The organism is Actinomadura hibisca NBRC 15177, assembly GCF_001552635.1.
GTDB lineage: Bacteria > Actinomycetota > Actinomycetes > Streptosporangiales > Streptosporangiaceae > Spirillospora > Spirillospora hibisca.
The window spans coordinates 1-43,809 of sequence record NZ_BCRO01000083.1; the positions used below are offsets into that span (position 1 = coordinate 1).

General features: G+C 73.7%; 35 protein-coding genes. 21 read left to right on the forward strand and 14 right to left on the reverse strand.

Annotated elements, in window-relative coordinates; all coding sequences use genetic code 11:
• Nucleotides 1-704 precede the first annotated feature (704 nt).
• On the forward strand, nucleotides 705-1,316 hold the full coding sequence (locus AH6_RS32880; protein ID WP_067488009.1) for an RlpA-like double-psi beta-barrel domain-containing protein: 612 nt from the start codon (nucleotides 705-707) through the stop codon (nucleotides 1,314-1,316).
• 79 nt (nucleotides 1,317-1,395) lie between these two features.
• Here the strand turns inward: AH6_RS32880 and AH6_RS32885 are convergent, their stop codons facing one another.
• Nucleotides 1,396-2,385, reverse strand: a complete 990-nt coding sequence (locus AH6_RS32885; RefSeq protein WP_067488011.1) for an ABC transporter substrate-binding protein — start codon at nucleotides 2,383-2,385, stop codon at nucleotides 1,396-1,398.
• Nucleotides 2,386-2,603: 218 nt separating this feature from the next.
• Here AH6_RS32885 and AH6_RS32890 point away from each other — a divergent pair, with 218 nt between their 5' ends.
• The 6 genes from AH6_RS32890 (at nucleotide 2,604) to AH6_RS32915 (ending at nucleotide 15,855) form a co-directional block, all read left to right on the forward strand.
• Nucleotides 2,604-3,245, forward strand: a complete 642-nt coding sequence (locus tag AH6_RS32890; protein ID WP_067488013.1) for a GNAT family N-acetyltransferase — start codon at nucleotides 2,604-2,606, stop codon at nucleotides 3,243-3,245.
• Nucleotides 3,242-10,219: a non-ribosomal peptide synthetase gene (locus AH6_RS32895; RefSeq protein ID WP_067488015.1), complete on the forward strand. Its 6,978-nt coding sequence runs from the start codon at nucleotides 3,242-3,244 to the stop codon at nucleotides 10,217-10,219. Before AH6_RS32890 ends, AH6_RS32895 begins: the two co-directional genes overlap by 4 nt.
• Entirely contained in the window at nucleotides 10,216-11,610 is a 1,395-nt protein-coding gene (locus tag AH6_RS32900; protein WP_218005990.1) for a DHA2 family efflux MFS transporter permease subunit, read from the forward strand. Before AH6_RS32895 ends, AH6_RS32900 begins: the two co-directional genes overlap by 4 nt.
• A gap of 56 nt (nucleotides 11,611-11,666) precedes the next feature.
• A complete protein-coding gene (locus AH6_RS32905) occupies nucleotides 11,667-12,518 on the forward strand; it encodes a siderophore-interacting protein (RefSeq protein WP_067488068.1) in 852 nt (283 codons plus the stop codon).
• A 47-nt stretch (nucleotides 12,519-12,565) separates the two neighbouring features.
• Nucleotides 12,566-13,873 (forward strand): lysine N(6)-hydroxylase/L-ornithine N(5)-oxygenase family protein, encoded by a 1,308-nt coding sequence (locus tag AH6_RS32910; protein WP_157431877.1) that lies wholly within the window; start codon nucleotides 12,566-12,568, stop codon nucleotides 13,871-13,873.
• Nucleotides 13,874-14,136: 263 nt separating this feature from the next.
• A complete protein-coding gene (locus AH6_RS32915; protein WP_067488017.1) occupies nucleotides 14,137-15,855 on the forward strand; it encodes a GMC oxidoreductase in 1,719 nt (572 codons plus the stop codon).
• Between the two features lie 10 nt (nucleotides 15,856-15,865).
• Here the strand turns inward: AH6_RS32915 and AH6_RS32920 are convergent, their stop codons facing one another.
• The 4 genes from AH6_RS32920 to AH6_RS32935 form a co-directional block, all read right to left on the reverse strand.
• Nucleotides 15,866-16,804 (reverse strand): TIGR03621 family F420-dependent LLM class oxidoreductase, encoded by a 939-nt coding sequence (locus AH6_RS32920; protein ID WP_067488019.1) that lies wholly within the window; start codon nucleotides 16,802-16,804, stop codon nucleotides 15,866-15,868.
• A 73-nt stretch (nucleotides 16,805-16,877) separates the two neighbouring features.
• Nucleotides 16,878-18,038 (reverse strand): enterochelin esterase domain-containing protein, encoded by a 1,161-nt coding sequence (locus tag AH6_RS32925; RefSeq protein WP_083983716.1) that lies wholly within the window; start codon nucleotides 18,036-18,038, stop codon nucleotides 16,878-16,880.
• Entirely contained in the window at nucleotides 18,035-18,889 is an 855-nt protein-coding gene (locus AH6_RS32930) for an ABC transporter ATP-binding protein (protein ID WP_067488023.1), read from the reverse strand. The genes AH6_RS32925 and AH6_RS32930 overlap by 4 nt, the downstream gene beginning before the upstream one ends.
• A gap of 35 nt (nucleotides 18,890-18,924) precedes the next feature.
• The gene (locus AH6_RS32935; protein ID WP_067488025.1) at nucleotides 18,925-21,114 is read right to left on the reverse strand and encodes an iron chelate uptake ABC transporter family permease subunit; all 2,190 of its coding nucleotides are present in this window, start codon (nucleotides 21,112-21,114) and stop codon (nucleotides 18,925-18,927) included.
• A 157-nt stretch (nucleotides 21,115-21,271) separates the two neighbouring features.
• Here AH6_RS32935 and AH6_RS32940 point away from each other — a divergent pair, with 157 nt between their 5' ends.
• The 6 genes from AH6_RS32940 (at nucleotide 21,272) to AH6_RS32965 (ending at nucleotide 26,826) form a co-directional block, all read left to right on the forward strand.
• Entirely contained in the window at nucleotides 21,272-22,099 is an 828-nt protein-coding gene (locus AH6_RS32940; RefSeq protein ID WP_083983717.1) for a 2,3-dihydro-2,3-dihydroxybenzoate dehydrogenase, read from the forward strand.
• A gap of 46 nt (nucleotides 22,100-22,145) precedes the next feature.
• Complete coding sequence (locus AH6_RS32945) at nucleotides 22,146-23,270, forward strand: isochorismate synthase (RefSeq protein ID WP_067488029.1); 1,125 nt, start codon at nucleotides 22,146-22,148, stop codon at nucleotides 23,268-23,270.
• The gene (locus AH6_RS32950; protein ID WP_067488031.1) at nucleotides 23,270-24,940 is read left to right on the forward strand and encodes a (2,3-dihydroxybenzoyl)adenylate synthase; all 1,671 of its coding nucleotides are present in this window, start codon (nucleotides 23,270-23,272) and stop codon (nucleotides 24,938-24,940) included. Before AH6_RS32945 ends, AH6_RS32950 begins: the two co-directional genes overlap by 1 nt.
• An 11-nt stretch (nucleotides 24,941-24,951) precedes the next feature.
• Complete coding sequence (locus tag AH6_RS32955) at nucleotides 24,952-25,596, forward strand: isochorismatase family protein (RefSeq protein ID WP_067488033.1); 645 nt, start codon at nucleotides 24,952-24,954, stop codon at nucleotides 25,594-25,596.
• Nucleotides 25,597-25,620: 24 nt separating this feature from the next.
• On the forward strand, nucleotides 25,621-25,845 hold the full coding sequence (locus tag AH6_RS32960) for a phosphopantetheine-binding protein (protein ID WP_067488035.1): 225 nt from the start codon (nucleotides 25,621-25,623) through the stop codon (nucleotides 25,843-25,845).
• Nucleotides 25,846-25,920: 75 nt separating this feature from the next.
• Nucleotides 25,921-26,826 carry an oxygenase MpaB family protein gene (locus AH6_RS32965; RefSeq protein WP_067488037.1) on the forward strand — a complete coding sequence of 302 codons (906 nt, stop codon included), beginning with the start codon at nucleotides 25,921-25,923 and terminating at the stop codon, nucleotides 26,824-26,826.
• Between the two features lie 17 nt (nucleotides 26,827-26,843).
• On the opposite strand, the gene qcrB is transcribed toward AH6_RS32965, so the two are convergent.
• Complete coding sequence (gene qcrB / locus AH6_RS32970) at nucleotides 26,844-28,337, reverse strand: cytochrome bc1 complex cytochrome b subunit (protein WP_083983718.1); 1,494 nt, start codon at nucleotides 28,335-28,337, stop codon at nucleotides 26,844-26,846.
• Between the two features lie 127 nt (nucleotides 28,338-28,464).
• Complete coding sequence (locus AH6_RS32975; protein WP_245679569.1) at nucleotides 28,465-29,523, reverse strand: phosphotransferase family protein; 1,059 nt, start codon at nucleotides 29,521-29,523, stop codon at nucleotides 28,465-28,467.
• A 119-nt stretch (nucleotides 29,524-29,642) separates the two neighbouring features.
• On the opposite strand from AH6_RS32975, the gene AH6_RS32980 reads away from it, so the two are divergent.
• The 3 genes from AH6_RS32980 (at nucleotide 29,643) to AH6_RS45510 (ending at nucleotide 32,336) form a co-directional block, all read left to right on the forward strand.
• On the forward strand, nucleotides 29,643-30,935 hold the full coding sequence (locus tag AH6_RS32980) for an acyl-CoA dehydrogenase family protein (protein ID WP_067488041.1): 1,293 nt from the start codon (nucleotides 29,643-29,645) through the stop codon (nucleotides 30,933-30,935).
• Complete coding sequence (locus tag AH6_RS32985) at nucleotides 30,932-31,615, forward strand: TetR family transcriptional regulator (protein ID WP_067488042.1); 684 nt, start codon at nucleotides 30,932-30,934, stop codon at nucleotides 31,613-31,615. The genes AH6_RS32980 and AH6_RS32985 overlap by 4 nt, the downstream gene beginning before the upstream one ends.
• Nucleotides 31,616-31,898: 283 nt before the next feature.
• On the forward strand, nucleotides 31,899-32,336 hold the full coding sequence (locus tag AH6_RS45510) for a hypothetical protein (protein ID WP_067488044.1): 438 nt from the start codon (nucleotides 31,899-31,901) through the stop codon (nucleotides 32,334-32,336).
• A gap of 38 nt (nucleotides 32,337-32,374) precedes the next feature.
• Here AH6_RS45510 and AH6_RS32995 read toward each other — a convergent pair whose 3' ends face one another.
• From AH6_RS32995 to AH6_RS33005, 3 genes are all read right to left on the reverse strand, one after another.
• A complete protein-coding gene (locus AH6_RS32995) occupies nucleotides 32,375-33,202 on the reverse strand; it encodes a PIG-L family deacetylase (RefSeq protein WP_067488046.1) in 828 nt (275 codons plus the stop codon).
• Nucleotides 33,203-33,299: 97 nt separating this feature from the next.
• A complete protein-coding gene (locus AH6_RS33000; RefSeq protein ID WP_067488048.1) occupies nucleotides 33,300-34,157 on the reverse strand; it encodes a class II glutamine amidotransferase in 858 nt (285 codons plus the stop codon).
• A 74-nt stretch (nucleotides 34,158-34,231) separates the two neighbouring features.
• Nucleotides 34,232-35,725, reverse strand: coding sequence for an amino acid permease (locus AH6_RS33005; RefSeq protein ID WP_245679570.1), 1,494 nt, complete (start codon nucleotides 35,723-35,725; stop codon nucleotides 34,232-34,234).
• A gap of 256 nt (nucleotides 35,726-35,981) precedes the next feature.
• Here AH6_RS33005 and AH6_RS33010 point away from each other — a divergent pair, with 256 nt between their 5' ends.
• The 3 genes from AH6_RS33010 (at nucleotide 35,982) to AH6_RS33020 (ending at nucleotide 38,431) form a co-directional block, all read left to right on the forward strand.
• Nucleotides 35,982-36,482 (forward strand): HAD domain-containing protein, encoded by a 501-nt coding sequence (locus tag AH6_RS33010; protein ID WP_067488050.1) that lies wholly within the window; start codon nucleotides 35,982-35,984, stop codon nucleotides 36,480-36,482.
• 95 nt (nucleotides 36,483-36,577) lie between these two features.
• Nucleotides 36,578-37,582, forward strand: a complete 1,005-nt coding sequence (locus tag AH6_RS33015) for a methyltransferase (RefSeq protein ID WP_067488052.1) — start codon at nucleotides 36,578-36,580, stop codon at nucleotides 37,580-37,582.
• An 87-nt stretch (nucleotides 37,583-37,669) separates the two neighbouring features.
• The gene (locus tag AH6_RS33020; RefSeq protein WP_067488054.1) at nucleotides 37,670-38,431 is read left to right on the forward strand and encodes an SDR family NAD(P)-dependent oxidoreductase; all 762 of its coding nucleotides are present in this window, start codon (nucleotides 37,670-37,672) and stop codon (nucleotides 38,429-38,431) included.
• An 18-nt stretch (nucleotides 38,432-38,449) separates the two neighbouring features.
• Here the strand turns inward: AH6_RS33020 and AH6_RS33025 are convergent, their stop codons facing one another.
• A complete protein-coding gene (locus AH6_RS33025; RefSeq protein WP_067488056.1) occupies nucleotides 38,450-39,076 on the reverse strand; it encodes an NUDIX hydrolase in 627 nt (208 codons plus the stop codon).
• 73 nt (nucleotides 39,077-39,149) lie between these two features.
• Between AH6_RS33025 and AH6_RS33030 the strand changes: the two genes are divergently transcribed.
• Together AH6_RS33030 and gltX are read left to right on the forward strand one after the other, a co-directional pair.
• Nucleotides 39,150-39,728 (forward strand): TIGR03086 family metal-binding protein, encoded by a 579-nt coding sequence (locus AH6_RS33030; protein WP_067488058.1) that lies wholly within the window; start codon nucleotides 39,150-39,152, stop codon nucleotides 39,726-39,728.
• 68 nt (nucleotides 39,729-39,796) lie between these two features.
• Nucleotides 39,797-41,191 carry a glutamate--tRNA ligase gene (gene gltX / locus AH6_RS33035; protein ID WP_083983720.1) on the forward strand — a complete coding sequence of 465 codons (1,395 nt, stop codon included), beginning with the start codon at nucleotides 39,797-39,799 and terminating at the stop codon, nucleotides 41,189-41,191.
• A 9-nt stretch (nucleotides 41,192-41,200) separates the two neighbouring features.
• Here the strand turns inward: gltX and AH6_RS33040 are convergent, their stop codons facing one another.
• The 3 genes from AH6_RS33040 to AH6_RS33050 form a co-directional block, all read right to left on the reverse strand.
• Nucleotides 41,201-42,418, reverse strand: a complete 1,218-nt coding sequence (locus tag AH6_RS33040) for an urease accessory protein UreH domain-containing protein (protein ID WP_067488062.1) — start codon at nucleotides 42,416-42,418, stop codon at nucleotides 41,201-41,203.
• A 126-nt stretch (nucleotides 42,419-42,544) separates the two neighbouring features.
• Complete coding sequence (locus tag AH6_RS33045) at nucleotides 42,545-43,267, reverse strand: response regulator (RefSeq protein ID WP_067488064.1); 723 nt, start codon at nucleotides 43,265-43,267, stop codon at nucleotides 42,545-42,547.
• A 22-nt stretch (nucleotides 43,268-43,289) separates the two neighbouring features.
• A partial coding sequence (locus tag AH6_RS33050; RefSeq protein WP_245679571.1) for a response regulator occupies nucleotides 43,290-43,809 on the reverse strand: 520 nt, incomplete at its 5' end.

Consider the following 43,809-nt stretch of genomic DNA (forward strand, 5'->3'; position numbering starts at 1 on the left):
TCTGTCCCGGTGGGGCTCGCCTCCGGCGTCGCCCCGCCGGGACAGGTAGGCACTCGCGCGACGGCTGAGGTCTTTGAGGCAGGTCCTCGGCCCCGCGTCCAGGTCCCTGTGTCTAGGGCTTGCGGCCGGGCACGTGTCCGAGTCCTGCGTCAGGGCCTTTCCCGGCGTCCTTAGGGCGCCGTTCCGGGCTCGCCCAGAGCGTCAGCAAATCCTTACGGCGACTTCTTCGCCCACCGGCGGGATGCACGAATCCCTTATGGCATAGCACTTCCGGCAAAAGGATCTACCTTCCCAAAGGTAAAGAAAGCCGAGATTTGGCCAAACCGTGGTATTCGCGCATACACTCGTAGTCAGGCCCCGGTCGAGACACCATTGACCGGTTCCGCCTAGAGCCGTCGTGTCCCGTCCGCCAGGCGGGTCTTCCAGCCGGAACGCGACCACCGCGCAGCGGTCGTCGCCCTTGTCGGGCCAGAGCGCCCCCGGCCGGCACCATTCCCGCTCTTTACCGTTCGCGTCCTTCGCGCGTGCCCGCCCCTGCGGTCATGCCCGGCCGCACGCGGGCTCCCCCATGCCCTGACTCGGGGCCTTTGTTTAGCGGGTTCTCCACGACGGCGACTTTCGAGCCAATGCTCGGGCCGTTTCCCCCTGACTGCCGGCGTGTCCGGCGCGGAACGGCTGCCCAGTCCGCCGAACAAAGGATTTTCATGCAGAAGCGAGCGCTCAACGTCGCGCTGACCACCGCGTCGGCCGCCTGCCTGGCCGGCGTCATGGTGGCCGGCATCGCCGCCGCCAGCGACGACAACGCTCCCGAAAAGCAGAACATGCCGTCGCACCAGCCCGCGGCGGCGCAGCAGGAGGCCGCTCCCAAGGCGGCCGCGAAGAAGGCCGAGAAGGCCGAGAAGAAGGCGGCGCCGAAGTCGGCCGCCCTTCTCACCGGCAAGACCACCGCCTCCTACTTCTGGGACGACGGTTCGGGCGTCAACGGCGACACCGGCGCCCCCGCCGGTGGCAAGCCGATGCAGAAGGGCCTGTTCGCCTCGCCGAGCTGGCCGCTGCACACCAAGGTGAAGGTCACCTACAACGGCCGCAGCGTGACCGGCTTCGTGGGCGACCGAGGCCCCGGCGAGCCGTCCCACCGCGGCGTGATGCTCGACCTGGACACCTACACCTTCCGCTACCTGCTGGACGGCAAGAAGCCCGCCAGCAAGTACAACGCCGGCGGTGGCGAAGGCCACCTCAAGGGCGTCAAGTACGAGATCGTCAAGTGGGGCTCGGGCGCGGGCAAGAAGGGCGCTCCCGTCCCGTTCGGCTCCTGACGGCCGCGAAGGTAAAAGCTGAAAAGTAAAAAGTCCCGGAGACCGAGTGCGGTCTCCGGGACTTTTTACTTTCGGGGCCCTACTTGGCGAGCGCCTTCTCGACGTCGCCGAGCACCGAGGCGGCGGCCGCCGGGCCGCCGCGCGAGGTCCAGATCGCGCCGTCCACGTTGACCACGTGCCCGGCCTTGGTGACGGCCAGGTTCTTGAACGCCGGGATCTTCTTGGCCTCGGCCAGCGCGGCGTCGGCGTCGGCGTTCAGCGTGCCCAGGAACATCCAGTCGCCGTCCAGCACCTGGAGCTTCTCCAGGCTGAGCGCCTCGCTGGGGGAGACGCCGGCCGGGGTGAGCTGGCCCTCGGGGCGGCCGAGGCCCAGGTCGCGGATCACCGTGCTGGAGAAGTGGTCCTTCAGCATGTAGGAGGGGCCCTGGGCGTGCCAGCGCACGATGCTGATCTTGGCGTCCTTGTTGTCGCCGAGCTTGCCCTTCACCTCGGCGACCCGCTTGTCGTAGTCGGCGAGCACGGCCTTGGCCTCGGTCTGCTTGCCCAGCACCTCGGCGGTGCGGGTGAAGGTGTCCTTCCAGCCCTCGGTCATCTTGGTGGTCAGCACCGTGGCCGGGGTGATCTTCTTGAGCTGCTCGACGATCTTGGCGTCCGGGATGAACCCGGCCAGGATCAGGTCGGGCTGGGCCTGGGTGACCTTGTCCATCGCCGGGGTGCTGAGGTCGCCGACGACCGTGTAGTCGCCGGTCAGCTTGGACTTGAGGTAGCCCGGCACGTCCTTGGCGAAGCGGCCGTTGGTGACGCCGACCGGCTGCACGCCGAGCGCCAGGGCCGAGTCGAGGTCGGTCTCGTTGAGCACGACCACCCGCTTGGGCTGGACGGGCACCTGCACCTTGGCGCCGGTGGCGTCGGTGACCTCGCGCGTGGCGGCCGCTCCGGCCTCCTCGCCGCCGTCGCCGTCGCCGCCGCAGGCGGTCAGGCCCAGCGAGAGGGCGAGCATTCCGGCGGCGAGGCCGGCCAGTCCGCGACGGCCGTGGCGGCCGCGGCGGGAGGGGGTCGTGGTGGTCATGGGTTCTCCTGATCAACGGAACGCTTCGGTCCGAGACCTTAGGTTAGGCTCGCCTAATTTGTCACGGGGTGTGGCCTAGATCGCTCTTACCGCGATCGGCGGGTGCCGCCGTTGACCCCCCGATCACCCGATGCTTAGCTAAGGCTTACCTAAGGCGACTTAGCTTAGGCTTGCCTAAGTTGCCTGGTGCGGAGACCCCCGACCCCCCTGGAGGCAACGTGCACAGCGACCCGGCCGGACCCACCGGCGAGTACACCCGGGAGATCCGATCGGGCCTGGGCCCGGCGGTGCTGGCGGCCGGACCGCCGCCGGTCCCCGAGCTGGCGGCGCCCTTCTCCTGCCGCGTCGCCCGCCCCGAGGGCGCCGACCTGGACCTGATCCACCGCTGGATGAACCTGCCGCACGTGGCGGCGACCTACGACCAGGCGTGGACGCGCGAGCGCTGGGCCGCCGACATCGAGGGCCAGCTCGCGGGCGAGTTCGCCCGGCCGTTCATCGTCGAGTACGAGGGCCGCCCGATCGCCTACGTCGAGCTGTACCGGGCCGCCCGCGACGTGGTCGCCGGCACCTATCCCGCGCTGCCGCACGACGTCGGCTTCCACATCGCCATCGGCGAGACCGACAGCGTCGGCCGCGGCGTCGGCGGCCGGATCTTCCGGGCCTTCATCGACGGCGTGTTCACCGCCGAGCCCGCCTGCACCCGCATCGTCTCCGAGCCCGACGCGGGCAACGAGATCGCGCGCAAGATCGACACCAGGCTGGGGCTGCGCTTCCTCGGCGAGGTCGACCTGCCGCACAAGCGCGCGGCGCTGTTCATCTACCCGCGCACCGAGGCGGACCTGCCGAGCCTGTCCGCATGACCCCTGCCAGTATGCGCGAGGCCACGCCCCCCGCCCCCGCCGGCGCGCTGCCCCTCACCGGCGCGCAGTCGGGCGTCTGGTTCGCCCAGCGGCTGGACCCCGGCAGCCCGGCCTACAACACCGCCGAGTACGTGGAGATCCACGGCCCGGTCGACCCGGCGCTGTTCGAGCGCGCGCTGCGGCGCGCGGTCGCCGAGGCCGAGGCGCTGAACGTGCGCTTCGGCGGCCCCGCCGACGAGCCCTGGCAGCTCGTCGAGCCGGGGGAGTGGCCGCTGCGCCGCGCCGACGTCGGGGACGCCCCCGACCCGCGCGCCGCCGCCGAGACGTGGATGCGCGCCGACCTCGCGCGCCCCGTCCCGCTGGTGGACGGCCCGCTGTTCACCCAGGCGCTGATCACCGCTCCCGGGCGCGCCTTCTGGTACCAGCGCTGCCACCACATCGTCATGGACGCCTACGGCTACTCGCAGCTCACCACGCGCGTCGCCGAGATCTACACCGCGCTGGCCGCCGGGACGGAACCCGCCGAGACCTCCTTCCGGCCGCTGCGGACGCTGGTCGACGACGAGGCCGCCTACCGCGCCTCGGACAGGTTCGCCGCCGACCGCGAGTACTGGACGGCCCGTTTCGCCGACCGGCCCCAGGTGACCGGCATGGCCGAGGGCGCGCCGGTGCCCGCGCACGACTTCCTGCGCCGCACCGGCCGCGTCCCGGCCGCCGGGCCGAACGACCTCGCGGCGCGGACCCGGGCGACCTGGCCCGAGGTGATGATCGCGGGCACCGCCGCCTACCTGCACCGGCGCACCGGCGCGCGCGACGTGGTGCTCGGCCTGCCGCTGATGGGCCGCCTCGGCACCGCCGCCGCCCGCGTGCCGGGCATGGTCGTCAACGTCGTGCCGCTGCGCCTGGAGGTGCGCCCGGCCACCACCGCCGGGGAGCTGGTCGCCCAGACGGTGCGGGCGCTGCGCGAGGCCCGCAAGCACGGCCGCTACCGGGGCGAGGACCTGCGCCGCGACCTGCGGCTGCTCGGCGAGGACCGGCGGCTGACCGGCCCGCTGATCAACATCAAGCCGTTCACGCCCGCGCTGGACTTCGCCGGGTGCCGCGCGACCACGCACTACCTGTCGGCCGGCCCGGTGGACGACCTGACGATCACCGTGCACGGCGCCGCCCCCGAGACGGGCGTGCTGCCGCTCGAACTGGACGCCAACCCCCGCCTCTATGGCGCCGCCGACCTGGCCGAGCACGCCCGCTCCCTGACCGCCCTGCTGAACGACTTCACCGAGGGCGGCCCTGATCAGCCGATCGGCCGCCTCCAGGTCACCGCGCCCGGCCCGCGCTCGGCCCCGCAGCCCGTCCAGCCGCCCACTCCTCAGAACGACGCCACGCTCGTCGATCTCTTCGAGCGGCGCGCCGCCGAGACGCCCGACGCGGTCGCGGTGACCGGCGCGTTCTCCTACGGCGAGCTGAACGCGGCCGCCAACCGCCTGGCCCATCTGCTGGCCGAACGCGGCGCGGGCCCCGGCACGTTCGTGGCGCTCACCCTGCCCCGGTCGCCCGACCAGGTCACCGCGATCCTGGCGGTCCTCAAGACCGGCGCGGCGTACGTGCCGATCGACCCCGCCTACCCGGCCGAACGCATCGCCGCCACGCTCGACGACGCCCGCCCCGTCCTGACCGTCACCCCCGACACGATCACCGAGGCCGCCGGGCACGATCCGCAGAACCTGGGCCGGGCCCTGTCCCCGGACCTGCCCGCCTACGTGATCTACACCTCCGGCTCGACCGGGAAGCCCAAGGGCGTCGTGGTGCCGCACCGCGCGGTGGTCCGGCTGTTCACCGCCACCGACCACTGGTTCGGGTTCACCCGCGACGACGTGTGGACGCTGTTCCACTCCTACGCCTTCGACTTCTCGGTGTGGGAGTTGTGGGGCGCGCTCCTGCACGGCGGTCGCCTGGTCGTCGTCCCGCACGAGACCAGCCGCTCGCCCGAGGCGTTCCTGCGCCTGCTGGAGGACGAGCGCGTCACCGTCCTCAACCAGACGCCGTCCGCCTTCCACCAGCTCGCCCGCGCCGACGCCGACGACCCCGGCCGCGCCCTGGCGTTGCGGTACGTGGTCTTCGGCGGCGAGGCCCTGGACCTCGGCCGCCTCGCCGACTGGTACCGGCGGCACCCGGCCGACGCCCCGCGTCTGGTCAACATGTACGGCATCACCGAGACGACCGTGCACGTCACCCACCTGGAGGTGGACCCCGCCCGCCTCACCGGGGGCAGCCTCGTCGGCGGCCCCATCCCCGACCTGCGCGTCCACGTCCTGGACGAGGCCCTGACGCCGGTCGCGCCGGGCCGCACCGGCGAGATGTACGTGGCGGGCGCGGGCCTTGCGCACGGCTACCTCAACCGGCCCGGCCTGACCGCCGAGCGGTTCGTGGCCGACCCGTTCGGGCCGCCCGGCTCGCGCATGTACCGCTCCGGCGACCTGGCGCGGATCACCCCCGACGGCCTGCTGGAGTTCGCCGGCCGCGCCGACGACCAGGTGAAGATCCGCGGCTTCCGCATCGAGCCGGGCGAGGTCGAGGCGGCATTGCTGGCCCGTCCCGGCGTCGCGCACGCCGCCGTGGTCGTCCGCGAGGACCGGCCGGGCGACCGCCGCCTCGTCGCCTACGTCGTGCCCGCCCCGGCCGCCGCCCTCGGCGACCTGCGCGCCCAGCTGGCGGACCTGCTGCCCGCGCACATGGTCCCGGCCGCCGTCGTGGAGCTGGCCGCGCTGCCGCTGACCGTCAACGGCAAGCTCGACCGCAAGGCCCTGCCCGCCCCCGACCACGCCGCCGCCGCGACCGGCACCGCCCCGCGCACCGAGCGCGAGGAGGCGCTGTGCGCGCTGTTCGGCGAGGTGCTGGGCGTGCCCGGCGCCGGTGTTGACGACGGCTTCTTCGACCTCGGCGGCGACTCGCTGCTCGCCGCCCGCCTCGTCAGCCGCGTCCGCGCCGTGCTGGGCGTGGAACTCGGCATCCGCACCGTGTTCGAGACGCCCACCGTCGCCGCGATCGCCGCCGCCCTCGGCGACACGGCGACCGGCCGCCCGCCGCTGCGGCCCGAGCCCCGCCCCGAACGTGTGCCGCTGTCGCCCGCCCAGCGCGGATTGTGGTTCCTGCACCAGACCGGCGCGGGCGCCACCTACAACGTCCCGATCGCGCTGCGGCTCACCGGCGAGCTGGACACCGCCGCGCTGGCCGCCGCCCTCGGCGACGTGATGGAGCGCCACGAGATCCTGCGCACCGTCTTCCCCGACGACGACGGCACCCCGTACCAGCAGGTCCTGCCCGCCGCCGCGCCCCTGCTGCACCGCGCCGCGACCGGGGAGGAGTTCGCCGAGGCCGCCCGGCACGTGTTCGACCTGGCCGCCGAGCCCCCGATCCGCGCCGTGCTGCACCAGGCCGCGCCGGACCGTCAGGATCTGCTCCTCCTGCTGCACCACATCGCGGGCGACGAGTGGTCGCAGACCCGCCTGGTCGGCGACCTCGCCGCCGCCTACGCCGCCCGCCGCAACGGCTGCGCCCCCGACTGGGAGCCGCTGCCCGTCCAGTACGCCGACTACACCCTCTGGCAGCGCCGCCTGCCCGTGGACGAGCAGCTCGCCCACTGGGAGAAGGTGCTCGAAGGGCTGCCCGCCGAACTGGACCTGCCCGCCGACCGGCCCCGCCCGGTCGCCGCCGGGCACCGGGGCGAGGTCGTGCCGTTCACGATCGGCCCCGACCTGCACCGCGCGCTGGCGGCGCTGGCCCGCGACGCCCGCGCCAGCCTGTTCATGGCCGTGCAGGCGGGCATCGCCGCGCTGCTGACGCGGCTGGGCGCGGGCACCGACATCCCGGTCGGCACCCCGGCGGCGGGCCGCACCGACGACGCGCTCGACGCGCTGGTCGGCTGCTTCGTCAACCCGCTGGTGCTGCGCACCGACACTTCCGGCGCGCCCGGCTTCGCCGCGCTGCTGGAGCGCGTCCGCGAGACCGACCTCGCCGCCTTCGAGCACCAGGACGTGCCGTTCGAACGCCTGGTGGAGGCGCTGCGCCCGGCGCGCTCGTTGGCGCGCCACCCGCTGTTCCAGGTCATGCTGACCTATTGGAACGACGACCCGGCCACGGCCCCCGTCCTGCCCGGCCTGGACGCCGAGGTGACGATGGTGCCGACCGGCGCGGCCAAGTTCGACCTGGCGTTCCGCCTGGTCGAGCACGCGGGCCGCGACGGCGTCGAAGGGGCCGTGGAGTACAGCGCGGAGATGTTCGACCGCGCCACCGTCGAGGCCCTGGCCGCGCGCCTGGTCCGGCTGCTGGAACAGGCCGTCGCCGACCCGGCCCGGCCGATCACCGAGCTGGACGTGCTGGGCGACGCCGAGCGCGCCACGATCCTGCGGACCTGGAACGACACCGGGCACGACCTCCCGCCCGCGACCCTGCCCACGCTGTTCGAAGCGCAGGTGAAGCGGGACACCGGGGCCGTCGCCGTCGTGACCGACGAGCTGGAGCTGACCTACGCCCAGCTCAACGCCCGCGCCAACCGGCTGGCGCACCACCTGGTCCGCGACCGGGGCGTGCGCCCCGAGGACCTGGTCGGCATCAGCCTGCCGCGCACCGCCGACATGGTGGTGGCCGTCCTGGCGGTGATGAAGGCCGGGGCCGCCTACCTGCCGCTCGACCCCGAGTACCCGGCCGACCGGCTGGCCTACATGCGGACCGACGCCCGCCCCGTCCACGTGATCGACGCCATCGACCACACGGACCTGGCGGGCCTGCCCGACACCGACCCGCCCGGACCGCCGTCGGTGCACCACGCCGCCTACGTCATCTACACCTCCGGCTCCACCGGCCGCCCCAAGGGCGTCGTGGTCACCCACGCGGGCATCGCCGACCTGGTCGCCACCCAGGAGCAGCGGTTCGGCGCGGGCCCTGGCAGCCGCGTGCTGCACTTCGCCTCACTCAGCTTCGACGCCGCGCTCTGGCAGATCTGCATCCCGCTGCTGTCGGGCGGCGCGCTGGTGATCTGCCCCGCCGACAAGCGCGTCCCCGGCGCGCCGCTGGCCGACTTCGCCCGCCGCCACAAGGTGACGATGCTCGGCCTGCCGCCCTCGGTGCTGGCGATGTTCCCGCCCGAGGTCGGCCTGCCCGACGGCGCGACGCTGGCGATCGGCGCGGAGAAGGTGCCGCAGGACCTGGTCGCCCGCTGGGGCCGCCGCCACCGCGTCGTCAACGCCTACGGCCCGACCGAGGCCACCGTCAACGCCACCCTGTGGGACTGCGACCCGGACGCGTCCGGGCCCGTCCCGATCGGCCGCCCCGACCCCGGCACCCGCGCCTACGTGCTGGACGGCGCGCTGCGGCCGGTGCCGCCCGGCGTCGTCGGCGAGCTGTACCTGGCGGGCGACGGCCTGGCGCGCGGCTACCTCGGCCGCCCCGGCCAGACGGCCGAGCGGTTCGTCGCCGACCCCTACGGGCCGCCCGGCGACCGCATGTACCGCACCGGCGACCTGGCCCGCTGGAGCCGCGACGGGGTGCTGCACTTCGCCGGGCGCGCCGACGACCAGGTCAAGGTGCGCGGCTTCCGTATCGAGCTGGGCGAGATCGAGTCGGCGCTCGCCCGGCAGGACGGCGTCGCGCAGGCCGCGGTGATCGTCCGGGAGGATCAGCCACCCGAGCGGCGAGTGGCGGAGCGAGGAACGAGTGAGCAAGCGAGCGCGACCATGGGCGCTGTCGCGCGCCTGGTCGCCTACGTCGTGCCCGAGAAGGAGATCGACGAACGCGCCCTGCGCGCCGCGCTGGCCGCCGAACTGCCCGACTACATGGTGCCGTCGGCGTTCGTGACGCTGGCCGCGCTGCCGCTGACCCCCAGCGAGAAGCTCGACCGCAAGGCGCTGCCCGCGCCCGACCTCACCGCCGGGACCTCCGGGCGCGGCCCGCGCACCCGGCAGGAGGAGATGCTCTGCGAGCTGTACGCCGAGGTGCTCGGCGTGCCGCGCGTCAGCATCGACGACTCCTTCTTCGACCTCGGCGGCCACTCGTTGCTGGCCGCGCGCCTCATCGGCCGCATCCAGACCGAGTTCGGCGTCGAGCTGAACGTCGGCAACATCTTCGCCGCGCCCACCCCCGCCGAGCTGGCCGACCGGCTGGAGAGCGGCGGCGACGGCGACGCGCTGGAGATCCTGCTGCCGTTCCGCACCTCCGGCGAGGGCACCCCGCTGTTCTGCTTCCACCCGGCCGGGGGCATCGCCTGGTGCTTCTCCGGGCTGATGAAGCACGTCCACGACCGTCCGATCTACGGCGTGCAGGCCCGCAACCTGGCGCGGCGCATCCACCCGGCCGACACGCTGGCCGAGATGGCCGCCGAGTACATCGCCGAGATGCGCAAGGCCCGCCCGCACGGTCCCTACGCGCTGCTGGGCTGGTCGTTCGGCGGCGTCATCGCCCACCACGTCGCCGTCGCCCTGCGCGAGCAGGGCGAGGAGGTCGACCTGCTGGTGATGCTCGACTCCTACCCGAGCGGGGTGTGGGACAAGCTGCCCAGCGAGGAGGACGCGCTGCGCGCCCTGCTCTACATGGTCGGCCACGACATGTCGGCCGAGCGCGGGCCGCTCGGCCGCGAGCGCGTGATGGAGATCCTCAAGGCCGAGGGCAGCGCGCTGGCCAACCTGAAGGACTTCACCCCCGCCGCGATGATCGACAACTTCGCGGTCAGCGCCCGGCTGGAGAAGGACGCCGCGTTCGGCCGCTTCGACGGCGACCTGCTGTTCTTCACCGCCGCGCTCAACCCCGCCGAACTCGGCAAGGGCAAGGCGTCGCCGACCTACCACCTGTGGGAGCCCCACGTCGGCGGCGAGCTCGTCAACCACGACGTGCAGTGCGAGCACAAGGACATGACCCAGCCCGCCGAGATCGCCGAGATCGGGGCCGTCGTGGACGCGCGCCTGCGCAGGACGGACCGGTGAGCGCCCCGCGCGGCCGCGCCGTGGTGTGCGTGGTCTACGTGACCGTGCTGTTCATGGTCGGCATGGACACCACGATCGTGAACCTCGCGCTGCCCGCGATCGCCCGCGAGTTCCGCGTCGAGCCCGCCGCGACCGGCGCGGTGGACGTGGCCTACCTGGTCAGCGTCGCGGTGTGCATCCCGCTGTCGGGCTGGCTGAGCGACCGGTTCGGCGCCAAGCGCGTCTTCCTGGTCGCGCTCACCGCGTTCACCGCCGCGTCGGTGTTGTGCGGGATCGCGGGCAGCCTGCACGTCCTGATCGCCTCGCGCGTGCTCCAGGGCGTGTCCGGCGGGCTGCTGACCCCGGTCGGCCTCACCCTGCTGTACCTGGCCTACCCGCCCGAGGAGCGCATCCGGCTGGCCAAGGCCATCGTGCTGCCCGGCGCGCTGGCCCCCACGGTCGGGCCGGTCGTGGGCGGGTTCCTGGTGGAGCACCTGTCGTGGCGCTGGGGCTTCATGGTCAACGTCCCGGTCGGCGTGCTCGCGCTGGTCATCGGCGCGATCGCGCTCGGCGGGCAGGCCGAGCGGCGGACCCGCCGCTTCGACGTGCCGGGCTTCCTGCTGATCACGCCCGGCGCGGGCCTGGTGATGTTCGCCCTGAACGCCGGGGCCACCGGCGGCTGGGGCCCGCTCCCGATCGGCCTCGGCGTGCTCGGCGTCGCGTTGGTCGCCGCGTTCGTGCGCGTCGAGCGCCGCGCCGAAGAGCCCCTGGTGGATCTCGGCGTGTTCGGCGACGCGGCGTTCCGCGCCGCCGGGACCGCGATGGTGTTCCTGGTGGCCGGGTTCATGGCCGCCGGATACGCCTTCAGCCTGCTGTACCAGCAGGGCCTCGGCGCGTCGCCGTCGGAGGCGGGGATCGCGATGTTCCCCAAGGCGGTGGGCCTGATGTGCGCCTCGCAGGTCGCCGGGAAGCTCCAGGACCGGTTCGGCGCGGGCCGCGTGGTCACCTTCTGCATGCTGGGCGCGGCCGCGACGATCGCCGCCACCGACCTGATCACCGCCGGGACGCCGCTGGCCGCCGTCGGCGTCCTGCACCTGGTGATGGGCTTCTGCGTCGGCCAGTCGTCCATCCAGCTCCAGATCACCGCGTTCGCGACCATCGGCAAGGCGGCCACCGCCGCCGCCTCCACCGTCTACAACGCCCAGCGCCTGATGGCCTCGGCGCTCGGGGTCTCCCTGGCCGCCGGGGTCCTGGCCGCCGGGCAGTCCGCCGGCGGGCTCGTCCCGTACCACGCCGCGATGCTCGTGGCGGCCGGCTGCGCCGTCGTCGCGGCCGCCTTCGCCTACCGGCTCACCAAGGTCGGACCGCCCGCCGCCACGGCGGCCGACGCGGTCCCCGCCAAGCAGTCCTGACATCCCCCCAACAAGGAGGCGTTCCATTGTCCGCGCAGAACCAGGCCCCTGTCCGCATGCCCGGATTGCGGGTCCTGACCGTCCTGCGGACCGCGCAGGTGACCCCGCGGATGCGGCGCATCACGCTGGGCGGCGACGAGATCGCCGGATTCGGCACCGGACCCAACATCAAGGTGCTGATCCCGCCTCCCGGCGACCCCGACCCGCAGTGGCCGACCGTCGGGCCGGACGGCCGTAAGGTGTGGCCGCCGGAGGACCGCCGCCCGGCCATCCGCACCTACACCGCGCGCCGCTACGACGAGGCCGCCGGTGAACTGGACGTGGACTTCGTGCTGCACGGCGACCATGGCGTCGCCTCGCGCTGGGCGGCGCAGGCCAGGCCGGGCGACGTGCTCGGGATCGCCGGTCCCGGCGGCCGCGTGCACGCCGACGCCGACTGGTACGCCGTCGCGGGCGACCACACCGCGCTGCCCGCCATCGGGAAGATCGTCGAGGAGCTGCCCGAGCACGCGCGCGGCCACGTCCTGGTGGAGATCCCCGACGCCGGGGAGATCCAGGATCTCAAGCCGCCGCCCGGCGTCGAGCTGCGCTGGATCATGCGCGACGGCGCCGAGGCCGGGACCACCACCCTGCTGGCGGACGCCGTCCGCGAGCTGCCCTGGCCCACCGACCTGCCCGGCGACCGGATCTTCGCGTGGGTGGCGGGGGAGTCCTCGGCCGTCCGCGCCATCCGCACCCACGTGCGCGACGAGCGCGGCCTCAACCGCCGCCGCTACCTCGCCATCGGCTACTGGAAGCACGGCATGAACGAGACCTCCTACCACGACGAGCACGACAACGACCGGGACGAGGACTACTACAAGGCCGGCCAGGAAGAGCAGGCCGAGCGCACCACGGCCGCCTCCTGAACCCGCCGGCCCCGCCCCCCGCACCCCCCGAAAGCGAAGGAGTCTCCGTGTCCCAGCCGGGAGACCGCACCTACGACCTCGTCGGCGTGGGCTTCGGTCCCGCCAACCTCGCCCTGGCCATCGCCATCGAGGAGCACAACGCCCAGGCCGCGCCCGAGGCGCGCATCGACGCCCTGTTCGTGGAGCGCCAGCCGCGCTTCGGATGGCACCGCGGCATGCTCATCGACGGCGCGACCATGCAGGTGTCCTTCCTGAAGGACCTGGTCACGATGCGGAACCCGACCAGCGACTTCTCGTTCCTCAGCTACCTGCAGGACCGGGACCGGCTGGTCGACTTCATCAACCACAAGACCTTCTTCCCGACCCGCACCGAGTTCCACGACTACTTCTCCTGGGCCGCCGACCGGGTGTCCCACCTGGTCGCCTACGACGGCGAGGCCGTCGCGGTCCAGCCGGTCGCGGGCGACGGCGGGCGGGTCGCCGAGGTGGAGCTGGTCCTGCGCGACGGCCGCGCGCTGCGCGCCCGCAACCTAGTGATCACCGGCGGGCTCCAGCCGTGCATGCCCGAGGGCGTGCGGCAGTCCGAGCGCGTCTGGCACAACCAGGGCTTCCTGACGCGGCTGGCCGAGTACACCGGGCCCGCGCCGAAGCGGTGGACGGTGGTGGGCGCGGGCCAGAGCGCCGCCGAGGTCACCGAGTACCTGCACCGCACCTACCCCGACGCCGAGATCTGCTCGGTGTTCACCCGCTACGGCTACAGCCCCGCCGACGACAGCCCGTTCGCCAACCGCATCTTCGACCCCGAGGCGGTGGACCTGTTCCACGGCGCGCCCGAGACGGTGAAGCGGCGGCTGTTCGACTACCACCGGGGCACCAACTACTCGGTGGTGGACATGGACCTCATCGAGGAGCTGTACCGCCGCGTCTACCAGGAGAAGGTCGCGGGCGTCGAGCGCCTCAAGATGCTCAACGCCCGCGAGGTGCTGGACGTGCGCGAGGTCCCCGGCGGGGCCCGCACCACCTACGAGTTCCTGCCGACCGGTGAACGGGTCGTGCTCGACTCCGACATCGTGGTGTGCGCCACCGGGTACCGGCCCTTCGACGCGCTCGGGCTGCTCGGCCCGGCCGCCGAGTTGTGCCTGCGCGACGAGATGGGCCGCGTGCAGGTGAAGCGTGACTACCGCGTCGCCACCGACCCGGCGCTCACCGCCGGGATCTACCTCCAGGGCGGCACCGAGCACACGCACGGCATCACCTCGTCGCTGCTGTCCAACGCGGCCGTCCGCGCGGGCGAGATCCTGGGATCGCTGCTGGCCGGACGCGTCCCCGCCACGGAGGCGCTGCCCGTCCACTAGACGAGCCGCACCTTCACCCCCGCCGCCCGGAGCTCCTTGACCGCTCCGGGCGGCGCGGTCGTATCGGTCACCCTCTGTTCGCCTGTCGTTGGCCGCACATGGCCAGCGGGCTCGTCGGCGCCTCCTGACCAGGGGACGCTGGGCGTGGTTGTCAGACGGTTCACAAACCCCGCCGCCGATTGTTGTCCGGCGCGCATGGCCGCGGGCGGGGTCCGTCACCGAGAGTCCGGGGGTCGTCCTCGACGTCGAGGTGAAGGTGGCCGATGGATTCCGATTTCGATGTGATCGTGGTGGGCTCCGGATTCGGCGGCAGCGTCACCGCGCTGCGCCTGGCCGAGAAGGGCTACCGGGTGGCGGTGCTGGAGGCGGGCCGCCGGTTCGAGGACGCGGACCTGCCCAAGACCTCCTGGCGGTTGCGCCGCTACGTCTGGGCGCCGCGGCTCGGGCTGCGCGGCATCCAGCGGATCCATCTGGTGCGCGGTGAGGCGGGCGTGCTGGTGCTGGCCGGGGCCGGGGTCGGCGGTGGTTCGCTGGTGTACGCCAACACTCTGTACGTGCCGCCGCGCCCGTTCTTCACCGACCGGCAGTGGGGCCACATCACCGACTGGCAGGACGAGCTGAGGCCGTTCTACGACCAGGCCGAGCGGATGCTCGGCGTGACGGTGAACCCGATCGTCACGCCCGCCGACGAGGCCATGAAGAAGGTCGCCGAGCGCATGGGCGTCGGCGACACCTTCCACGCGACGCCCGTCGGGGTGTTCTTCGGCGACGGCGCCCCCGGCGCGCCGAGCCCCGACCCCTACTTCGGCGGCGCGGGCCCGAGCCGCAACGCCTGCACCGCGTGCGGGTCCTGCATGGTCGGCTGCAAGTCCAACGCCAAGAACACCCTCACCAAGAACTACCTCTACCTGGCCGAGCAGGCGGGCGTCACGGTCATCCCCGACACCACCGTCACCGCCGTCGCGCCGCGCGCGGGCGGCGGCTACGAGATCACCGCCGTCCGGGCCGGGGCGCTGCCCGGACGCCGCCGCCGGACCCTGACCGCCGGACAGGTCGTGCTGGCCGCCGGGACCTACGGCACCCAGCGCCTGCTGCACCGCATGCGCGCCACCGGCCGGCTGCCGGGGTTGTCGCCCCGGCTGGGCGAGCTGACCCGCACCAACTCCGAGGCGCTGCTGGGCGTGGAGCGCATGACCGGCTGGCACCGCAAGGGCGACGTGGACCACGGCACCGGCCTGGCCATCACCTCCTCCTTCCACCCCGACGAGCGCACCCACATCGAGCCCACCCGCTACGGCGCGGGCAACAACGCCATGGGCCTGATCCGCACGCTGCTCATCGACGGCGGCGGCAGGCCGCGCTGGCTGAAGTTCCTCGGCGCGGCGGCCCGGCAGCCCGGCACCATCCTGCGCGGGTTGTCGCTGAGGGACTGGGCCAAGCGCACCGTCATCGCGCTGGTCATGCAGACCTCCGACAACTCCGTCACCGTGACGGAGCGGCGGGGCCTGTTCGGGGGCCGCCGCCTGACCGCCGGGCACGGCGTCGGCGAGCCCAACCCGACGTGGATCCCGATCGCGCACGACGCGACCCGGATGCTCGCCGAGGAACTGGACGCCACACCGGGCGGCACCTGGTTCGACCTGTTCGACATCCCGACCACCGCGCACTTCATCGGCGGCTGCGTCATCGGCGACTCGCCGGAGAACGGCGTCATCGACCCCTACCACCGCGTGTACGGGCACCCGGGCCTACACGTGGTGGACGGCTCGGCGATCTCGGCCAACCTCGGCGTGAACCCGTCGCTGACCATCACCGCGCAGGCCGAGCGCGCCATGGCGTTCTGGCCCAACCGGGGCGAGGAGGATCCGCGCCCCGGACCCGGCAAGCCCTACGAGCGGCTCGTCCCCGTCGCGCCGCGCCGCCCCGCCGTGCCCGCGCACGCGCCCGCCGCGCTGCGGGTGGTGAAGGCGGAGGGCGCGTGACCGGCCACCCTCACAGCAGGGCGATGACGGCGGCGAACTCCTCCATCAGGTGGTCGGGGACCAGGTAGTAGGAGAAGCCGTAGCGGTCGCGGCGTTCGACGATCTGACCGGCGATGTGCTCGGGCGGGCCCACGAACTGCGACGGCATCTCCAGCACCAGGTCGGTGGAGGAGGTGCCCCAGCCACGCGTCACCGCCACCTTGGCGGCCGTCGAGCGCGGGTCGGCGCCGAAGACGGGGGTGACCAGCATGCTCAGCTCCACCGCACGGCCGTCGGCGGCCTCCCGCACCCGCTCCACCTTGCGGGCGATGGTGCCGGGCAGCCGCTCGGTGATCTCCTCGGAGATCCTCCCCTCGGGCAGGGCGCGCGGCAGGACGCCGACGATGTCGGCGCAGCGGCCCGCCAGGGCCAGCATCCGGGGGCTGCCCGCGCCGACCAGCAGCGGCGGACGCCGCTCCGGGACCGGGAACACCGCCAGGTCGCGGACCGCGTAGTGCTCGCCGGTGAAGGTGACCTTCTCGCCGTCCAGCAGGCCGCGCAGCAGGCGCAGCGACTCGGCGAGCCGGTCCACGCGCACGCCCGCCGGGTCGAACGCCAGCCCTCCGCGCTCGTACTCGTCGCGCAGCCAGCCCGCGCCGACGCCCAGCTCGAACCGGCCGCCCGACGCCTGGTCCAGTGTGGCGGCCTCCTTCGCCAGCAGCACCGGGTGCCGGTAGTCGTTGGCGAGCACCAGCGTGCCCAGACGCAACGTCCGGGTGGCGCAGGCGGCGGCGGTGAGGGCGATCAGGGGAGCGGGCTGGTCGCCGAAGGGCTCGGCCACGAAGTGGTCGCGCAACGTCAGGGTGGCGTAGCCGAGTTCCTCGGCGCGGCGGGCGGTCCTGACCAGGTCTTCGACGGTCCGGGCGGATTCGGCGACGACACCGAAACGCAGCGGCGGGATGGCGTTCATGCCTTCATGCTGCGGGGCGGGGGACCAGCCGTGCTGGCAGGAATCCGACGTCAGGTTGCCAGGACCAGGCTGCTCAGGGCGTGCCGTTCAGGGCGAGCAGGCCGTCCGCGAGGCCGCCGCGCCAGCAGGCCAGGTCGTGGCCCCCGGTGTACTCGGTGAGCACGGCCTCGTAGTCGCGCTCGCGCAGCGTCCGGTGGAAGCGGTGGACGGCGGGCCGCAGCCGCCACTCGTTGCGCCCCACCTCCAGACGGAAGCGCAGCGGATGGCGGGGAGCGGTCGCGTACGCGCGGGTCAGCGCCTCGTCGTCCAGCCAGAACGCGCCCGACTGGGCCAGCACCTTGCCGAACCGGCCGGGGGAGCGCAGCGCGGCGGCCGCCGCCGCCAGGCCGCCCAGGCTCTGGCCCGCGATCGTGGTGCGGGCGGGGTCGGCGGTCACCGGCCAGCGCTCGGCGGCCCACGCGGGCAGCTCGTCGGCCAGGAACTCCAGGAACGGTTCGCTGCCGCCCAGCTCCCGGTTGCGCGTGGCGTAGTCGCCGGAGACCGGCATCACCGCCACCAGCGGCGCGATGCGGCCCTCAGCGATGAGGTTGTCCAGGGTGGGCGCGATGGGCACCGGCCCCGACCACAGATCACCGTCCAGCAGCACCAGCAGGTCGGGCGACTCCACGGGCACGGCGGGGGTGTAGACGTGCACGGCACGGTCCTCGCCGAGGGCCGCGCTCGACACCAGATGCTCGGTGACCGTCCCGGCCGGGACGCCCGGACGGGGCCGCGCCCACGGCTGCGGCGGCGCGTCCGGCAGTTCCAGCACCGAGGTGGTGATGCCGGGGAACCAGGACGGCAGCGTCTCGGGATTCAGCGGGTCGGGTACGGCGGTGCGTCGCACGGCCCCCCACTCCTCGGGGGTGGCGGCCTCGAACGCCTCCTCCGACACGTGGAACTGGTAGGTCGCGCGCAGGTCCGACCGGAACCGGAAGGTGCGGTGCCACAGGTCGCTGCCCGGGATGCGTTCCATCAGCGCGGGGCGCAGATCGCCGAGCATCCCCTCCGCGAGGGTGTTGATCATCACCAGGACCTGGCGGGCCGGGCCGCGCCACAGGAACGTGACGGCGTGGTGGCCGTCGCCGAGGTCGGTGACCAGGGGACCGGAGGCGGGTTCGGCGGGCAGCGGCGGGCTCGGCAGCACGGCGGGGGGCTCGAACCGGTCGATCTGCGCGGCGGCGGGACCCATCATGGGGTCTTGGCCGCCGCGACGGCCTGCACGGCGTCGGCGGGCGCGGTATCGGCCTGTGCGGTATCGGAGCCGTCGCCACCGGTGGCGGTCGGCACCACCACGGGCGCGCCGTCGCCGGGGGCGCTCAGCACGTCGGCGTCGATGTCGTACAGGGTGCGGATCAGCGCGGAGTCCACGATCTCCTTGGGGGAGCCGCACGCGATGACCTTCCCCGCCCGCATCGCCACCAGCACGTCGGCGTAGCGGGCGGCCGAGGCGATGTCGTGCAGCACCATCACGATGGTGCGGCCGTCGCGCGCCACGGTGCGCACCAGGTCCAGCACCTCCACCGAGTGCCCGAGGTCCAGCGCGCTGGTCGGCTCGTCCAGCAGCGTCACCGGCGTCTGCTGCGCCAGCGTCATCGCGAGCCAGGCGCGCTGCCGCTGCCCGCCCGAGAGTTGGTCCACGCGCCGGTCGGCGAGGTCGGTGACGCCGGTGGCGGTCATGGCCTCGGCCACGATCCGCTCGTCCTCGCGCGACCACTGCCGGAACAGGCCCTGGTGCGGGTGGCGGCCGTAGGCGACCAGGCCCGCGACCGTGATGCCCTCCGGCGCGACCGGCGCCTGCGGCAGCAGCGTGACGTGGTGGGCGGCCTGCCGGGGCCGCATCGCCCACACGTCGTGGCCGCCCACCGTGATCCGGCCGTCCAGGGGCCGGTGCACGCGGGCCATGGCGCGCAGCAGCGTGGACTTGCCGCACCCGTTGGGGCCGACGATCGCGACCACGCGCCCGGTCGGCACCGTCAGGTCGACGCCGTCCACGGCCACCAGGCCGGGATAGCCCGCCCGGACCCCCTCGACCACCAGTTCCACGTTCAGTCCCTTCTCGTCGGGTCGAAAGCCCGGGGTCAGGCGCGCTGCTCGCGCAGCAGCACGTACAGCAGGAACGGCCCGGCGACCATCCCGGCGATCGCGCCGACCGGGATCTCGGAGTCGGCCATGACGACGCGGCCGACGGTGTCGGCGAGCGCCACGACCATGCCGCCGATCAGCGCCGAGGCCAGCAGCGGCACCCGCGCCGGGCCGGTGATCCAGGACGCCACCACCGGCGCGGTGAGCGCGATGAACCCGATTGGCCCGCCGACGCCGACCGCGAGCCCCGCCAGGGCCGTCGCGGTGACCAGCGCCAGCAGCCGGGCGCGCCGCACGTCGGTGCCGAGGACCGCCACCACGTCCTCGCCGAAGCGCAGCAGCCGCAACCGCCGCCCGGCCAGCAGCGCGGCGGGCAGCAGCACCGCGAGCCCGATGCCGAGCGCGACGATGGAGGAGTAGCCGCGGCCGTTCAGGCTGCCCACGCTCCAGGTGTAGACCGCCATCGCCATGTTGAGGTCCTTCTTGGCGAGGATCAGCTCCACCAGCGAGCGCAGGATCGCCGCCGTCGCGATGCCGACCACCAGCACCCGGTAGCCCTGCGCGCCCGCGCCCCCGGCGACCACCAGGATCGCGACGGCGGCCAGCAGCCCGCCGAGCGGTCCCGACCACCACTGGCCGAAGGTGGCGGTGGAGGAGCCGATCAGGGTGAGCAGGATCGCCAGCGTCGCGCCCTCGTTGACGCCCAGGAAGTCGGGGGTGGCGAGCCGGTTGCGCGCCATCGTCTGCGTCAGGCACCCGGCCACGGCCAGCGCCGCGCCGACCAGCGCCCCCGCCACGATGCGGGGCAGGCTGAACTCCTGCACCATCAGCACCGCCGCGCGGGTGCCGTGCCCGAACAGCGCGTTCAGCGACTGCGCGGGCGTCAGCACCGACGAGCCGAGGACCACGCACCCGCCCAGCACCACCACCGCCAGCGCGGCCAGGCCGAGCAGCGCGGCCAGCCCGCGCACCGGCACCAGCACCGACAGGCCGCCGAACCGCAGGGCCCGGCTGTCGTCGGGAGCGGTGCGCGGCCGGTCGGGGCGCGCCTTGACGCGGCGGCCCGACCCGGACTCGCCGAGCCCGGCGGGCGTGCCGAGCAGCAGCACGTTCCGGGAGCGCACCATCAGGATCAGCAGCGGCCCGCCGATCAGCGCCAGCACCAGCGCCACCGACGTCTCGAACGGCTTGATCACCACCCGCGCCAGCACGTCGGCGGTCAGCAGCACCGCCGCGCCCACCAGCGCGGCGATGGCGAGCTGCGCGCCGGTGCGCGGCCCGGCCAGGCGGCGCGCGGCGTACCCGGCGACCAGGCCGAGGAAGGTCAGCGGCCCGGCCAGCGCGACCGAGCCCGCCGCCAGCAGCGTCACCGCCACCGCGACCAGCACGCGGGTGACCGGCGGCCGGTGGCCGAGCGCGCGGGCGGCGTCGTCGCCGAGCGCCAGCGCCGACAGCGGCCGCACGGCGGGCAGCGCCATCAGCGCGCCGACCGCCAGCACCGGCAGGACGCCCAGCAGGTTGTTGGAGGTGACCCCGGCCAGCGAGCCCAGCACCCAGAAGCGGTAGTCGTCGTAGGTCCGGCCCGAGCCCAGCACGATGAAGTTGATGAGGCCGGTGAAGGTGAAGGTCAGGGCAGCGCCCGCCAGCACCAGGCGCAGCGGGGACGCGCCCGCGCGCCCGGCCCCGGCGAGCAGCAGCACCAGCAGGCTCGCGATCATCGCGCCGCCCAGCGCCCAGGGGACGTAGCCGAACCCCGAGCCGATCCCGAAGTAGGAGATGCCGACCACCACGCCCAGCGCCGCGCCGCCGTTGACGCCGAGCAGCCCGGTCTCGGCGAGCGGGTTGCGGGTGGCGGCCTGGAGCAGCGCGCCCGCCAGGCCCAGCGCCATGCCGAGCGCGACGCCCGCGAGCGTGCGCGGGACGCGCAGGGTGGCGACGACGGTGTGCAGTTGCTCGTCGGCGCGGGCTCCGGGGCGGTCCAGCAGGAAGTCCAGGACGCGGCCGGGCCGGGTGTCGCCGGCCCCGACGAACAGCGAGGTCACGGCGAGCACGGCGACCAGCGCGGCGAGGCCCGCCAGCAGGGCGGGGAGGGGGAGCGCGCTTCCCGCGCGCCCGCGCCGGGGGGCCGGGGACGGGGATCGGGGGGTCGCCCGCGGCTCGGCGGAGACGGCGGACGGTGTTGACATGAGGAAAGGCTAACCTAACTCTGACCTCGGGCCCAGTGATCACGATCACCCGGGCCGGGGGCTTGACGCCTCCGGCATGATTCGGGAATTTAGGTTAGGCATTCCTAACTTAGGTTCGCCTTAGTCGTCGTACCGGAAGGAGCGGGTGAGCAGCCGCATGAACGCCACCGGCAGCGAGGCGGGCAACGGGACCGACGATAGGACGGGCGACAGGACGGGCGGCAGCACGGGCACGGCCCTGGTGACCGGGGCCGGAGGCGGCATCGGCGCCGCCGTCGCCCGCGCGCTGTCCGAGGCGGGCGCGGCCGTCGCCGTCGTGGACCGCGACGCTGCCGCGGCCGAGGCCACCGCCGCTGACCTGCCCGGCCCCGCGCTCGCCCTGCCCGCCGACGTCACCGACGCCGCCGCCGTCGAACGGGCCGTCGAGCGCGCCGAAGACGAGCTCGGCCCCCTCGGCGTCCTGGTGAACGTCGCCGGGATCCTGCGGCCCGGCCCCGCGCTGGAGCTGACCGAGCAGGACTGGGCGGCGACGCTGGCGGTCAACGCCACCGGCGTCTTCCACGTCTCGCGGGCGGTGGCGCGCCGCATGGTGCCGCGCCGCCGGGGCGCCATCGTCACCGTCGCCTCCAACGCCGCGCGCGTGCCGCGCACCCACCTCGCCGCCTACGCCGCGTCCAAGGCCGCCGCCGTCCAGTTCACCAAGTGCCTGGGGCTGGAGCTGGCCGAGCACGGCATCCGCTGCAACGTGGTGTCGCCCGGCTCCACCGACACCGCCATGCAGCGCGACCTGTGGCCCGACCCCGACGAGGGCCTCCGCTCGGCGCTGGCCGGTGACCCCGCCGCCTACCGCACCGGCATCCCGCTCGGCCGCATCGCCGCGCCCGAGGACGTGGCGCGCGCGGTGCGCTTCCTGGCGTCCGACGAAGCCCGCCACATCACCCTGCACGACCTCTACGTCGACGGCGGCGCCTCCCTGCGCGGCTGACCCCGGCGCCGCCCCTTCCCCCGCTCCCGACCGAAAGGGTTGACCGTTGACCTCCGCACCCGTCGCCGGTGCCGACACCGGACCGGCCGGGCTGCTGGCCGACCACCGGCCGGGCTCCTCGTTCTTCTTCTCCTCTCCCGACCGCACCCTGCTCGCCGACGGGACGCACGACGAGATCTCCCTCGCGGACGCCCTCGCCCGCCGCCCCGGCCTGGTGGTGGGCGCGCTGCCGTTCCGTCCCGACGCCGCCGAACGCCTCGCGGTGCCCGCCGCCGCGCGCTGGGCCGGCCCCGCCCGCTTCGGCCACAAGCGGCCCGCCGCCTCCACGGCCCGCCCCGAGATCCGCCCCGTCCCCGCGCCCGGCGACTACGAGAGAGCGGTGGAGAAGGCGCTGGCCCGCCTCACCGAGAGCGGCCTGGAGAAGGTCGTCCTCGCCCGCACCCTGCACCTGACCGCGTCCGAACGTGTGGACGCCGCCCGCCTGCTGCGCAACCTCGCCGCCGGAGACCCGCACGGCCACGTGTTCGCCACTCCCGTCCCGGCCGGGACGTTGCTGGGCGCCAGCCCCGAGCTGCTGGTCTCCCGCTACGGCCGCGCCGTCGCCTCGCACCCGCTCGCCGGGTCGGCGGCCCGCAGCGCCGACCCCGACGAGGACCGGCGGCGCGCCGCCGCGCTGCTGGAGTCGGGCAAGGACCTGCGCGAGCACGCCTTCGTCGTGGACGCCGTCGCCGAGGCGCTGCGCCCGTTCTGCGACCGCCTCGACGTGCCCGAGCAGCCGTCGCTGGTGCGCACCGCCACCATGTGGCACCTCGGCACCCGCGTCACCGGGCGGCTCGCCGACCCCGCCGTCTCGGCGCTCACGCTGGCGACCGCCCTGCACCCGACCCCGGCGGTGTGCGGGACGCCCGCCGCCACCGCTCGCGACCTCATCGCGGAGCTGGAGCCGTTCGACCGCGGCTTCTACGGCGGCGCGGTCGGCTGGTGCGACGCCGACGGCGACGGCGAGTGGGCCGTCGCGATCCGCTGCGCCGAGGTCGGCGAACGTTCGTTGCGCCTGTTCGCCGGAGCCGGGATCGTCCCCGGCTCGCAGCCCGCCGACGAGCTGGCCGAGACCACCGCCAAGTTCCGCACGCTGCTGAGGGCCCTGGGCCTGGACGAGGAGGACCGCTGATGCTGCCCGGAGCCGTTCCCTGGCCTGAGGAGTTCGCCGCCCGCTACCGCGAGGCGGGCTACTGGCGCGGGCAGACCTTCGGCCGACTTCTCCGCGAGGCCGCCGCCGAGCACGGCGAGCGCGAGGCCGTCATCGGCGTCGGAGCCGACGGACCGGTCCGCTGGACCTACGCCGAGCTGGACCGCCGCGCCGACCGCCTCGCCGCCGGACTCCACCGGCTCGGGCTGCGCCCCCGCGACCGCGTCGTGGTGCAACTGCCCAACGTCCCGGAGTTCTTCGAGCTCTGCTTCGCGCTGTTCCGGATCGGCGCGATCCCCATCTTCGCGCTGCCCGCGCACCGCGCCGCCGAGATCGGCTACTTCCTGGAGCACGCCGAGGCCGCCGCCTACGTCATCCCCGACCGGTGCGCCGGATTCGACCACCGCGAGCTGGCCCGCGAGGTGAAGGCCGAGCGCGTGATCGTGGTGGGGGACGCCGCCGAGTTCACCGCGCTCGACGCGCTGCCCCGCGACCCGGTCGAGCTGCCCGAGCCCGACCCGTCCGACGTCGCGCTGATGCAGCTGTCGGGCGGCACCACCGGCACGCCCAAGCTGATCCCGCGCACCCACGACGACTACGTCTACTCCTTCCGCGCCAGCGCCGAGATCTGCGGCCTCACGCCCGAGAGCGTCTACCTGTGCGTGCTGCCGGTCGCGCACAACTTCCCGATGAGCTCGCCCGGCGTGTTCGGCGCGCTCACCGCCGGGGCCAAGGTCGTGCTCGCGCCGCTGCCGAGCCCCGACGAGACCTTCCCGCTCATCGAGCGCGAGCGCGTCACCATCACCGGCATGGTCCCGCCGCTGGCGCTGGTGTGGCTGGAGGCCGCCCCCGCGACCCGCTACGACCTGTCCAGCCTGGAAGTGCTCCAGGTCGGCGGCGCCAAGTTCGGCGCCGAGGCCGCCGCCCGCGTCCGGCCCGTGCTCGGCTGCGACGTGCAGCAGGTGTTCGGGATGGCCGAGGGGCTGGTCAACTACACCCGCCTGGACGACCCCGAGCAGGTCCGCGTCACCACCCAGGGCCGCCCCATCTCCCCGCACGACGAGGTCCTGGTCGTCGACGACCAGGACCGGCCCGTCCCGCCGGGGGAGGCCGGGCACCTGCTCACCCGCGGCCCCTACACGATCCGCGGCTACTACCGCGCCGAGGCGCACAACGCCGCCGCCTTCACCGCCGACGGCTTCTACCGCACCGGCGACGTCGTCCGCCGCACCCCCGACGGCCACCTGGTGGTGGAGGGCCGCGCCAAGGACCAGATCAACCGCGGCGGCGAGAAGATCGCCGCCGAGGAGGTCGAGAACCACCTGCTCGCCCACGAGGCCGTGCTCGACGCCGCCGTGGTCGCCGTCCCCGACGCGCTGCTCGGCGAGCGCACCTGCGCGTTCGTGATCCCGCGCGGCGCGGCCCCGCGCGCGGTGGCGCTGAAGGGCTTCCTGCGCGGCCGCGGCATCGCCGCCTACAAGATCCCCGACCGGATCGTGTTCGTCGAGGAGTTCCCGCACACCGGCGTCGGCAAGGTGAGCCGCCGCGAGCTGCGCGCCGCCCTGACCGAACGCCTCGCCCGCGACGCCGCGGCCCCCGACGCCGCCTCCGAGAACCGTGACCCCCTGCCCGGCCAGCCCACCCCCCGCTGACAGGAGTCCCCATGCCCCTCCCCGCCATCGCCGCCTACCCGATGCCCGCCGCGGACGAGCTGCCCGAGCCGCGCGTGGACTGGCGGCCCGACCCCCGCCGCGCCGTCCTGCTGATCCACGACATGCAGAACTACTTCCTGGACGCCTTCGCCGGGGACCCGCTGCCGACCCTGCTCGACAACATCGCCCGGCTGCGCGCCGCCGCCCGCCGCGCCGGGGTCCCGGTCGTCTACTCCGCGCAGCCCGGCGCGCAGACCAAGGAGCAGCGCGGCCTGCTGTCGGACTTCTGGGGCGACGGCATCGGCGCGGCCCCCCGCGAGCGGCAGATCGTGGACGCCCTCGCGCCCGCCGACGACGACGTCGTGCTCACCAAGTGGCGCTACAGCGCCTTCGTGCGCACCGACCTGGCCGACCGCCTCCTCCCGGCGGGCCGCGACCAGCTCCTGCTCACCGGCGTCTACGCCCACATCGGCGTGCAGGCCACCGCCGTGGAGGCGTTCAGCCGCGACGTGCGGCCGTTCCTGGTCGCCGACGCGGTCGCCGACTTCTCCGCCGAGCACCACCGCTCGGCCGTCACCTACGCCGCGCAGCGCTGCGCGGTCGTCACCGCCACCGACGCGCTGTGCCGGGCCCTCGCGCCCGTGCCCGTCCCCTGAACCCCCGAACGGGAGCCCTCCGCCGTGCAACAGACCCTTGACGGCCTGCGCGCCGACGTCGCCGAGCTGCTGGCCGTCGAGCCCGCCGAGCTGGAGTTCGACGACAACCTCATGGACGCCGGGCTCGACTCGATCCGGGTGATGATGCTGATCGAACGCTGGCGCGCCCAGGGCACCGAGATCGGCTTCGCCGAGCTGGCCGACGCCCCCACGCTCGCCGGCTGGCACGCGCTGCTCACCACCCGCTGACCCGCTCACCGACGGTCGGCCGGGCCCGGCCGGCGCTTCCATTTCCGCCCGCCCTGCGGTAAGTCTGTGCTTACTATGGTGGACACGCGGAAGCTGATCGTGCACGGGCCCGAGACCGTCTCCTGGCGGGTGGTGCTGGACCCGCTGATGATGATCGCCGGGGTGCGGGCGCTGATGCTCCAGGCGCTCCAGCCGACGACGATGCGCGGCGTCTGGCAGAACTCCGACTTCCTGGCGGAGCCGCTGGACCGGCTGTTCAACACCGCCAACTTCGTCGCCGTCACCACCGTCGGCACGCCCGAGCAGGCCGACGAGCTGGGCGCCCGCGTCCGCGGCGTGCACCGGCGGTTGCGCATCAAGGACCCCGACACCGGCCGCACCCACCGTGTGGACGACCCCGAACTGCTGCTGTGGGTGCACTGCGCCGAGGTGTCGTCCTACCTGGAACTCGTCGAGCGCGGCGGCCTGCGCCTCACCCCCGCCGAACGCGACCGCTACTTCGACGAGCAGCGGCACACCGCCACCTACGTCGGCCTGCACGCCGACGAGGTGCCCGGCAGCGCCGCCGAGATGGCCGAGTACTTCCGCACGGCCCGCACCGGCCTGGACCTGCGGGTGATCCCCGAGTCACGGGCCACCATGCGGTTCCTGCTGTGGCCGAAGATGCCGCGCAAGCTGCGCTTCCTCGCGCCGCTGAAACCGCTGTGGGTCCCGGCGGGCCTGCTGGCCTACTACACGCTGCCGCGCTGGGCCCGTGAGATGTACCGGGCGCTGCCGGAGGTCCCCGGCGTCCAGCCTCTCATCACCGTCGGCCTGCGCGTGGCGCGCTTCGTGATCCTGGCGGTCCCGCCGGAGATCCGGGCGCGGGCGTTCAAGCCCGAGACGCGGGCGCTGATGGCCGACCTGCACGTGCGGCTGGCCCGCTGCGGTGTCCGCCCGCGCCGGAACCTGCTGCACGTCCGGGTCCCACCGAACGCCTGACGGCGCTCTGGGGCGCGTCACTCCTCGCGTGCGGACCCCGCCGTCACCGGGGGAGTGGAAGCACGGGCCTCCAGCCGCGCGGCGGTCTCCGCCGGTAGCGGACGCGTGCGTTCGCGGTAACGGCCGGACACCTCCCGCACGATGATTCCCGTCTCGATGCCGTGCTTCAGCAGCAGTTGGTCACGTCGCTGGAGCCCCAGGCAGATCCAGCGCGTGACGGTGAACACGAGAACCGGCCCCACCAGAAGAGCCGCCCGGAAGAACCACGTGGTCGCGAACAACGACAGGTGGAACGTCTCGGCGAGCACGTCGTTGCCCGCCGCCGCCCACAACACCGCGTAGAAGGTGAGGCCCGCCATGCCCAGGGCCGTGCGGTTCGCGGCGTCGCGGGGGCGGTCCAGCACGTGGTGGAGCGCGCGGTCCCCGGTGACGCGGCGCTCCAGGAACGGGTACAGCGCCAGCGCCGTGAAGAACACCGTGATGACCAGCAGCGGCACCACCACGCCGAGGGCGAGGGTGTGCCCGGCCACGTCGACGTCCCAGCCGGGCATCAGCCGCAGCGCGCCGTCGCCGAACGCCAGGTACCAGTCGGGCTGGGTGCCCGCGCTGATCGCGGTGGGTGAGTAGGGCCCGTACAACCAGATCGGGTTGATCTGGAAGAACGTCGCCAGCAGCGCCGTCACGCCCGCCACGAAGAACAGGAACGCGGCGGTCTTGGCCACGAACACCGGGAAGAACGGCTTGCCCTCCACGGCCTTCTCGGTGCTGCGGCCGCGCCGGAAGTCGGTGTGCTTCTGCACCCACGGCAGCACGATCGCGTGCACCGGCACCAGCGCCAGCATCAGACCCGGCACCAGCAGCACGTGCACGATGTACAGGCGCGGCACCAGGTCGGTGCCGGGGAACTCGCCGCCCAGCAGGAAGAAGCTCGCGTACGACCCGACCAGCGGCAACGACTGCGCCGCGCCCAGCACCAGCCGCAGCCCGGTGCCCGACAGCAGGTCGTCGGGCAGCGAGTAGCCGGTGAACCCGTTGGCCAGCGCCAGGGTGAACAGGGTGAAGCCGAGCAGCCAGTTCAGCTCGCGCGGCTTGCGGAACGCGCCGGTGAGGAACACCCGCATCAGGTGCGCCATGATCGCGGCCACGAACACCACCGCCGCCCAGTGGTGGATCTGCCGCACCAGCAGGCCGCCGCGCACCTCCAGGCTGATGTGCAGCGTGGAGGCGTACGCCTCGCTCATCTCCACCCCGCGCAGCGGCGCGTAGGAGCCGTCGTAGACGACCTCGGCCATGCTCGGCTTGAAGAACAGCGTCAGGAAGACCCCCGACGCTAGCAGGACCACGAACGAGTAGAGCGCGATCTCGCCGAGCAGGAAACCCCAGTGGTCGGGGAACGCCTTGCGCATGGCGCGGCGCGCGAACCCGGCCCCGCCGAACCTGGTGTCGAGCGCGCCCGCCGCGCGCCCGGCCGCTGACGTGGATGCCGAGGTGGATGCCGACGTGGCTGCCATGGAAGGCCCCCTGGGTGCCCGGTCGCCGATGACCTAATACGACCGAACGTAGTACGACGCTGCGTAGTACTACAGGGGTGCGATTGTCCGGATGTGGTCGCGACGGGAGCGCGACGACGCCACGGCCTCAGCCCGCGATGAACGCCTCCGCGCGCCGGAACAGGCCGAGCGTGATGGAGTGCAGCAGGTCCCCGGTCTCCCTGGGCGCCATGCCCGCGCAGGCGCGGGCGTGCGTGCCCTCCAGCACGATGCCCAGCTTGAAGCAGGCCAGCACCGCGTACCAGGTGATCGCCGACAGGTCGCGGCCCCGGGCGGCCTCGGCGCGCTCGCCGTAGGCGGCGACCAGCTCGGCGGCGGTGGGCAGCCCGCCCGCCGCGCCCAGCGGACCGGCGAGCTGCGCGCTCTCGTCGCCCTGGTCGGGCCAGGTCGCCAGCAGCCAGCCCAGGTCCAGCAGCGGGTCGCCGATCGTGCACATCTCCCAGTCGACGATCGCCGCGACCCGCGGGCCGTCGAAGGAGTACATCAGGTTGGCCAGGTGGTAGTCGCCGTGCATGATCCCCGGTCGCCAGGTCGCCGGGCGGTTGTCCTGCAACCACGAGGCGACCTTGTCCAGGCCCGGGATGTCGGGTCCGGGGTAGCCGTCCAGGGTGTTGTAGGACTCCAGTTCGGAGGTCCAGCGGCCGACCTGGCGCTCCAGGAACCCTTCCGGCTTGCCGAAATCGGCCAGCCCCACCGCCTCGTGGTCCACCGCGCCCAGCGCCGCCAGCGAGCGGGCCGCGTTCAGGCCCATCTCGTGCCGCACGCCCGCGTCGCCCTGGTGCAGCTCGGGCAGGGCGACCGAGGCGTTGAAGCCCTCGACCGGCGTCATCAGGTAGAACACCGCGCCGTGCATGACGGTCTCGTCCGGGCACGCGGCGATGAGGCGGGGCGCGGGCACGTCGGTGCCGTCCAGGGCCGCCAGCACGCGCGCCTCGCGGCGCAGCACGTCGTTGGTCCGGGCCCGCAGGTGCTTGGGGCCGCGCCGCAGCACGTAGTCGCGGCCGCCCCGGCGGAACCGCAGCAGCACGTTCTGGGTGCCGCCCGCGAGCGGGACCACGTCCTCCAGCGGGCCGCCCGGCAACCCCTGGGCGTCTATCCACCCGGTCAGGACGGCGAGGTCCACGAGCTCGGGGTCGATCTGCGGCACGGCGGGCCCTCCTCCGGTTCCACGGTCGTACCGGAGGGTAACATAATGCGCTTGCATTATTCCCTGATATATGCAGATTATCGTCGGGACGGTGCGGCGGCGAGGCCAGGAGGCCGGCGATGGCATGGGACTTCGAGACCGACCCCGGCTACCAGGAGTTGCTCGACTGGGCGGACGCCTTCGTCCGCGACGAGGTCGAGCCGCTGGACCTGGTGCTGGGCGACCCCTACGACAAGGCCGACCCCCGCTTCAAGGCGCTGGTGCGGCCCCTCCAGGAGCGGGTGCGCGAGCGCGGCCTGTGGGCCTGCCACCTCGGCCCCGACCTCGGCGGCCAGGGTTACGGGCAGGTGCGGCTGGCGCTGCTGAACGAGATCCTCGGCCGCTCCCGCTGGGCGCCGTCGGTGTTCGGCTGCCAGGCCCCCGACTCCGGCAACGCCGAGATCATCGCCCACTTCGGCACCCCGGTCCAGAAGGAGCGCTACCTCGCGCCGCTGCTGGCCGGCGAGATCTCCTCCTCCTACTCCATGACCGAGCCGCACGCCGGGGCCGACCCCACCCTGTTCACCACCCGCGCCGAGCGCGACGGCGACGGCTGGGTGCTCAACGGGGAGAAGTGGTTCTCCTCCAACGCCCGGCACGCCGCCTTCGTGATCGTCATGGCCGTCAGCAACCCCGACGTCAGCGCCTACCAGGGCATGTCGATGTTCCTGGTGCCCGCCGGGACGCCCGGCCTGGAGATCGTCCGCAACGTCGGCGTCGGCGGCGAGCGCGAGGGCTCGCACGGCTACCTGCGCTACACCGACGTGCGCGTGCCCGCCGACGCGCTGCTGGGCGAGGAGGGCGGCGCGTTCGCCATCGCCCAGACCCGCCTCGGCGGCGGCCGGATCCACCACGCCATGCGCACCATCGCCCAGGTCCGCAAGGCGTTCGACATGATGTGCGAGCGCGCGGTGTCGCGCGAGACCCGGTTCGGGCCGCTCGCCAAGCTCCAGATGACCCAGGAGAAGATCGCCGACAGCTGGATCGAGATCGAGCAGTTCCGGCTGCTGGTGCTGCGCACCGCCTGGCTGATCGACAAGCACGGCGACTACCGGAAGGTGCGCAAGGACATCGCGGCGGTCAAGGCGGCCATGCCCAGGGTCCTGCACGACGTGGTGCAGCGCGCCATGCACCTGCACGGCGCGCTCGGGGTGTCCAACGAGATGCCGTTCGCCGCCATGATGATGGGGGCGCAGGCGCTGGCGATCGCCGACGGCCCGACCGAGGTCCACAAGATCACCGTGGCCCGCCAGATCCTGCGCGGCCACGAGCCCGTCGAGGGGTTGTGGCCGAGCGCCCACCTGCCGACCCGGCGCGCGGCGGCCCGCGAACGTTACGCCGCCGCCCTGGAGCACGTGATGGGGAACGAGTGACCACGACCGGTACCGGCACCCGCGAGCGCCTGCTCGACGCGGCCCAGCGGCTCTACGCCGAGCGCGGCCTGGACGCGGTGAGCCTGCGCGAGATCAACCAGGCCGCCGGGGCGCGCAACGCCACCGCCGTCCAGTACCACTTCACCGACCGGGCCGGGATCGTCGCGGCGATCCTGGCCCGGCACCTGCCCGAGGTGGACGCGCGCAGGCACGCCCTGCTGGACGCCTACGAGGCCGCCCCCGGCCCCGCCGACGATCCCGACGTGCGGGCGCTGGCGGGGGCGCTGGTCCGGCCGCTCGCCGCCCGGCTGGCCGACCGGGGCGGCCGCGAGTTCCTGGAGATCTGGGCCGCCGTCCTCAGCCGTCCCCGCCCGCTCATCCCGGCCACGGCCCTGACCGACCCCGCCCAGGCCGACCCCGCCGACAGCATCGCCCGCTGGCGCGCGCTGGCCGAGCCGCTGCTGAGCGCCGACGCGATCCGGCTGCACCGCCGCTTCACCGCCATCCTGACGGCCGCCACCGAGCTGGCCCGCCGCGCCCGCTCCGGCCCGCACGCCGACGACCGGCTGTTCACCAGCTACCTGATCGACGTGGTCACCGCCGTGCTGGCCGCCCCGGTGTCGGCCGAGACCAGCCGCCTGGCCGCCGAGCGCGACGCCGCCCGCGGAAAACCCGGCTGATCTTCACCGCACCCGGTGTCACGGTGCGGGAGCCGGCCGCGGGACTCCGGCGCGACTTCCGGAACCCGTCTTTACAACGATGATTCGCTGCTCGCGCCCCCATGCCCCGGCCGGCCCCCGACGACCTGTACGCGGCCCTCAGCTGATCATCTGTCCGACGGGTGGGACACGCGCCGCCCGGCCTGGCCGCCCAGGTCCCGCGGATCTGGCGCACCCGCCTCGGCCCCGACCGGCGCGTCCAGATCACCGCCTCAACCCGGTCTACGACGCCGCCGACTTCCAGGTGCGCGCGCTCGCCCCGACCGTGCCCACCAGCGGCATCCGCGACGCCGAGGACCTGCTCGACCTGGTGGAGATCGCCCGGTTCGCCGCGGAGGGCAGCGCCCACGAGGTGCAGTACCAGCGGGAGTTCGTGCTGTCACGGTTCCTGCCGTCGTTCCGGCTCAAGCACGAGGGGCACATCGGCGAGGCCATCACCGACCGGGACGGGAACGTCGCCTACCTGAAGTCGTTCCGCCTGTCGGACGGCCAGACCCGGCGCGGCCACCTGCTGAGCCGCCTGGCCGCCCACGACTGGCACCTGGGCCGGACCGCCGCCGCGCTCGGCACCGACGAGGCGACCCTGGCGCTGCGCCTGGAGCGTTCGGGCTTCGGGCACCTGCTGCGCCAGGACGTCCTGGACCACTACCGGGCGCAGGCGCGCCGCGACCGCTCCGGCTGACCGGCGGCCGGTGACGGTCGCCGGTCAGCCGGAGCGGGTCACTTCGCGGGCGTGCCGCGCAGGCCGGTGAACAGGTCGTCCTCGTGGTCGGGGACCTCCACCCGGCTGAATACGCGGGTGAACGACTCCACGGAGAACACCAGCTGCTGGGCCTCCTCGGGCAGGCGCAGCAGGAAGATGCTCTCGCCCTGGCTGGCGTGCGCCTGGAGGGCCTTGCGCTTGCGGTCGGCGTGCTCGGACACGTCCAGCACCGCGTGGATCATCTCGTCCGGCACGCCGAAGTCGTCGGGCAGCTCGTCGAAGCCCTCGATGCCGAACTCGGCCATGCGCCGCCCCATCTCCCGGACGCCCGAGCGCGGCACGGCGGTGTAGTACAGCTTGTCCGGGATGCCCGTCTCCTCGACGGCGGCGACCGCGATCCGGTGCGCCTGGATGTGGTCGGGGTGCCCGTAGCCGCCGTTCTCGTCGTAGGTGACCACGACCTGCGGCCGGTAGCGCTCCACCAGCTCCGCCAGGCGCGCGGCCGCCTCCTCGACGGGGATGTTGGCGAACGCCTCGGGATGCTCGTTGGTGGCCCAGCCGTCCATGCCCGAGTCGCGGTAGCCCAGCAGCTCCACGTGCTCGACGCCGAGCAGCTTCACCGACTCCTCCAGCTCGGCCAGCCGCTTGCGCGCCACGCCCGCGTCGTCGTGGCCCGGGTCGCCGGGCTTGATCCCGCCGTCGTCGTCGCCCTGCTCGCCGTTGGTGCAGGTGACCAGCACCGTCCGGACCCCCTCGGCGGCGCACCGGGCCAGCAGGCCGCCGGTGCTCAGCACCTCGTCGTCGGGATGGGCGTGGACCGCCATCAGGGTGAGCTGCTGTTCCATGACTCCGGGACTCCTCCGAGGGGCGGCAGGGCGGTCCGGACCACTCTACGGACCCGGTACGACGACCCGCCGCCCGTCCCTCCTCACACCTGCCTCCTCACACCTGGGAGGTGGCCTCCTTCGCCGACAGGTCCTCGGTGGTCAGCTGGTGCGCGGGCGGGTCGAACGGGAACGACGAGGTGGCGGTCAGCCCGTCCACCACCAGCAGCTCGCCCGGCTCCATCAGCCGCCAGTCCGGGTTGTCGTCCATCCGCTCGCTGGCGATCACGTAGGCGGGGGTGCGGCGGCCGCCGGCCGCGAGGTCCAGGCTGCCGGGCTCGTGCCCGCCCTCCAGGTGCAGCACCTCCCCGCCGTCCCCGCCCAGCTCCGGGGCCAGCACCCACAGCTCGTTGGGGTCGGGGTAGCGCAGCGCCCACAGCTTGCCCGACTCGGCCAGCACGATGTTCAGCGCGTAGACCGGCAGCTCGGCGGCGATCCGCCGGATCGCGGCGACCAGCCCCGCGGTGGTGTCGCCGTGCCTGCGGATCTCGGCGGTGATGTAGGCGAACACCAGCTCGGAGTCGGTCTGCCCCTCCATCAGCGCCCGGTCCACGTCGGTCAGCCACGAGTTGAGCACGTCCAGGCCCTGCACCACGCCGTTGTGGGCGAACAACCGGTCGTTCATGTCGAACGGGTGGGCGTTGTGCACGCTCACCGAGCCCGTGGAGGCGTACCGCACGTGCGACACGAACGTGTGGGACACCACGTGCTGGGCCATGGAGGCGAAGTCGGCGTTCTCGAAGGCGGCGATGGGGGCGCGGTCGCGCACCGGCTCGTCGCCCAGCGAGAACCAGCCCAGCCCCGTCCCGTCGGGCTGCTTGCGGCTCTGCTCGTGCAGGCTCTGGGGCGCGTCCAGCAGCCAGAAAGTCGCCCCGATCCGAGGGCCGCCGGTGGTCATCGCGAAAAGTCGGCACATCCTCCCACCATGGCGGATGCCCTGGGGCCGCGTCAGTCCGGGGTGCCGGTAACCGGGCCGCGCGGCCCCCACGATCAGGCGTCCGGCTCCGAGAGGGCGCCCCCGCCGGCGGCCTGGAGTTCGCGGATCCGGCCCCGGCAGCAGAACCAGCCCACCACCAGCGCGGCCACGATCACCGGGACGGCCATGACGGTCGTGTGCCCCGCGCCGTCGCGGTCGAACCACATCAGCACCACGACCGCCGCCAGGAACGCCAGCGTCACCAGCTCGGTCCACGGCGAGCCGGGCAGCCGGTAGGAGGGCCGGGCCAGCTCACCGCGCTCGGCCCGCCGCACGAACAGCAGGTGCGAGAGCATGATCATCGCCCAGGTGCCCAGGATGCCGATCGCCGCGAAGTTCAGCACGATCTCGAACGCCTCGGCCGGCACCCAGTAGTTCAGCCCGACGCCCAGCACGCACACCGCCGAGGTCAGCAGGATGCCGCCGTAGGGGACCTGGGTGCGGCTCATCCGGGTGGTGAACCTCGGCGCCGACCCGGCCGCGCCCAGCGAGCGCAGGATGCGGCCGGTGGAGTAGAGCCCGGAGTTCAGGCTGGACAGCGCGGCGGTGAGCACGATCAGGTTCATCACGCCGTCGGCGGCCGGGACGCCGAGCTTCGACAGCACCGTCACGAACGGGCTGACGCCCTCCTGGTAGGCGTCCCACGGCAGCAGCATGGCCAGCAGCAGCACCGAGCCGACGTAGAAGACCAGGATGCGCCAGACGATCGAGTTGATCGCCTTGGGCATGACCTTCTCGGGGTTCTCGGTCTCCCCGGCGGCCACGCCGACCAGCTCGGTGGAGGCGTAGGCGAACACCACGCCCTGGATGACCACCAGCATCGGCAGCACGCCGTGCGGGAACATCCCGCCGTGCCCGAACACCAGCCCCGGGCCCGAGTCGTGCCCGCCCACCTGGTGCCCGGTCACCAGCAGGCCGATGCCGATGAGCATGAAGACCACCAGCGCGCCGACCTTGACGAGGGAGAACCAGAACTCCAGCTCGCCGAAGATCCGCACCGAGATCAGGTTGACCGTCAGCACCACCGCCAGCGCGACCAGCGCCAGCGTCCACTGCGGCACGTCGGTGAACATCTTCCAGTAGTGGATGTACAGCGCGATCGCGGTGATGTCGACGATGCCGGTGGTGGACCAGTTGAGGAAGTGCATCCACCCGGCGACGTAGGCGCCCTTCTCGCCCATGAACTCGCGCGAGTAGGACACGAACGAGCCCGAGGACGGCCGGTGCAGCACCAGCTCGCCGAGCGCGCGCACCACCATGAAGGCGAAGAAGCCGCACACCGCGTAGGCGATGGCCAGCGACGGGCCGGCGCTGGCCAGCCGCCCTCCCGCGCCCAGGAACAGGCCGGTGCCGATGGCCCCGCCGATGGCGATCATGTTGACGTGCCGGGGCTTGAGGGACTTGTCGTAGCCCTCGTCGCCGGCGTCCACGACCCGCCCGCCCGCGTGGGGCGCCTTCGGGGGAGCCTGCGACGGCGGCGCCGCCGCCCGGAGGTCCTGCTCGCTCACGCCTGGTTACCGCCTTTCCACGGGGTGCTCATGGCCGAAGCCCGGTGAAGTTTCGGTCATGGGCCGAAACGTGTCAAAACGACTGGCTAAAAAGGCCCAAGCCGGGCGTCGGACGTGGTCCGGACGGCGCGCGAGGCTGCCGTGACGCAAGAAACGGGTGTGCACGATGCCGGGATCTGCCCCGAAAGTGAGGCTTGGAACACGCCGACCGGATAAAGCCCTTCGATCCCGGCCCGTCATGCCGTACGGTCCGGTTATGGGCTCGCCGTTGGTGCTGGTGGACGTTGATGGCGTCCTGAACCCCTTTGAACGTCCGACCCGCGGCTTCCGCAGGCACCGGTGCTCGCCCAACGGGATCACCTTCCGGCTGTGGCTCAACTCCGGGCACGGCCCGATGTTGCGGGAGCTGGCCGAGGAGACCGGGGCCGAACTCGCCTGGGCCAGCTACTGGTGCGACAACGCCAACGAGTGGATCGCGCCCCGCGTCGGGCTGCCGCAGCTGCCGTTCGTGCCGATCCCCCGCTTCCCGGGCTACGAGGAGGGCGGCACGCTGGGCTCCTGGAAGGCCCGGCACGTGGCGTCCTGGGTCGCGGGGCGGCCGTTCGTCTGGTTCGAGGACGAGCCGGACGCCACCGACTGCATCGCCGCCGAGGAGGGCGTGGGCGACCACCTGCTGGTGTCCACCGACCCGATGGTGGGGCTGACCGAGCAGGACGTCGAGCGCGCCGCCGGATGGTTGCGCTCCCTGGACCGCTAGCCCGCGCGACGGGTCACATTCGTCCAAGACCGCCCCCGGCCCCCGCTCCTAGCGTCGTCCTCGTACCGAGCACACCGCTCCGGAGGAGGCCGACCATGACGCGATCACCCCTGCTGGACCTCGCCTACGGCTACATGCCCGCCCAGATCGTCTACGCCGCCGCCGAGCTGGGCCTCGCCGACGCCCTGGCCGACGGGCCGCGCTCCAGCGCCGAGCTGGCCGCCGGGACCGGGACGCACGCGCCGTCCCTGCTGCGGCTGCTGCGCGCCCTGACCGTCCTCGGCGTGACCGAGCAGCACGGCCCGGACCTGTTCGCGCTCGCCCCGGCGGGCCAGGACCTGCGCCGCGGCGTGCCCGGCTCGGTCCGCAACCTGGTCCTGCTGTTCTGCGGCCCGGACGTCTGGCGCACCTGGGGCGACCTGATGGGCACGCTGCGCACCGGCGAGTACGCCTGGGAGCGCGTCACCGGCATGACGCCCTTCGAGTTCTTCGCCCGCGACCAGGAGCTGTCGGCCACCTTCAACGCGGCGATGGCCGAGCACACCCGCGCCGTCGCGCCCGCCGTGATCGAGGCCGCCGACCTCGGCCGCTTCGGCACGGTCGCCGACCTCGGCGGGGGAGACGGCACCCTGCTGGCGGCGGTCCTGCGGGCCGTCCCGGGCGCGCGCGGCGTGCTGTTCGACCTCCCGCCCGCGCTGGAGAGCGCCAAGGACACCCTGGGCGACCTCGCCGACCGCTGCGAGATCGTGCCTGGCGACTTCTTCGCCGAGGTCCCGTCCGGGGCCGACGCCTACCTGCTCAAGAGCGTGATCCACGACTGGGACGACGAGCGGACCGCCGCGATCCTGCGCTCCTGCCGCGCCGCGATGCGCCCCGAGGCGCGGCTGCTGCTGGTGGAGACGTTGATGCCGCCCGTGGTCACCGCCGAGCACCGGGGCGTCGCGATGGGCGACCTCAACATGCTCGTGGCCACCGGCGGCCGGGAGCGCACCGAGGCCGAGTTCCGCGAGCTGCTCACCGCCGCCGGGTTCGCCACGGTCTCGGTGTCGGAGCCGCTGCCGCCGTCGGGATACCGCGTCCTGGAGGCCGCACCGGCCTGAGCCGCCCCGACGTCAGGGGACACTTACGTCCGGGCGGGCGCGACCGGCAGGATGGAACCGAACACGCACCTGACGAAGGAGTGGTCGATGGGTTCTCTCTCGGGTCGCCTCGCGCTGGTCACCGGCGGCAGCCGCGGCATCGGCCGGGCCGTCGCCGTGGCGCTGGCCGAAGACGGGGCCGAGGTCGCGGTGGCCTACCGGCGCGACGACGACGCCGCGGCCAAGACCGTCGCGGCGATCGAGGCCGCCGGGTCCCGGGGACACGCCTACCGGGCGTCGGTCGACGACCTGGACGCCTGCCGCGACCTGGCCGCGCGCGTCGAGGCCGAGCACGGCCGCCTGGACGTCCTGGTGCACAGCGCCGGGATCGCCAGCCGCGGCCACTCGGTCGCCGACACCGACCCCGCCGAGCTGACCCGGGTGCTGGGCGTGCACGCCCTCGGCCCGCACCACCTCACCCAGGCGCTGCTGCCGCTGCTGCGGCGGGCCGAGCGCAGCGACGTCGTCTTCGTCTCCAGCGTGATCACCGGGATCTACCCGCCGTTCAGCGGCCCCTACGCCATGGGCAAGGCCGCGATGGAGGCCCTGGCGCACACCCTGGCCAAGGAGGAGCGCGGCCACGGCATGCACGTCAACATCGTCGCGCCCGGCCTGGTGGACACCGACATGGGGCAGCGCCTGGTGCGCGCCACCCTGGGTGTGGACGACATCCGCCGGCAGGACGCGGCGTCCCCCTACGGGCACGTGTGCTCGCCCGAGGAGGTCGCCGACGTGGTCCGGTTCCTGGTGTCCGACGCCGCCTCCTACGTCACCGACCAGCGCGTGGTGGTGGACGGCGGCACGTTCTGACGGCTTGGCGTCAGCGGTCTAGCGGCGCGTCCAGTCCGGCTGGACGAAGTCGGCGACCCGGACCGGCCGGTCCAGCAGCACCACCTCCCGGAACTGCCACAGCATGGCCCCCGTGGGAGCGTGCACGACCCAGTCCGGGCCCAGCCGCATCTGCAACAACCGGCCGCCGTCGAGCTGCGGCACCCACCGCGGGGTCTCGTCGGCGGCCAGCCGCGCCAGCGAGACGGGGTGCACCGAGTGCACCTCGTCCGGGCTCGGCCGCAGCGGTCCCGGGTCGGCCGGGGCCGCCACCACCGGAGTGATCGCGAATCCGGAGGCGGCCGGGAAGTCGTCCAGCACCCCCAGCACCTCGTCGGGCCGGACCCGCAACCCCAGCTCCTCCTCCAGCTCGCGCAGCGCGGCCTGCTCCGGCGTCTCGCCAGGCTCGGCCCGCCCGCCCGGCAGCCCCCACTGGCCCGCGTTCCGGCCCCGGTAGGCCCGCTTGATCAGCAGCACCGACGGCGCGTCCCCGTCGTGCACCACGCACACCACCACCCCGGCGCGGCGCATCCCGGGGGAGTCGGGGACGGTGGTGCGCCGGAACGCGGCCAGCCGCGCCGCCGCCGTCGCGCGGAAGGCCGCCGGATCGTGCAGGGGGTCGGTCATGGCCAGATCATCCCAGACGCCGCCTGTCGCTTTTCTTCAAGAACCCTGGGACCTGCTGGAATACCGTCGTGACATGGACATTCGCACTGTGCTGCCAGCCGCCGCCGAAGCGGCCATAGAAATCGTGCACGGCATTCCGGCCGACAAGCTGGACGCGCCGACGCCCTGCCCGGACTGGGACGTGCGCGCCGCCTTCAACCACCTGATGTTCTGGACCCGGCGCGGCGAGTGCGCCGCCGCCAAGCAGGCCCCCGACGACGTGCCGGAGGAGCACGACTTCACCGCCGAGGCCGGCTGGGCCGACCGGTTCGCCGAGCAGGCCCGCCGCACCGTCAAGGCGTGGTCCGACCCGGCGGCGTGGGAGGGGGACACCAGCCTGACCGGATCCTCCCCGGGCATGCCCGCCACGGTCATCGGCGGCATGATCTTCGGCGAGTTCGTCGTCCACGGCTGGGACCTGGCCGCCGCCACCGGGCAGCGCGCCGGGTTCCCCGAGGACGTCGTCCGGGCCGCCTACGAGGGCACCGCCGCGATCGCCGAGATGGCGCGCCAGTACGAGGCGTTCGGCGCGGAGGTCCCGGTGCCCGCCGACGCCCCGCTGCTGGACCGGACGCTGGGCCTGGCGGGCCGCGACCCGCACTGGACGCCCTGATCCGGACCCCTGACGGCCCGCGCGGGTCCCGGCCCGAGCGGGGGCCCGCGCGCTCTAGGCTTGAGGGCATGTCTACCTCGTCTTCGATCCGTGTACGTTTCGCGCCGTCCCCCACCGGGATGTTCCACGTGGGCGGCGCCCGCTCCGCCCTGTTCAACTGGGCGATGGCCGCGCAGTCGGGCGGCACGCTCGTCCTGCGGATCGAGGACACCGACGCCTCCCGCAACAGCCCCGAGTGGACCGAGGGCATCATCCGGGCGCTGGCGTGGCTCGGCATGGACGGCGGCCAGTACGAGGGCCCCTACTTCCAGTCGGCCAACGCCGACAAGCACGCCGCGGCCGCCGCGACCCTGCGCGAGCAGGGCCGCGCCTACTACTGCGACTGCGCCCGCGAGGACGTCACCGCCCGCACCGGCGACCAGCACCGGGGCTACGACGGGCACTGCCGCGACCGCGGCCTGGGCCCCGGACCGGGCCGGGCGCTGCGCTTCCGCACCCCCGACGAGGGCCAGACCGTCGTGGTGGACCTGCTGCGCGGCAAGCCGACGTTCGAGAACGCGGCGCTGGAGGACTTCGTCATCGCCCGCGCCGACGGCTCGGTGACCTTCCTGCTGGCCAACGCGGTCGACGACATGAGCCAGGGCATCACCCACGTGGTGCGCGGCGAGGAGCACCTGTCCAACGCCCCCAAGCAGCAGTTGTTGTGGGAGGCGCTGGGCGGCGCCGCGCCGGTCTGGGCGCACGTCCCGGTGATCGTCAACGAGAAGCGGCAGAAGCTCTCCAAACGCCGCGACAAGGTCGCGCTGGAGGACTACCGGGCCGAGGGCTACCTCGCCGAGGCCATGCGCAACTACCTGATGCTGCTGGGCTGGGCGCCGTCGGACGACCGCGAGATCCTGCCCTGGGACGTGATGGTCGCCGAGTTCCGCATCGAGGACGTCAACACCTCCCCGGCCTTCTTCGACGTCAAGAAGCTGCGCGCGATCAACGGCGACTACATCCGGATGTTGCCGGTCGAGAAGTTCGTCGCCGAGTGCCTGCCGTTCCTGGAGGCGGCCCCGTTCGAGGTGGACATGGCCGTCTTCAACGAGCTGGCGCCGCTGGCGCAGACCCGGGTGGCGCTGCTGTCGGAGATCGTGCCGATGGTGGACTTCGCGTTCCTGCCCGAGCCGGACTTCGACGAGCAGTCCTGGACCAAGGCCATGAAGGAGCCCGCCGCCGACATCCTGGCCGCCGCCGAGGACGCCTACCGCGACGCGCCCTGGAACGCCGAGGAGCTCAAGAACCGCCTGGAGGCGGTCGGGGCCGAGCGCGGCCTGAAGCTCGGCAAGACCCAGGCCCCGGTGCGCGTGGCCGTCACCGGCCGCACCGTCGGCCTGCCGCTGTTCGAGTCGCTGGAGATCCTGGGCCGCGAGCGCACCCTGGAGCGCATGGCCGCCGCCCGCGCCAAGCTGACCTCCTGACCCGCCGCCCTACCGGAAGGTGATCGCCCCGGGGTAGTGGCCGGACGCGCACACGAAGCGCATCCGGCCCGGCCCCGGGGTGCCCAGGTCGATCCGGGTCTCGCCGGTCACCGGCAGGATCACGTCCAGGCCGCGGCCCGGGACCGTGAACCCCCGCGTGTGGCCCCGGGTGCCCTGGGTGCGCAGCACTAGCACCGTGCGGACCCCGGCGCGGGCGTCCACGAGCGCGGGCCGGTAGCCCCGGTCCAGCGCCCACACCGTCACCACCTGAGTCCCGGCCGCGTCGGTCGTGACGAACCGCCCGGCGTCGGCGGCGGCGCGCGCGCCGCCGCCGTCCGGCAGCCAGCCGCCCAGCCGCAACCCCGACACCAGCGTCCAGGCCGCGACCGCCAGCAGGCCCACGCCCAGCAGGGCGGTGAGGCGGCCGCGCAGCAGCGCCATCGTCCGGCCCAGCGTCACCCCGAGCAGCCCGAACAGCGGCACGGTGCCCAGCACGAACCCGGCCATCACCGCCGCGCCGCCCACCGGCGACCGCGAGGCGACCGCCAGCAGCTCGGCCGACAACGTCAGCCCGCACGGCACCAGCACCGTAGCCGCCCCCAACACCGCAGGCCGCCGGAACCGCGCCGCACCGGACGCGGAGGGCCGCCGGAACCGCGCCGCCCCCGCCGCACAATGATCACCGAGCCCGCCGTCCACCGCGACGTCCGCTTCCCCCGGCGTCACGGGCCGCCGGACCCGCTCCGTCTCCGCCGCACAATGACCATCGGGCCCGCCGTCCACCGCGACGTTCGCTTCGTCCAGCGTCCCCGCCGCCTGACGAGCAAGACCATCGCCCGCCTCTTTGTCTTTGTCCGCCTTCTCGCTCGTTCCAGCGGCCGTCCCGGCGTGCCTCGCGGGGGAGCGGCCCCGGCCGAGCAGCCGACGGGCCGGGCCGAAGCCCAGCAGGTCCAGCGCGAACAGCGCCAGCACCGCCGCCGCCGCCCCCAGCAGCGCGCCGCGCGCCTGCGGCCCCGGCTGCACCACGCCGCCCGCCAGGCCCAGCAGCGCGCCCAGCGCCGCATGCGTCACCAGCTTGGCCGTCAGGAACGCCGTCACCGGCCCGGACGCGCGGTGTGCGCCCCGTACCGCGCCGGTCAGCAACCCCAGCTGGACGGCGGCGCAGGTCGTGCCGCCCGCCAGCAGCCCGGCTCCCGCGCCCGACAGGAACAGTGCGGCGGTGTCCAATGGCCCCACCTCCGCAGCGGGACCGTCCCCACGCCCGCTCCCGGCCAAGCCACCCCGGCAGTGACCTGTACGTCACCATCCGTCACAGGCAACAGTGCCCGCCGGGCCATGGACAGGCGGGCCGGACTACTCCTCGGCCTGGTCCGGGGACTCCCCGGCGCCGCTCCCACCCTCGTCCGCGCCCTCCGGGACGTCCTGGGCCGGGCCCTCCTCGCCGGTGAGCGCCGCGCGCAGGTCGGCGACGTGCCGGTCGAGCAGTTCCAGCTCGGCCCGCAGCCCGGCCGGAGCCTTCTTGCCGACCGCCTCCAACTGCTCCTCCACCGCCGCCAGCCGCGCGGTGACGTCGGCCGACCGCGTCGCGGCCCCGCCGTCCTCCGCCGGACGCACCTGCAACAGGGCCGCCTGCTCGCGCAGCAGCGCGGCCTGCTCACGCAGCAGCGTCGTCTGGTCGCGCAGCTGCTTGTTCTTGTTGTGCAGCTCCACGAACACCGACACCTTGGCGCGCAGCACCCACGGGTCGAACGGCTTGGAGATGAAGTCCACCGCCCCGGCCGCGTACCCCCGGAAGGCGTAGTCGGGGTCGCTGTTGACCGCCGTCAGGAAGATGATCGGCAGGTCGCGGGTCTTCTTGCGGCGCTTGATGTCGCGCGCGGTCTCGAACCCGTCCATGCCGGGCATGACGACGTCCAGCAGGATGACCGCGTACTCGTCGGTGAGCAGCGCCTTCAGCGCCTCCTCGCCGGACCGCGCCCGCACCAGGTCCTGGTCGAGCGAGCTGAGGATGGCCTCCAGCGCGATGAGGTTCTCCTCGCGGTCGTCCACGAGCAGGATCTTCGCCTTGTCGTCCACGCGTGCCTCTCCCCGCTCCCTGTCAGCGTGCCCTGTCACCGTGCACGGAGGGACGCAGCCAGTTGCGCATGACGTCCAGCAGGTGGTCCACGTCCACCGGCTTGGGCACGTAGTCCGACGCGCCGGACGCCAGGCTCTTCTCCCGGTCCCCCTTCATGACCTTGGCGGTGATCACGATGATCGGCAACTCGGCGAACTGCGGCATGTCGCGGATCGCCGCGGTGGTGGCGTAGCCGTCCAGGCCCGGCATCATCACGTCCATCAGCACCAGCGCCACGTCGGGGTTGCGGTGCAGCAGGTCGATCCCGGCCTGCCCGTCCTCGGCGTACAGCACCTCCATGCCGTAGCCCTCCAGCACGCTGGTGAGCGCGAACACGTTGCGCACGTCGTCGTCGACGATCAGCACCTTGCGGCCCGACAGGGCGGTGTCCAGGAAGTCGGCCGGCGGCTCGGCCAGCACCCCGGTCAGCGCGGGCTCGCCGTCGCCGGGCCGGTCGGCGGCCGCCGCCGGCTGCTCGGCGGGCGCCGCCGCGCCGTCCTGC

Bases quoted from the DNA above. Each gene is read 5' to 3' on its own strand.
- AH6_RS33000 (WP_067488048.1), bottom strand. From the start codon at position 34,157: ATGTGCCGACTTTTCGCGATGACCACCGGCGGCCCTCGGATCGGGGCG.
- AH6_RS32880 (WP_067488009.1), top strand. From the start codon at position 705: ATGCAGAAGCGAGCGCTCAACGTCGCGCTGACCACCGCGTCGGCCGCC.
- AH6_RS32965 (WP_067488037.1), top strand. From the start codon at position 25,921: ATGGTGGACACGCGGAAGCTGATCGTGCACGGGCCCGAGACCGTCTCC.
- AH6_RS32920 (WP_067488019.1), bottom strand. From the start codon at position 16,804: ATGAACGCCATCCCGCCGCTGCGTTTCGGTGTCGTCGCCGAATCCGCC.
- AH6_RS32925 (WP_083983716.1), bottom strand. From the start codon at position 18,038: ATGATGGGTCCCGCCGCCGCGCAGATCGACCGGTTCGAGCCCCCCGCC.
- AH6_RS32915 (WP_067488017.1), top strand. From the start codon at position 14,137: ATGGATTCCGATTTCGATGTGATCGTGGTGGGCTCCGGATTCGGCGGC.
- AH6_RS32950 (WP_067488031.1), top strand. From the start codon at position 23,270: ATGCTGCCCGGAGCCGTTCCCTGGCCTGAGGAGTTCGCCGCCCGCTAC.
- AH6_RS33025 (WP_067488056.1), bottom strand. From the start codon at position 39,076: ATGACCGACCCCCTGCACGATCCGGCGGCCTTCCGCGCGACGGCGGCG.
- AH6_RS32940 (WP_083983717.1), top strand. From the start codon at position 21,272: ATGAACGCCACCGGCAGCGAGGCGGGCAACGGGACCGACGATAGGACG.
- AH6_RS32935 (WP_067488025.1), bottom strand. From the start codon at position 21,114: ATGTCAACACCGTCCGCCGTCTCCGCCGAGCCGCGGGCGACCCCCCGA.
- AH6_RS33010 (WP_067488050.1), top strand. From the start codon at position 35,982: ATGGGCTCGCCGTTGGTGCTGGTGGACGTTGATGGCGTCCTGAACCCC.
- AH6_RS33020 (WP_067488054.1), top strand. From the start codon at position 37,670: ATGGGTTCTCTCTCGGGTCGCCTCGCGCTGGTCACCGGCGGCAGCCGC.
- gltX (WP_083983720.1), top strand. From the start codon at position 39,797: ATGTCTACCTCGTCTTCGATCCGTGTACGTTTCGCGCCGTCCCCCACC.
- AH6_RS32895 (WP_067488015.1), top strand. From the start codon at position 3,242: ATGACCCCTGCCAGTATGCGCGAGGCCACGCCCCCCGCCCCCGCCGGC.
- AH6_RS32955 (WP_067488033.1), top strand. From the start codon at position 24,952: ATGCCCCTCCCCGCCATCGCCGCCTACCCGATGCCCGCCGCGGACGAG.
- qcrB (WP_083983718.1), bottom strand. From the start codon at position 28,337: ATGGCAGCCACGTCGGCATCCACCTCGGCATCCACGTCAGCGGCCGGG.
- AH6_RS33015 (WP_067488052.1), top strand. From the start codon at position 36,578: ATGACGCGATCACCCCTGCTGGACCTCGCCTACGGCTACATGCCCGCC.
- AH6_RS32980 (WP_067488041.1), top strand. From the start codon at position 29,643: ATGGCATGGGACTTCGAGACCGACCCCGGCTACCAGGAGTTGCTCGAC.
- AH6_RS32905 (WP_067488068.1), top strand. From the start codon at position 11,667: ATGCCCGGATTGCGGGTCCTGACCGTCCTGCGGACCGCGCAGGTGACC.
- AH6_RS32885 (WP_067488011.1), bottom strand. From the start codon at position 2,385: ATGACCACCACGACCCCCTCCCGCCGCGGCCGCCACGGCCGTCGCGGA.
- AH6_RS32995 (WP_067488046.1), bottom strand. From the start codon at position 33,202: ATGGAACAGCAGCTCACCCTGATGGCGGTCCACGCCCATCCCGACGAC.
- AH6_RS33030 (WP_067488058.1), top strand. From the start codon at position 39,150: ATGGACATTCGCACTGTGCTGCCAGCCGCCGCCGAAGCGGCCATAGAA.